General features: G+C 35.9%; 39 protein-coding genes and 2 tRNA genes (2 of these 41 running past the window's edge). 30 read left to right on the top strand and 11 right to left on the bottom strand.

Going from position 1 to position 57671, the window contains the following annotated elements; all coding sequences use genetic code 11:
- The 4 genes from ACZ2G0_RS00965 to ACZ2G0_RS00950 all read right to left on the bottom strand — a co-directional run.
- A protein-coding gene (locus ACZ2G0_RS00965; protein ID WP_470308602.1) for a DUF2490 domain-containing protein crosses the window boundary here: on the bottom strand, nt 1-579 show its 5' portion. Its footprint begins 111 nt before the window's first position; only the first 579 of its 690 coding nucleotides appear in the window; its start codon is at nt 577-579; its stop codon lies off the left edge, out of view.
- Between the two features lie 183 nt (nt 580-762).
- Nucleotides 763-2280 carry a 2,3-bisphosphoglycerate-independent phosphoglycerate mutase gene (gene gpmI / locus ACZ2G0_RS00960; RefSeq protein WP_470308601.1) on the bottom strand — a complete coding sequence of 506 codons (1518 nt, stop codon included), beginning with the start codon at nt 2278-2280 and terminating at the stop codon, nt 763-765.
- A 140-nt stretch (nt 2281-2420) separates the two neighbouring features.
- A complete protein-coding gene (locus ACZ2G0_RS00955; protein ID WP_470308600.1) occupies nt 2421-4838 on the bottom strand; it encodes a DUF5916 domain-containing protein in 2418 nt (805 codons plus the stop codon).
- Nucleotides 4839-4954: 116 nt separating this feature from the next.
- Complete coding sequence (locus tag ACZ2G0_RS00950) at nt 4955-7351, bottom strand: DUF5916 domain-containing protein (RefSeq protein ID WP_470308599.1); 2397 nt, start codon at nt 7349-7351, stop codon at nt 4955-4957.
- Nucleotides 7352-7538: 187 nt separating this feature from the next.
- On the opposite strand from ACZ2G0_RS00950, the gene ACZ2G0_RS00945 reads away from it, so the two are divergent.
- From ACZ2G0_RS00945 to ACZ2G0_RS00935, 3 genes are all read left to right on the top strand, one after another.
- The gene (locus ACZ2G0_RS00945; RefSeq protein WP_470308598.1) at nt 7539-8261 is read left to right on the top strand and encodes a murein L,D-transpeptidase catalytic domain family protein; all 723 of its coding nucleotides are present in this window, start codon (nt 7539-7541) and stop codon (nt 8259-8261) included.
- Between the two features lie 240 nt (nt 8262-8501).
- A tRNA-Gly gene (locus ACZ2G0_RS00940) sits at nt 8502-8574 on the top strand.
- Nucleotides 8575-8741: 167 nt separating this feature from the next.
- A tRNA-Gly gene (locus tag ACZ2G0_RS00935) sits at nt 8742-8814 on the top strand.
- Nucleotides 8815-8854: 40 nt separating this feature from the next.
- Here ACZ2G0_RS00935 and pepE read toward each other — a convergent pair.
- Entirely contained in the window at nt 8855-9562 is a 708-nt protein-coding gene (gene pepE, locus ACZ2G0_RS00930; RefSeq protein WP_470308597.1) for a dipeptidase PepE, read from the bottom strand.
- 139 nt (nt 9563-9701) lie between these two features.
- Between pepE and ACZ2G0_RS00925 the strand changes: the two genes are divergently transcribed.
- The 8 genes from ACZ2G0_RS00925 (at nt 9702) to ACZ2G0_RS00890 (ending at nt 16538) form a co-directional block, all read left to right on the top strand.
- Nucleotides 9702-10454: a carboxypeptidase-like regulatory domain-containing protein gene (locus ACZ2G0_RS00925; RefSeq protein ID WP_470308596.1), complete on the top strand. Its 753-nt coding sequence runs from the start codon at nt 9702-9704 to the stop codon at nt 10452-10454.
- Nucleotides 10441-11211, top strand: a complete 771-nt coding sequence (locus ACZ2G0_RS00920; protein ID WP_470308595.1) for a hypothetical protein — start codon at nt 10441-10443, stop codon at nt 11209-11211. The genes ACZ2G0_RS00925 and ACZ2G0_RS00920 overlap by 14 nt, the downstream gene beginning before the upstream one ends.
- On the top strand, nt 11183-11923 hold the full coding sequence (locus ACZ2G0_RS00915) for a peptidase associated/transthyretin-like domain-containing protein (protein WP_470308594.1): 741 nt from the start codon (nt 11183-11185) through the stop codon (nt 11921-11923). Before ACZ2G0_RS00920 ends, ACZ2G0_RS00915 begins: the two co-directional genes overlap by 29 nt.
- Nucleotides 11913-12668 (top strand): peptidase associated/transthyretin-like domain-containing protein, encoded by a 756-nt coding sequence (locus tag ACZ2G0_RS00910; RefSeq protein ID WP_470308593.1) that lies wholly within the window; start codon nt 11913-11915, stop codon nt 12666-12668. Before ACZ2G0_RS00915 ends, ACZ2G0_RS00910 begins: the two co-directional genes overlap by 11 nt.
- Nucleotides 12669-12718: 50 nt before the next feature.
- A complete protein-coding gene (locus tag ACZ2G0_RS00905) occupies nt 12719-13228 on the top strand; it encodes a DUF6702 family protein (protein ID WP_470308592.1) in 510 nt (169 codons plus the stop codon).
- 64 nt (nt 13229-13292) lie between these two features.
- Nucleotides 13293-15533, top strand: coding sequence for a M1 family metallopeptidase (locus ACZ2G0_RS00900; protein ID WP_470308591.1), 2241 nt, complete (start codon nt 13293-13295; stop codon nt 15531-15533).
- A 115-nt stretch (nt 15534-15648) separates the two neighbouring features.
- Nucleotides 15649-15975 carry a Sec-independent protein translocase subunit TatA/TatB gene (locus ACZ2G0_RS00895; RefSeq protein WP_300288638.1) on the top strand — a complete coding sequence of 109 codons (327 nt, stop codon included), beginning with the start codon at nt 15649-15651 and terminating at the stop codon, nt 15973-15975.
- Nucleotides 15975-16538, top strand: coding sequence for a phosphatase PAP2 family protein (locus tag ACZ2G0_RS00890; protein WP_470308590.1), 564 nt, complete (start codon nt 15975-15977; stop codon nt 16536-16538). The genes ACZ2G0_RS00895 and ACZ2G0_RS00890 overlap by 1 nt, the downstream gene beginning before the upstream one ends.
- A 183-nt stretch (nt 16539-16721) precedes the next feature.
- Here the strand turns inward: ACZ2G0_RS00890 and ACZ2G0_RS00885 are convergent, their stop codons facing one another.
- Nucleotides 16722-17363 (bottom strand): O-methyltransferase, encoded by a 642-nt coding sequence (locus ACZ2G0_RS00885; RefSeq protein WP_470308589.1) that lies wholly within the window; start codon nt 17361-17363, stop codon nt 16722-16724.
- A 646-nt stretch (nt 17364-18009) separates the two neighbouring features.
- Here ACZ2G0_RS00885 and ACZ2G0_RS00880 point away from each other — a divergent pair.
- From ACZ2G0_RS00880 to rlmN, 5 genes are all read left to right on the top strand, one after another.
- Nucleotides 18010-21075, top strand: a complete 3066-nt coding sequence (locus ACZ2G0_RS00880) for a PKD domain-containing protein (protein ID WP_470308588.1) — start codon at nt 18010-18012, stop codon at nt 21073-21075.
- A gap of 42 nt (nt 21076-21117) precedes the next feature.
- Nucleotides 21118-34569 (top strand): T9SS type B sorting domain-containing protein, encoded by a 13452-nt coding sequence (locus tag ACZ2G0_RS00875; RefSeq protein WP_470308587.1) that lies wholly within the window; start codon nt 21118-21120, stop codon nt 34567-34569.
- 66 nt (nt 34570-34635) lie between these two features.
- Nucleotides 34636-35541, top strand: coding sequence for a PorP/SprF family type IX secretion system membrane protein (locus tag ACZ2G0_RS00870; protein ID WP_470308586.1), 906 nt, complete (start codon nt 34636-34638; stop codon nt 35539-35541).
- Between the two features lie 15 nt (nt 35542-35556).
- Nucleotides 35557-37146, top strand: a complete 1590-nt coding sequence (locus ACZ2G0_RS00865) for an OmpA family protein (protein WP_470308585.1) — start codon at nt 35557-35559, stop codon at nt 37144-37146.
- A 174-nt stretch (nt 37147-37320) separates the two neighbouring features.
- Nucleotides 37321-38364 carry a dual-specificity RNA methyltransferase RlmN gene (gene rlmN / locus ACZ2G0_RS00860; RefSeq protein ID WP_470308584.1) on the top strand — a complete coding sequence of 348 codons (1044 nt, stop codon included), beginning with the start codon at nt 37321-37323 and terminating at the stop codon, nt 38362-38364.
- 76 nt (nt 38365-38440) lie between these two features.
- Here rlmN and ACZ2G0_RS00855 read toward each other — a convergent pair whose 3' ends face one another.
- The gene (locus ACZ2G0_RS00855; RefSeq protein WP_470308583.1) at nt 38441-39313 is read right to left on the bottom strand and encodes a hypothetical protein; all 873 of its coding nucleotides are present in this window, start codon (nt 39311-39313) and stop codon (nt 38441-38443) included.
- 536 nt (nt 39314-39849) lie between these two features.
- On the opposite strand from ACZ2G0_RS00855, the gene ACZ2G0_RS00850 reads away from it, so the two are divergent.
- From ACZ2G0_RS00850 to dnaG, 5 genes are all read left to right on the top strand, one after another.
- Nucleotides 39850-40827, top strand: a complete 978-nt coding sequence (locus tag ACZ2G0_RS00850; protein ID WP_470308582.1) for a polyprenyl synthetase family protein — start codon at nt 39850-39852, stop codon at nt 40825-40827.
- Nucleotides 40828-40956: 129 nt separating this feature from the next.
- On the top strand, nt 40957-41517 hold the full coding sequence (locus tag ACZ2G0_RS00845; protein WP_470308581.1) for an RNA polymerase sigma factor: 561 nt from the start codon (nt 40957-40959) through the stop codon (nt 41515-41517).
- The gene (locus ACZ2G0_RS00840; RefSeq protein ID WP_470308580.1) at nt 41504-42232 is read left to right on the top strand and encodes a hypothetical protein; all 729 of its coding nucleotides are present in this window, start codon (nt 41504-41506) and stop codon (nt 42230-42232) included. The genes ACZ2G0_RS00845 and ACZ2G0_RS00840 overlap by 14 nt, the downstream gene beginning before the upstream one ends.
- Nucleotides 42233-42284: 52 nt before the next feature.
- Nucleotides 42285-43901 (top strand): ATP synthase subunit B family protein, encoded by a 1617-nt coding sequence (locus ACZ2G0_RS00835; protein WP_470308579.1) that lies wholly within the window; start codon nt 42285-42287, stop codon nt 43899-43901.
- A gap of 110 nt (nt 43902-44011) precedes the next feature.
- Nucleotides 44012-45985, top strand: coding sequence for a DNA primase (gene dnaG, locus ACZ2G0_RS00830; protein WP_470308578.1), 1974 nt, complete (start codon nt 44012-44014; stop codon nt 45983-45985).
- Here dnaG and ACZ2G0_RS00825 read toward each other — a convergent pair whose 3' ends face one another.
- Nucleotides 45986-46615, bottom strand: coding sequence for a response regulator transcription factor (locus tag ACZ2G0_RS00825; protein ID WP_300289088.1), 630 nt, complete (start codon nt 46613-46615; stop codon nt 45986-45988). It abuts the gene before it with no gap.
- A gap of 94 nt (nt 46616-46709) precedes the next feature.
- On the bottom strand, nt 46710-47507 hold the full coding sequence (gene nadE / locus ACZ2G0_RS00820; protein WP_470308577.1) for an NAD(+) synthase: 798 nt from the start codon (nt 47505-47507) through the stop codon (nt 46710-46712).
- A 102-nt stretch (nt 47508-47609) separates the two neighbouring features.
- Between nadE and gldB the strand changes: the two genes are divergently transcribed.
- Together gldB and gldC are read left to right on the top strand one after the other, a co-directional pair.
- Nucleotides 47610-48563, top strand: coding sequence for a gliding motility lipoprotein GldB (gldB, locus tag ACZ2G0_RS00815; RefSeq protein ID WP_470308576.1), 954 nt, complete (start codon nt 47610-47612; stop codon nt 48561-48563).
- Complete coding sequence (gene gldC, locus ACZ2G0_RS00810; RefSeq protein WP_300289091.1) at nt 48563-48898, top strand: gliding motility protein GldC; 336 nt, start codon at nt 48563-48565, stop codon at nt 48896-48898. The genes gldB and gldC overlap by 1 nt, the downstream gene beginning before the upstream one ends.
- 71 nt (nt 48899-48969) lie before the next feature.
- Here gldC and yihA read toward each other — a convergent pair whose 3' ends face one another.
- Complete coding sequence (gene yihA / locus ACZ2G0_RS00805) at nt 48970-49590, bottom strand: ribosome biogenesis GTP-binding protein YihA/YsxC (protein ID WP_470308575.1); 621 nt, start codon at nt 49588-49590, stop codon at nt 48970-48972.
- A gap of 30 nt (nt 49591-49620) precedes the next feature.
- Complete coding sequence (locus ACZ2G0_RS00800) at nt 49621-50385, bottom strand: alpha/beta fold hydrolase (RefSeq protein WP_470308574.1); 765 nt, start codon at nt 50383-50385, stop codon at nt 49621-49623.
- 383 nt (nt 50386-50768) lie between these two features.
- Between ACZ2G0_RS00800 and mraZ the strand changes: the two genes are divergently transcribed.
- The 7 genes in view from mraZ to murD are tightly spaced (at most 7 nt apart) and all read left to right on the top strand, a layout consistent with a single transcriptional unit that may run on beyond the window.
- Entirely contained in the window at nt 50769-51242 is a 474-nt protein-coding gene (gene mraZ, locus ACZ2G0_RS00795; RefSeq protein ID WP_300289094.1) for a division/cell wall cluster transcriptional repressor MraZ, read from the top strand.
- Nucleotides 51217-52125 carry a 16S rRNA (cytosine(1402)-N(4))-methyltransferase RsmH gene (gene rsmH, locus ACZ2G0_RS00790; RefSeq protein WP_470308573.1) on the top strand — a complete coding sequence of 303 codons (909 nt, stop codon included), beginning with the start codon at nt 51217-51219 and terminating at the stop codon, nt 52123-52125. Before mraZ ends, rsmH begins: the two co-directional genes overlap by 26 nt.
- Nucleotides 52126-52132: 7 nt before the next feature.
- A complete protein-coding gene (locus ACZ2G0_RS00785; protein ID WP_300289096.1) occupies nt 52133-52480 on the top strand; it encodes an FtsL-like putative cell division protein in 348 nt (115 codons plus the stop codon).
- On the top strand, nt 52471-54474 hold the full coding sequence (locus ACZ2G0_RS00780) for a penicillin-binding protein (protein ID WP_470308572.1): 2004 nt from the start codon (nt 52471-52473) through the stop codon (nt 54472-54474). The genes ACZ2G0_RS00785 and ACZ2G0_RS00780 overlap by 10 nt, the downstream gene beginning before the upstream one ends.
- A complete protein-coding gene (locus ACZ2G0_RS00775; protein ID WP_470308571.1) occupies nt 54471-55934 on the top strand; it encodes a UDP-N-acetylmuramoyl-L-alanyl-D-glutamate--2,6-diaminopimelate ligase in 1464 nt (487 codons plus the stop codon). Before ACZ2G0_RS00780 ends, ACZ2G0_RS00775 begins: the two co-directional genes overlap by 4 nt.
- 7 nt (nt 55935-55941) lie before the next feature.
- On the top strand, nt 55942-57174 hold the full coding sequence (gene mraY, locus ACZ2G0_RS00770; protein WP_470308570.1) for a phospho-N-acetylmuramoyl-pentapeptide-transferase: 1233 nt from the start codon (nt 55942-55944) through the stop codon (nt 57172-57174).
- Between the two features lies 1 nt (nt 57175).
- A protein-coding gene (gene murD / locus ACZ2G0_RS00765) for a UDP-N-acetylmuramoyl-L-alanine--D-glutamate ligase (protein WP_470308569.1) crosses the window boundary here: on the top strand, nt 57176-57671 show its 5' portion. It continues 836 nt past the right edge of the window; the window shows 496 of its 1332 coding nt (coding positions 1-496); the start codon lies at nt 57176-57178; its stop codon lies beyond the right edge, outside the window.

Genomic DNA, 57671 nt, shown 5'->3' with positions numbered 1-57671 from the left:
GCCAGTATAAAAACGATTTCGGTCAAAAACAGTTACGGTTCTGCCATCTTCAATATTTTTATCTCCATTGATAAAAATCTCATTGTATAATGCAATATAAACTGCGTTCTTCGAGAGAGTTGTTTTATTAAGAGGTATGTTTAGAAAAAGATTATATCTAAATCGGGTTCTAAAATCTTGATTTTCTACAAATCGTTGCTCATACCTAAATCGATGGTTAAAATACAGTCGTTTACCCACTTTTAGAGGCAGTAAAGCTTCTTGATAAATTCTAGTTTCTGCAGTTGTTTGATTACTTTCGCCAATAGCACCTGTTGTGATATGAGCAACTCCTAGGGTAAGCGTGACATCAGTATTATTGGGTTTGTAAGTTAGACCTGATCGTACTAATAATTGTTCTAGATCTCCCAAAGTATTCCAATTTCGATATTGAACATCACCCTGAATACCAAACTGACTATTTTTAAATTCAGCATTGTAAAAGTACATATACCATGCACCAATTTTGTCTGTATTATTTTGAGCTTGTGCTGGCAGAACTAAAAGAAATAGGATTAGGAATAGCGAAATTTTTTTCATGTAATAGTGTTGTTTGTAGGGCTTTTGATTTGTTGTTTTGAATAAGTAGCAATGCACTAGTTAATCTTGTTCAATGCAAAGATAATAGTAATGCTATTAGTTTTGAAATTTTAACTTTTAATTATAAAAAAAAAGCGAGAAACAATTACTGTTTCTCGCTTGTTCTAAACGGAATTTTACCAGTTAGATTAAAGAGTTTCCTGTCATGACTGTAGGTTTTTCTACACCCATTAATTGTAAAATTGTTGGTGCGATATCGCCTAGGACTCCGTCATGTACCAGAATTTGATCTTTGTCGACTAAAATAAAAGGTACAGGGTTCGTTGTGTGCGCCGTATTGGGGCTTCCATCAGGATTTATCATGGTTTCACAATTACCATGGTCAGCAATTACTAATGTTGTATAATCATTTGCTAAAGCTGTTGTAATTACTTTTTGCACACAAGTATCTACAGCCTCACATGCTTTTATAGCCGCATCCATCATTCCGGTATGGCCTACCATATCACCGTTAGCAAAGTTAAGACAGACAAAGTCAACGTCTCCTTTTTCCAGTTCAGGACATAAAGCAGCAGTCAATTCAAAGGCACTCATCTCTGGTTGTAAATCATAAGTAGCTACCTTTGGAGAGTTTTTTAAAATGCGGCTTTCGCCAATAAAGGGCTCTTCGCGTCCTCCCGAAAAGAAAAAAGTAACATGCGGATACTTTTCTGTCTCTGCAATACGGATTTGCTTTTTAGCTGCTTTTTCTAAAACTTCTCCTAATGTTTCGGTGATATTGTCTTTGTTGTAAACCACTTTCACATTTTTATAGGTTTCGTCATAATTCGTGAGTGTTACATAATACAAGTTTAGTTTGTGCATGTTTTGCTCGTGAAAGTCTTGCTGTGACAACGCCTCAGTTAATTCCCGTCCTCTATCGGTTCTAAAATTAAAGAAAACGACAACATCGTCGTTTGAAATAGTAGCAACTGGTTTATTCAAGGAGTCTACAGCGAGTAGGGGATGTATAAATTCGTCAGTAACACCATTTAGATAACTTTGCTCAACACTTTCTATAAGATTTGTGCTGTGTGTTCCTTGGGCATTTACGAGTAAATCATAGGCAAGCTTTACGCGTTCCCATCGTTTGTCACGATCCATTGCATAATAACGTCCAATTACTGAAGCTATTTTTACGGAAGTATTACCGATATAATTTTGTAAATCTTGCAAGTATTTTTTTCCTGATTTTGGGTCTACATCGCGTCCATCAGTAAAAGCGTGAATATAAACTTCGTTTAAACCATACGATTGCGTAGCATCGATCAATCCTCGTAGATGCGAGGTGTGAGAGTGAACCCCACCATCAGAAACTAGTCCTAAAAAATGGACTTTTTTATGATTGTCCTTGGCATATTGAAAAGCATCTTTTAAAACTTGCTCTTGGGCTAAAGTGTTGTTGGCAACAGCCAAATTAATTTTGGCTAAGTCTTGGTAAACGATTCGACCTGCACCAAGATTCATGTGGCCTACTTCGCTATTTCCCATTTGTCCTTCTGGTAATCCTACATGTAATCCATCTGTTCTTAACTGTGCACTAGGATAATTGTTGTATAGGCTTTTTATAAAAGGGACATTCGCATTGTCTATTGCTGAAACTTTAGGATCCGGAGATTTCCCCCATCCGTCTAGTATCATTAAAATTACTTTTTTGTTCATTTGTTTTAGTTTTAAACAAAGATAAAGTATTTATAAAAAGGTCCCAAGGTTTCTAAATCACTATTATCCAATCTTAAACGAAGCCTAAGATATAATGATAATAGTTTCGAAAAGAGGAGCTAAATTTAAAATTAATGTATTTAAAAGATGTTTTTTACGCTGTTGTAATCTATAAAATAGCGCACACTAATAGAAAGCGTATGGTTAAGTGCGGCATTATTTAATAAATCTGTTATGTTTCGACCTAAATTCTTATTGATGTCACGATCAAAATCAGCAGCATTATTTCGGTATAATATCGAAACTTGACTACCAGGCGCAAACCACCAATTATAGGATAAATCAGTATTCCAGGAGTAAAAACTAGAGTTAGTATTTTGGTTATATAAGGGCAAGTCCGTAAAACCACCATCTTGATCAAGCGAGACAAAGTTTTTGTTTTCGGCGTAAGACCAATATTGGCGCACAGTTAAGTTGAACGTCATTTGACTATTGATAGAGTACTTGCCTGAAATAGAATTGGAATAAGTGACTACGTTTCTATTTGCAAAAATGATCGTGTTGGGTGTCCCGCTGTTGTTATCATCGTCAATGCTATTAGCGAAGCCTTTATTGTTGTTTCTTCTTGAAAAATTAAAGCTATAATTAATAGCGAGTCTATCGTTAAAGCGATATCTTGGAGCTACATAAAAACCATAGGTGTTACGGCCGGCTTGGTCAAATACGGATAAATTAGGGCTAACATCCAAAGCAAATTTTTTGTTGTAATTAGAGGATAAGGTCACTGATCCACCAACTCTTCGCGGATTTATTACATATCTATTTGCGGCTCTTGGTTCGTAAAAATCGTAGGACTCTAAGGGATTTGCGTTAAGACTAATACCAAAATAGTCATTTTTTTTAGTATTCATGTTTACATTAAAATTCAAGCTATTTCCTTGTAGTTTTCCGGTTTCTTTTTGAAACTGAGTATAGACATTCATATTAGTGCTAAAGGAGTTGAATAATTTTGTAGGGTTTAGGATGCGGTAACTAGAGTTTCCATAAAAACTATAATAATTAGTTTCAAAGTTAATCCCCAAGTCATTGTTGTCATAATCTTTGGTTGTAATATCAGCACCTACACTGTACCGATACTTTCCTGAGGTTTCAGCGAAATTAAGCTGTGAGTTAATCCCTTTTTTATTTTCAATATCATTGACAAAGCTATACTTAAAGTCTCCGGATAAATTGTAAGTATTTTTTTTAGTATTTAAATCCCATACTAAAGCAGATACATTGGCATCTCTAAAGCTACCATTACGAGTCACATTAGTGTTGATAAAAGAAACTGCCGAATTTTTTCTGAAGCGTTGGTCAAGCACTAGAACACTGTAATTAGAAAGGGGTTCTAATTCTTCTCTTCTAGTTGCTAACGTATTGTTGTTTTCAATGGTTGCATAGGTTCGTTCAGTCACAGCATTTAAAATACCAATACCTAAACCGTCCTTGGTGCGTCCTGAAACTTTGAGAGCGTTTATTAAATTTACCGTCGATGGGTTATCGGTCACGGTTTCATTAGCACTTGGATTGGGCCTGTTTACAGGATTACCACCAATTCTTCGAGAGTACAATAAGTTTCCTTTACTAAAGAGGTCGGTACCTTCAGTAAAAAAAGATCTGTTTTCGTTGAATTGCTGTTCAAATGGTCCAAGGTTAAGTATTTGATCATCAAATTTAGTTTGGCCAAAATCAGGTACTAGGATTGCATCTAAGGTGAAAGCGTCATTAATACCGTATTTAACATCTAGGCCGCCTTTGAGTGTTCCATTGGTTTTTTGCTGGCTATTTGCATTTACATAGTAAGAAGAGTAGGGTAGTAAGAATAGACGAGTAGGAGTTGTAATGTTTTCAATTCCAACTAACTGACCGGTTTGTTGTGTAAAGGTTCCTAATTTAGAATCGATAAAATTCCAAGAGTACTTAAAGCGATCTCTCCTTACTTCTCTAAAAAAATTTAGACCCCAAGTTTGCTTTTTTTCAGCAGAGAATCGTAAAGCAGCATATGGAATGCGCATTTCTACTGCCCAACCAAATTCGGTCAGGATGGCTTTACTTTTCCAAACTGCATCCCAAGAGTAATCTTCTCCATTAGTATCGGTAGTGATACAGTCAGCTTGTCCGTCAGCAGCGTTTACAAAAAATTGAAAGTCTTGTTGTCCATCGTTAAATCCGTTGATAAAAACCCCAAATACATCTGAAGCTCCAAAATCATCTCGGGCAGATATTTCTTTCATGATTTTGCTTGGATCTTCGTCATACAGCAAAGCAGCTATATAAACTGCATCATTGTCGTAAAGTACTTTGACGATAGTTTTTCGCCCCTCAGGAATTGGTGTTCCATTATCAGGCTGAAACATAATAAAATCAGTTGCTGCAGCTGCAGTTTCCCATGCTTTCTCATCAATTTTCCCATCAATAGTGATGTTGTCTACCGTAAGTTTAGTTTGTAGGACTTTCTTTTGGCTGTAGCCAAAAAAGGAAAGGGATAAGAAAAAAAGTAATAAGAAATTCTTCATAAGCTTGCAATCTGAAACAATTCAATTAATACTAGGAAATGGGTTTTAATTGTAAATAAAACCTGCATTCTAATAGACTAGTAATAAACCAATATGTTACAGTTTAACGCGCCAAATTAAAATTTATTTTTAACCATATTGTAATCTAAGTAATATCGAAACCGTACCGATATGATATTAGTTAAGTTAGCATCAAAAACATTTTTTAGATTTGTTTTTAAATTTCGCTCCACTACGTTGGTTCCTTCTTGCGAATAATTACGGTATAAAACAGACATTTCACTACCGGGAGCAAACCACCAAGAGTAAGCTAAATCAAAATTCCACGAGTTGAAATTTCTGTTTTTATTTAAGGTGTAGCTTGGGTTACTAATTATCTCACCGTTATTTTGCAAGGTGTAAAATTCTTTTACATCAGAATAAGACCAATAATACCTTGCCGTTAAATTTAAGGTCATCTTGTTGTTAATGGCATATTTGGCTGCTAAATCATTTTGTAGTATTTCTCTATTTCTTCGGCCAATGATCACATCTGAATTTTGAAGTCCAGCAAAGCCAATGTCATTTAGTTTATGATTGTAGTCCATGATATACGAAATAGAAAAACGTTCATTAACTCTATATTTTGGACCTATTGCTAGTCCATAATTTGAGCGACCCTCTTGATCGTAAACTGCAAAATTTGGAGTGAAATCAAATGTAAAAGCGTTGTTTCTATTGAATTCTACCCCTAGATAGCCTCTTAAGTTGCGGGGAATTTGAAGATAGCGGCCAGGCACTCTTGGTTCATAGAAATCGTACGTTTCAAATGGACTAAGGTTAAAACTTAATTCGTAATAGTGATTGCGTTTGGTGGTTGCTTTAAATGTAGGTTTGTAATAGGCTTCTTGTAATTTATTGGTCGTGTTATCAAAAAGTCCACTGAATTCATTAAAGAATCTAAAAGTATTAAATGTTTTAGTTGGCTTTAAAATACGGTAACTCACATTAGAGTAGAGATTATAAAAATTGGTTAAAAAATTGATACCTAAATCATTGTTGTCATAACTTTTAGACGTGTATCTTCCTGTTAAGGTATAGCGGTAACGACCACTCGTTTTGGCAAAATTTAATGAAGTTTTGTAACCGTCATAATCTTCCACATCTTTTATTGCACTGTACTTAAAATCACCATATAAATTGTAAGTATTGGCCTTAGTACTTAAGTCAAAGACTAATGCCGATACATTAGCATCTCTAAAACTACCATTACGAGTAACATTAGTATTTACAAAAGATACTGAAGAGTTTTGTCTAAATCGTTGGTCAAGTACCAGTACATTATAATTAGCCAAAGGTTCAATAACTTCTTTGCGACTTTCGTTAGTTATCGAATTCTCTATAGTGGCAAATGTTTTTTCAGTTACGGCATTTAAAAAGCCAATTCCTAGCCCTTTTTCAGTACGTCCGGAAACTTTTACTGCATTAATTAAGTCTACTGAACTAGGATAATTTGAGATTTCTTCATTAGCACCTACATCGGGCACTGAACTCGGTGCGCCACCAATTCTTCTAGAATAAAAGATGTTTCCAATGTTAAATAAGTTCGTTCCCTCAGTAAAAAAAGGTCGGTTCTCATCAAATCGTTGTTCGAAAGGCTCTAAGTTTAAAATGGCATTGTCAAACTTAGTTTGGCCAAAATCAGGGACCAAAATGGCATCGAGTGTAAACGAGTCATTAATTCCGTACTTAATATCTAAACCTGCTTTGAAAGTTCTGTCTGATTCAAAATCATCTTCTTGGTAATAACCGGAAACATAGGGGATAAAAAAGAGGCGAGTAGGAGGTTTAATGTTTTCGATTCCCTTCAGGATACCTGCTTGTGTAATTACCGCACCAATTTTATTGTCAACGTAATTCCAAGTATATTTTTGAACATCTCTCTTTATTTCTCTAGTGAAATTCAGACCCCAAGTTTGGCTCTGTGCGTTTGAAAAACGTAAGGCAGCGTATGGAATTTTCATTTCTACCACCCAGCCAAAATCAGTAATGGTTACTTCACTATCCCAAATGGCGTCCCAAGAAAAGTCTTCACCATCTTCTGTTGCTATACAGTCCATTTGAACTCCAGCAGCACTAACATAAAATCGGTAATCTTGCTGACCATCATTAAATCCATTGATATTAACAGAAAAATGATCAGATACTCCAAATACGTCTCTTTGGGTTATTTCTTTTTGAATTTTTTTAGGTTCATTGTCGTACATGACAGCCGAAATGTAGATAGCGTCATCATTATAAAGTACTTTGACCTCAGTTCTTTTTTCTTGACTAATAGGTCTTCCATTATCGGGTTCAAACATTACAAAATCTGTTGCGATATTGTTGTTGTTTTCCCAAGCAGCTTCAGTAATTCGTCCGTCAATGTTGATGCTGTTTTTAGTGACTTGGGCAATTAGGGTTTTTTTCTGACAATAGGTAATAGTGCAAAAAAAAGATAAAATTAATGTATAAATGGGGTTAAATTTGGTCATATTGGTTGGTTAATGGCAAGCAAAAATAAGATAATTAACAGAATATACAACATTTGTGACATATAGTTTTGTAGTTAAAAAGCTATCTAAAGGTTAAAAGTGTAATAAAATAGCTTGCTATTTTTTTTCTTTGATCAGTTTTACTATTTTTACGACCCCAAATAAAAATTTAATTTAATAAAAATCAATGACTTACACGATACTACCTACTATGTTGTTTTTCTTTTGTTCGTTATTCTCTAATGATTTCGCTGCTACCGAAGCAAAAACGACCACTCCAAAGCTTCTTGCAAAAAACGAAAACAAAGTCTCGATCAGTGCAGAAGAGGCGATTTATAACAATTTACAAACAAATGATTTAGCAATGCCAAGCCGAGAAGGTTTCATGGAAGCGCTGAAAGGTTTTGTGAAACTCAAAGAAAAAGGATTAATCAAAAAAAATATTTTGACACTAATCGATTTTAGTTTGTCTTCAAATGTAAAACGTCTTTGGGTTATTGACTTGGATTCAAATGAAGTTTTAATAAATTCTTTAGTGGCTCATGGGCGTAATACTGGTGATGAGTTTGCATCCAGTTTTTCTAATGCATCTGAATCATTTAAAAGTAGTCTTGGTTTTTATGCCACGGGCGAAATTTACAGGGGCAAGCACGGAACCTCTCTTAAGCTAGATGGATTAGAAAAAGGAATTAACAGTAACGCGAGGGATCGCGCCGTAGTTATTCATGGTGCTGATTATGTGTCGGAATCGTTTATTCACAACAATAAAAGATTGGGACGCAGTTTAGGTTGTCCCGCTATTCCGTTGGCTTTAACTGAGAAAATTATAAGCACGATCAAAGATAAGTCTTGTTTGTTTATTTACTATCCGTCTTCGACTTACAAAGTAGCGTCTCGACTTATATCATAAATCCCCAATCAAGTAAAGGCAGTAGGATGGTTGTACCTGACCGTGTAAATGCTTTTTAATTCAGGCTTCAAAGTAGGGTTTTTTAGCTTATCATTTATAAGGCGGCAAATGGTTTGAAAATTATTATTTTCTAACGTTTTAATTTTAAAAAGGTTAAGTAGCGTTTGAAATTTTTTCGCAAATTTTTGGAAATAAAACTTGTTTCTAACAAAAGTTATTCTCTATATTTGCACCCGTAATGCGAAAGTAGCTCAGTTGGTAGAGCTCCAGCCTTCCAAGCTGGTTGTCGCGAGTTCGAGCCTCGTCTTTCGCTCTAAAAAACCGAAACAATACGTGTTTCGGTTTTTTTCTAACCCTTTCTTACCAGAAGGAGGATATGAAAAAAGTTTAGGTTCTTTATATTTTTTAATCTTGTTGTTTATTTTTTGAAATAAATTTGGATAGCATTAAATTAATTTAATATATTTGCACCCTGTTAATGCGAAAGTAGCTCAGTTGGTAGAGCTCCAGCCTTCCAAGCTGGTTGTCGCGAGTTCGAGCCTCGTCTTTCGCTCTTTTAAAAAAGCCGAAACATTTATTTATTTCGGCTTTTTTTATTTTAAGTCACTTATGTCTGTATTGTCTTCGATTTCGAGAGGCGCTTCGTTAGCAATAAACAACCTCGCTTGCAATCCTCCTTTTAAAGTAATTGTGTTGTCTCTTACTTTAAGCCAGCTACCTTCTCTAAGTCCCAATACCGGAATAGTATTAAACGAATGAAACTCTTTTAATCTCGTTTCACGCGTCTCTCCCATGTGTTTAGAGTTAGTGTCAGGATCAAGATAATGGGCGTTAATATTAAAAGGAATTACCGCTAATGTTTGAAAGCTTGGAGGGTAAATAATAGGCATGTCATTTGTGTTTTGCATGCTTAATCCACATATTACACTTCCTGCACTTGTTCCTAAATAAGGGGTACCATTTTTTATAGCATTTGCTAGTGTACTCATTATTTTATTCTGGTACAATTGTGTCACTAATAAAAAAGTGTTTCCTCCTCCTGTGAAGATTGCTTCGGCATCTTTTATAGCTGCTTCGGCATCTTCAAATTCATGTATTCCTTTTACTGCAATATTTATTTTGGCAAAAGCCTGAGCTGCTTTGGCAGTGTATTCATCGTGGGTGATGCCACTAGGTCTAGCGTAAGGGATGAATAGAATTGTCTCGCAGTTTCTAAAATGCACTTTTAATTCATCTAGTAGGTATTCTAAGTAGCTGCCGCCATGAATGGTTGAGGTACTCGCTATAATTATATTTTTCATAAATTATTTTTGGTACTAAGATATAAAATCAGCAATCCTTATTAAAAAATGAAGCGGTATTATTAACAAATTTTTACGAATGCATTAGTAATTAATTTGGAGCGGCTTGGGATACTTTTACAATTAAAGATGTAAAAGCATGATGGTTAGCTACTGCAAGAATTATTATTTTATAGGATTAATGCTGTTTTCAGCTTTGAATTATGGTCAATCTGCTATTTTAGAGGATTTAAAAGGTAGGGTTAATGCAGATGGTACAACTGTTGATGGAATTTATGTTATAAACCTTCGAACAGAGAAAGCGGTCATAACAGATACAGATGGTTATTTCGAAGCTAAAGTGAAGCCGGGCGATACCTTGTTGTTTTCGGCTATACAGTTTAAGAGTGTGAAAATTGTCCTTAAAGAGAATGATTTTAATTCTACGCTTCTTTTTGTTAAAATGCAACCTGCTATGAATGAGCTTCAAGAAGTCGTTATAAAAAGATATAATAATATAAATTCTGTTGCCTTAGGCATCGTTCCAGCAAACCAGAAAAAATATACGGTGTCTGAGCGAAGGTATGCTACCGCTAGTTCATCGCGCTTAAATCCTATGGGATTTGATCCGGTACTAAATCTTATATCAGGGCGAACTGCAATGTTGAAAAAAGAATTAGTAGTCGAGAAAAAATTATTTTTCATCAACCTACTTGACGATATGTTTGATAAAAATCATTTTGTAAATAAACTTAAAATTCCAAGTGAGTATATAAAAGGCTTCGAGTATTATGCTGTGGATAATGAGAGATTTACTAAGATTTTAGAAACTAAAAACTATGTCACAACCGAGTTTTTATTAAGCGAATTAGCAATTAAGTATAAAGAGATAATTGGTAGTGAAAACAAATAATACGTTTATTTTGGTTCTGTTTGTTTTGTTGTCTCAATACACCTTGGGACAAACCCTATATAGAAAAAAATGTAGTGGTAAAGTAGTTGTGAATTCAATACCTGTTAGTTCAGCTAACGTTAGTAATCAAAGTAGTAAACAAGTTACTACGACCGATGCAAATGGATTTTTCGAGCTAGAAGTTAGAGAGGGTGATGTTTTGCATTTTTCGGCGGTTAACGTGATGGCAAAAGAGCTTATAGTTAGCAATACCATGTTCTCAGAGGGATTTATAGCTGTTGCAATGCAATATGTAAATATTCAACTCGAAGAGGTGGTTATTCCAAAAACATCAAAAATAACTGCCGAAAGTATCGGTGTTATTCCTTATGGTCAAAAGCGATACACGCAAGCTGAGCGCCATTTGCAAACAGCTGGCGATTGGAAACCTATTATGTTGTTAGGATTGATAGGAGGAAATATGCCTTTAGATCCTTTGATTAATAAAATAAACGGAAGAACGAAGCGCTTAAAGAAATTGGTTGTACTTGAAGGTAAGCTTGCCATGATCGAGAAGCTAGACGAATACTTTGTTCAAGACTTTTACACTAAAAAATTAAATATCCCCGTTGATTATATCGAAGGATTCAAGTTTTACATCATCGAAAACAATACATTTGTTGACTATTTAAAAAGTAATAATATAACCATGGCAAAATTTTTAATAATTGAGCTAGCGGTTAGTTATAATGAAATTATTAAAAGTGAGCAGCCATAAATTTTTCTTCTTTTATTTGTTTTTCGTTGTTCAGTTGATCCATGCTCAAAATGGCGCCTCAGTTGTAATTACTGGTAGTGTTACAGTCGATGCTATAGCAGTAGAAGCAGTTAATGTCAATAACGTTAGCAAAGATAAAACAACAACAACCAATGCTAAAGGTGTTTTTACTTTAGAGGTAAATGAAGGAGATGTTTTGGTTTTTTCTGCCGTAAATCTTGTAACTTTACAAAAAAGGATTACAAAGGAGGATGTAAAAGCAGGGAGCACTCTAATTTTGATGAGTACAAATAGTATTGCGCTTCAAGAAGTTATTATTAACGAAGACTCTCAAATTACCGCAGCCCATCTTGGGATTGTTTCTGCTGATCAAAAAAGATATACTCCTGCCGAAAGAAAATTATATACCGCACGATCTGGTTTATTAGATCGGCCTTTAAATTGGATTTCTGGTAGAACGGCTGAACTTAAGAAAGGGGTAATAGTAGAAAAAAACTTGAGAGCACTAGAGCGACTAGAGTATCTTTTTGAAGACAAATATTATATTGAAACCTTAAAAATTCATAAAGAGTACATCAAAGGGTTTCAGTATTACTGTATTGAAGACGCAGAATTTGTTAGTGCTTTAGAATCCAAAAACAAAACACTTTGCATGTTCTTAATTATTACGCTTGCAAAAAAATATAATAAAATCACAGTTTATGAAAATTAAAATTACGTTTCTTCTGTTAGCACTTGCAGCTCAATTTTCGTACAGTCAAATAACCGCTAATAGGATTTTGAAAGGTCAAGTTCGCAATGATTTGGCGACTATTGAAAACGTCATCGTTTTTGATGTCAATTCTAAAAATGGTACTGTGGTAAATCAATATGGCTATTTTACGTTAAATGCTAAAGTGCAAGACACGCTGGTATTCTCGAGTTTAACGTTTAAATCAAAAAGAGTAATACTTAAAGAAGAGGACTTTATCAATAAAGTTTTGGTGGTGAATCTTGAGATTTTTACGAATGAACTATCCGAAGTTTTGATTTTAGCCAAAAAACAACTGAATCCCGTTCAAGGTGGGACCCAAAAATATGTTGATATGAAGTTTTTTGATGATGAAAAGTCTTCTCCTAAAAACAAAACAATGCTCCCGATGTTGGATTTAGAAAACGGAACGGATTTTGTTAGAATATATAAAGATGTTATTAAGGTGTTGAGAAAAGACAATCCTAAGAAAACCGACTTTTATCAGGATACGAGTTTCTCTGAATTAGCTTTGTCTACGATCAATTATTCTTTTTTTGCTAACACGCTCGCCTTAAAGGATGATGAAATAAAACTCTTTTTAGTTTTTTGTGAAAACGATCCTAATTCGAGAGCGGTCATGAGTCGAACAGATCAATTTAAGTTAATGGACTTTTTGATTTCTAAAAATAAAGAATACAAGGAAATTACAGATACTAAAAAATAATATAGGGCGGTGCAAACAGCACTATAAGGAACAACAACTGATCGCATACAATGAAAAAAGGAACATCATATCTATTTTTGTTAACGGTATTTCTGCTTTTAACATCTTTTACAGTACATAAATTTTATTTGGGTATTTATCAAGTAAACTATGCTCCTGAAAAAAAGATGCTAGAAATTACATCGAGAATATTTATTGACGATCTAAACAAAGCACTTGAAAAAAAATACAAGAGAAAAGCTTTTCATATTGGGACGGCAGAGGAAACAGACGAGGAAGTGACCTTATTTAAAAAGTATTTAGCAGAAAATTTTATTGTAAAGATTAACGGCCAAGTCAAGCCAATCGTTTTTTTGAGCAAAGAAACAGCCGAGGACGATGTATTGGTTTGTTATTCTAAAATTGTTGCTGTTCCTAAAATGAATTCAATCGAAATTTTTAATGCAGTTTTAATAGATTGGAGCTCTGAGCAACAAAACATTACACATGTTACTGCATTTGGAACTAAAAAGACCATCCTCTTTACGGATTCGTCAAGAAACGGTGTGTTAAAATTTTAACAAACAACTGCTGTTTTACTAAAAATTATTATTTTCACAAACTGAAACAACTATAGTTTTATTTATGAAAAAAATATCCATACTTCTTTTTCTGCCTGCGCTTCTATTCGCACAAGAAAAAACTACCACAGTCGCTCCTAAACAACAAGGGAAATACGACACTAACAAGTTCAGCCAAATGTACGATTTATTAGCAACGCCTAATATGTTTCGTAATGCAGCGGGAGCGCCAGGACCAGCTTATTATCAACAACAAGCCGATTATAAAATCGATATTGAACTTGACGATAAAAACTCAAAATTAACAGGAGCTGAAACAGTTACCTATTACAACAACTCTCCGGATAGTCTAGAGTATCTTTGGGTTCAGTTAGATCAAAATCAAGCTGCCAAAGATTCTGAAACTCCATTGGCAGAAAGTGATAGAATCACACAAACTTTTCCAGCAGCAGGTTTTGCTGAAAAATTCTTGAAAAAAGATTTAGAACGTGGTTTCAACATCGAGTCAGTTAAAGATGTAAAAGGCAATATGATGTCGTACACGATTAACCATACAATGATGCGAATCAATTTGGCAAGTCCGCTTAAGCCGGGTACTTCAATGTCATTTTCAATCAAATGGAATTACAACATCAATAATTACCAAAAAGAAGGTGGGCGCTCAGGATATGAGTTGTTCGAAAAAGATGGTAACAAAATCTATGTAATTGCTCAATTCTATCCAAGAATGGCCGTTTACAATGATGTAGAAGGATGGCAAAATATGCAATTTTGGGGAAGCGGAGAGTTCGCTTTGCCATTTGGTAATTTTGACGTAAATATTACTGTTCCTGCTGACCACGTTATGGAAGCGACAGGAGACTTAATGAATAGGAGTGAAGTGTTTACTCCTGCACAAGTTAAGCGTTGGGAACTTGCTGAAAAAACATTTGATAAGCCTGTTGTTATCGTAACACAAGCCGAAGCTGAAGTAACTGAAAAAGGATTTTCAAACAAGAAAAAAACATGGAAATTCTCGGCTAAAAACGTTAGAGATTTTGGAATTGCAACTTCAAGAAAATTTATCTTAGATGCAATGGCAGTGAAGTTAAGTACTAAAAATGCAATGGCTGTTTCAATCTATCCTAAAGAAGCAAACCCACTTTGGGGAGAAACTTCTACGATTACAGTAGCACATACTTTAAAAAGCTACTCAGCGCATACATTTGACTATCCTTATCCTAAAGCAGTTTCAGTTTCAGCTGAAGACCAAGGTATGGAATATCCTATGATTTGCTGGAACTTTGGGCGTCCTGATGAAAACGGTGTGACATCGGAGCAAACTAAAAATGGAATGATGGGTGTGGTTATTCACGAAGTAGGTCACAACTTTTTCCCTATGATCGTAAATTCTGATGAGCGCCAATGGACTTGGATGGATGAAGGATTGAACTCGTTCATGGAATACATGGCTGAGCAAGAATTAGGAACTAATTTCCCTTCTAGACGTGGACCAGCTAAGAACATTGTTCCTTACATGAGTGGAGATCAAAAATTCTTAGAGCCTATTATGTCTAATTCAGAGACAATCATGCAGTTTGGTAATAATGGATACGGTAAGCCAGCAACCGCTTTAAATATCTTGAGAGAGACTGTAATGGGAAGAGAATTGTTTGACCATGCATTTAAAGTATATGCAAACCGTTGGAAATTCAAGCACCCTACTCCAGAAGACTTTTTTAGAACGATGGAAGATGCGTCTGCAGTAGATTTAGATTGGTTTTTTAGAGGATGGTTTTACTCAACTGATTTTGTAGATATTGGGATCAATAATGTTAAGCAATATTATGTTTCTGAAACCCCTTCAGAAGAGTTGAAAAATGCTAAAGTACGTCGTGGCCGTTTTGGACAAGACCCAGGACCATTTGTTTATTTAATCGAAGAAAACAATGCAGTCTTGAAAGCCAATCAAAAGAAAGGTTTGAAAGTAGAGGAAGTTAAATTGCTTTCTGATTACATGAATACCCTTTCTTCTGAAGAAAAAGGAACCTTAAAATCTCCTAAATACTTCTATGAAGTAGAGTTTAATAAGCCAGGAGGTTTAATTATGCCTATTCTTGTAGAGTTGACGTATGAAGATGGTACAACGGAGAACTTTAAATACCCTGCTCAAATTTGGAGAAAAGGGAATGATACCGCTAGAAAAGTATATGCTACTGAAAAAGCGATCAAGAAAATTCAAATTGACCCTAAATTAGAAACAGCTGATATTGATGTGACTAATAATACTTGGCCTAAGCAAGAAGTGAAATCTAAATTCGAATAATTAGAGCGCATAAAACAGAACTAAAGACCCTTTTGATAAGGGTCTTTTTTTATGAAAATTTTAAAAGACAAGTTTTTATAATTTGGTATATTTGCAGCAACAAAAACAAAAAGATATGTTCGGCATAGGTGGAGGAGAATTAGTTTTTATCATGTTCATAGTATTGATGCTTTTTGGTGCTGATAAAGTTCCTGAAATGGCTCGTACAATGGGTAAAGCAATGGCTCAACTTAAAAACGCAACTAATGATATAAAAAGTGAAATCCAAAAAGGAGCAGAGGCGAACGGTCTTGATGCAAAATCCCTTTCGGATATGACTGGAAATATAAATTCTCAAATTACTAAAGCCAAAGAGGATTTAATGGGTGATTCCGTTGTTCAAGCCACTAAAATCAAAGAGGATATTGATGATGCAATTGGTCCCGTAAAGCGCAGTAGGTAATGCTAGATCAATTACTTTCCCTAGACAGCCGCTTACTTGTATTTCTTAATGGTTTGGGTTCAGAAACCTTTGACGGATTGTGGTTATTTATTACAAAACAGCAATATTGGACTCCGTTTTTTCTATTGTTATTGTATGCGATTTATAAAAAAATAGGGACAAAGCAGTTTTTATATGTGATCCTTTTCATTACGCTCATCTTGGTTTTTACCGATCAAGTAACCAACCTATTCAAAAACAGTTTTCAACGTTTGCGACCATGCAATAGTCCCGATATTAATACGATTATTAGGGTAGTAAAAACTAGCGGTTCGTATAGTTTTTTCTCAGGACATGCAGCGAACAGTATGGCAGTAGCAACTTTCATATACCTGCTCATGAAATCGCATTTTAAGTACTTTTACTTGCTATTTTTATGGCCATTGGTTTTTGCTTACAGCCGTATATACTTAGGATTACATTATCCAATTGATATTTTGTGCGGGTATATGTTCGGCTTTTTGTCGGGCTATTCCTTTTATAAACTACATCAATATTGTCAAAAAAAGTATTTCCCACAATAGATTGTTAAGGAGCTTTTCTAGCTGTCATTGCAATCTTATTTCCTAAAATAATTTTTCTAAAATAAACAATAAAGGAGCTTCCGTTGGTCGCTCTTTTTTGTTTAGAAAAATTTATTTTATTTCATAAGGATTTTCATTACCATCTAGGCTAGGGAAATTTCCTCCGAATGGATTGACTGGTTCTTACAATACTCTACTTACCGTTAAGCCATCTCTAATCGGTAGTAAAACCGTCTCAACTCGTGTGTCGTTTTTAAGTAGCGCATTGTATTCCAGTAAAACTTGGGTGCTTACATCATTTTTTTGCAAAGGCTCTAGTACTTTACCACTCCATAGTACATTATCAGATAAAATAATGCCGCCCTTATTCATTTTCGGCACGATTAATTCCCAATAGTTGAGGTAGTTTTCTTTATCAGCATCGATAAAAACTAAATCAAATTTTAGATCTAAAGTTGGAATAATATCCACGGCGTTGCCTAAATGTTGTACAATTTGGTTTCCCCAAGGTGATTTGTCAAAATGCTTACGCTGAAAATCAATTAATTCTTCTTTAATGTCAATTGTATGTAATTGTCCCTTTTCTTGCATTCCCTCACACAAACACAAAGCAGAGTAACCCGTGTAGGTGCCAATTTCTAATATATTTACAGGACGAATTAATTTTGCTAACATGCTTAAAACTCGGCCTTGAAAGTGCCCGCTAAGCATGCGCGGTAAAAGAATTTTTTGGTAGGTTTCCTTATTTAACGCTGCCAGTAAAGCAGGTTCTTTTTCTGAGTGCTGTTCAATGTAATCTTCTAATTCTGGGGAAATAAAATGCATTGTAATTAATTTTTGAATCCCTGCAAAGTTATTAAAATATAAACTTGTTTTGATAGCGGTTTTAGATAATATTAGCGCTAAAAATGAAGCTAAATTAGGATATCAGGTTTGTCTTTGGGTTTAATAATGATGTTTAGGATTAAAAATCACATTAAATGCAGAGCATGATGTTAGCTCAAGTAAGTGGTGCTTTTTTAGAAGGAGAAACACCTAGTCTATTGGTTACTTGTAGTGCTGAATTTTGGGTGACCAATTGGCAATGTTGTCTTATAAAATAATAAAAATGCCATTTTTTTACTTTCCTGTATAGATTGTGATTGTTTTTGAACTGCTAATTTGGTGCGCAGTTATTTATTTAAAAGACCTGTATTTATAAGCTAGATTTAATTGGGTGTTTTTGTTTATCGATTCTTAATCATCTAATTTATAAAAACGAAAATTGGTCAATACCGAGGGGTAATTTGAATTGATAAATTAGTTTTTTAAAAACTTAATGAAATTTTAAAAATATTTTCAAAATTTTAAGATTTCATTAAGATGTTTTTGATTTTTATCTCTAATTTACTACTTTTACACCAAATTCGTTTTGTTGATTTGAGTATAAAACATCTGTAAACACTGCGTTTTAATTTCAATTAGAAAAATTATGGGAAAAAATTACGCTGCTGTATTACAGAAATTCAAGATCTCAAATAATCAGTTATTTTTTTGGGTAGTACTAATCACTTTTATCTTAGGTGGTAATAGAGGGTATGCGCAAAATTGTTCTGTCAATGCAGGAAATAGTAGAGCAATTTGTGCCAATAGCCCAGTTGTGTTTAATGGTGTAACTGAAGGAAAGATAGTAAGTTTTAAATGGACGCAAATTGCAGGCCCATCTGTTGTTATACAAAATCCTAATTCAGTTAATAGTGCGGTTCTAGGAACAGTAGGCGGTAATGCCTATACTTTTCGTTTGTCAGCAGTTTGTTTAGATGGGGTCACTACATTTCAAGATGTAACTTTTTTTATAGATCCTATAACTATTGCTAATGCTGGGGCTAAAGTCGAAGGTTGTCCTGGTACTTATGCCTTGTCAGCTAACGCTCCTACGAATCCTGGAGAAACGGGGTTATGGACAGTGAGTGGTCCTAACAGAGGAGGAGTGACTATAAATGACCCTACATCAGCTACCTCAACAGTTACTTTATCTAGTGCAGCTGCAGGAACTACACAGCTGGTTTGGACAATTACATCGCCTAGCTATTCTCATCCAACGTTGAATCCTAATACAAATTCATGTACATCGACATCATCTGTAAATGTAATTAATTACGGTGGGGAACAAACGGCTAACGCAGGTCCTGATCAAACATTATCTGAATGTTATACTGCTACACAAGGTACGGTTCTAGATGCATCTATTGGTGGGAATGGAACTGGAGGACAAGTTGGAACCTGGTCGTTCGTATCTGGTCCAGCTGTACCTACTATTGCTAATCCATCGAATCCGAATACTGGGGTTAGTAACTTAATTGAAGGAAGCTATGTTTTTAGATGGTCTGTTCAAGGACCATGTACCATGGGAACCGATACAGTGACTATAAATGTACCTCCTGCTACACAAGAGGTTACTACTGCCGGTGGTACAAATATCAATCAAAGATTTTGTGATCCAAGTATTCTATCGACTGTTTTAGAAGGAAATACTCCTAGGTTTGCAGGTGAAACGGTACTGTGGACGACGAATGCACCCGGAGTAACTATAGAGTCTCCTAATAGTCCAACGACTGTAGTTAGTGGGTTTAACTTTCCTAACACAACTAATTACACATTTACGTATACAATTTTTGGAAATAGTGCTGTTAATCCAAATTGCAGTGACTCCCGAAATTTTACGGTAAGATATTCGCCTACGATAACCACTATATCTCTAAATGGAGGTGTAGATACGGTGTATTTACCAGTAAATGACACCTCAGGAAGTGTTCCTATCACTGTTTCAGGAGGGACTAATTATCAGGCGATATTTGTAAACGGTCCTATTACGCCTGCTCAATCTAACTTAACTTTCAGTGGTAATAATTTTAACTTTTCAGGTTTAACAACCGCAGGAACTTACACTTTTAGGGTTAGAAGATTTACAGGTGGAAGTTATGGCACGGGATGTTCTGAAGCATTTGCTGATATCAATGTAGTAGTTTCATTTAGTCCAGCAACTTCAAATGCAGGGACTTCGGTGGCGTTAGCATGTGGTGTTAAGACAACGCAATTAGCAGGAAATGATCCAGCAACACTTTCGCCTCCGGGATTAACTGGTTTTTGGTCTCAAGTAAGTGGTCCTAATACAGCGACATTTGATGATTACAATGTAAATAATCCTGTAATTACGGGATTAGTTTCTGGAATCTATGTTTTTAGATGGAACTTATATGGAGGTCCAGATGCAGTAAATACTTTCAGCGAAGCTTCAATCACAGTTTCAGATCCGCCAGTATCTGTGGGAGGTGCGACTCCAGTATTAGTTTGTGCCGGAAGTTATACATTTGGAGCACAAGCTCTAGTTCCTGGTCAAACCGGCTTATGGACTCAAATAGATAGTAATCCAGCCGTTACCTTCGCAGATGCTACTGATCCTACAACCTACGCATCAGGACTTCAAATAAATAGTGCATATAATTTTAGATGGACAGTTAATGGTGCAGCCAATTCAGGTTGTAATCCTAGTTCTAGTGATGTTGTTGTAAATACAACTGAATTTTCATCACCATCGCCAGCAGTGGCAGGAAGCGATATTTGTTTACCGTCGGGAACTACAACAACTTTGTTAGCAGCTACGGCGCCCTTAGTGGGTAAGGGGATTTGGACTCAGGTAGATGCAAACCCAGCAGTGACTTTTGCTGATGATGAAAGTGCTACGACTTCAATTTCAGGTTTAACAGATGGAATATATCAGTTCAGATGGACAACATCATCTGATCCTCTATGCGCTTCTTTTTCGGATACCGTTACAGTTACTATTGCAGCAGTGCCAACATCAGCCGCAGGACCTAATCAAAATGTTTGTGCCAATAGCGCAGGTGATTCGGTGCAAATGAATGCTAATGTTCCAAGCACGGGATTAGTAGGTACTTGGGTACAGGTTTCGGGGAGCAGCACGTATACTGTGGATAATGTAAATAGTCCAACAGCCACTTATTCGAATCTAGTTCCAGGGAACTATGTATTTAAATGGGTAGTAAAAAGAGGGACTTGTGACGAAGCGTCAAGCGAAATGAGTTTTAAAGTTAGTTTACCGCCTACTGCTGCCACTGTTTTAGCGCCAGAATTAACGGTTTGTGGTACTTCAACTACACTTAATGGAAATGCAATTACAGCTGGTATCGGGACATGGCAAGTTGTTTCAGGACCAAATAATCCTACTATAGCAAATTATAATGCAGGAAACAGTCCGATTTCTAACTTAACAACAGGAAGGTATATTTTAAATTGGATTAGTAAAAACGGACCAGCTTGTGCCGCTTCTTCTGCTACTTTAACATTAATTGTATCTGCACCTGCAAATGCGGGACCAGATCAAAATTTATGTAATAAGACAGAGGTTTTATTGCAAGGGACACAAGGCTCTTCTGGTGCATGGACTAAAACTGCTGGAGGTGCAAGCACAATAACTTTTATTTCTTCTTCAACAGCTAGAGCTACAATAGAGGCAGGCGGTACGTATACTTTTTAATATGAAATTTCTGATGGTGTTTGCCCTGAATCGACTGATAACATGACGGTTACTAATAGTGCTTTGCCTACAACACCCAATGCAGGTCTTGATCAATCAATTTGTCTTTCTGGTGGAAATTCAATTACATTAAATGGTAATGAAATAACATCAGGAACAGGGAAATGGTCCATAGTGAGTGGTCCTTCTGGAGCCACTATCACCACTCCTAGTTTGTATAATAGTGCGTTTACTGGTTTATCAGAAGGTGTATATATTCTAAATTGGACCGCTAGTAATGGAACTTGTAATGATTTTAACGATGTAGTTCGAATTAACGCATATGAACCACCAAGTACTGCAAATGCTGGCGCTGACCAAACAGCTTGTCAACTAGCAACGCAGCTTGATGCTGTTACTCCTACAAAAGGAATTGGGAAATGGACATTAACTACTGATCCTTCATCAGGAGGGATTGTAATTGATAGTCCAAACGATCCAAAATCTAAATTAACTATTGCAAATCCATACTTATTACCGGTTGGGGATTATGTTTTCACTTGGACTGTTTCTAATGGTCCTGTATGTGCTGTGAGTACTGATACAGTAATAATTACCTACACAGGTGCACCTCCTACGCCCGCGAATGCAGGTCCAGATCAAAAGTTATGTGGAGTTACAAGTACAGTCATGAATGCTAATCCAGTAAATCCTGGTACAGGAACATGGACGCAAGTTTCAGGACCAAGTACCGTGGTTTTTTCAAATAAATTTGAAGCTAAATCTTCAGTTTCAGGTTTAACAACGGGAGAATACATTTTAAAATGGACAAGTTCAAATGGTGGTTGTAATCTTGAGGATACGATGAAAATCACGATCAGTCCAGTTGTAGCCAATGTAGAGGCTGGCCCAGATCAAACAGTAAATGAATTTGAAGCTATTAGCATGGCCGCTGTTAATCCAACTCCTAATACGGGAACTTGGACATTTGTATCGGGACCAAATACGCCGGCAATATTAGATAGTAATAGTCCTACTACTCAAATTGCAGGAACTATTCCAGGTACTTATGTTTTTAGATTTACAGTTTCAAATGATACTTGCGATAATGTATCTGATACCGTATCGATAACAATAATAGGTAAGACAGATTTAAGTTTATCAAAATCAGCTAGTTCTTTAGCACCTAAAGTGGGCGATATTGTAACTTTTACAGTTGCGGTAAAAAATGAAGGGAATAGAGACGGTAGCGGAATAGCGGTATCAGATGTTTTGCCAGCTGGTTTGTCATTAGTTGCAGGTACTGTCTCTAATGCGGGTACATACAATGTTGGAAACAATTCGATAAACTGGGCAGGTTTAACTGTTGCTGATAAGGCAACACTAAACTTAACCTATAAAGTGAAAGTAAATGCTCCAACAGGAGTTGCAAATGAATATAGAAATACAGCCCAAATAACTGCAAGTAATTTGGTGGACCCAGATTCTACGCCAAATAACGATGTACCTACAGAAGATGACCAAAGCTCAGTAACTTTAGCACCAACACCTACGGTAGATATTGTTATTACTAAAACAGCCAATACAGCGACACCAAAAGTTGGATCAACAATCACTTTTGCTCTTGAAGTTAAAAACAATGGTCCAAGTAATGCAACGGGAGTTACAGTGACTGATATTATACCATCAGGTTATACGTATAATGGATCGAGCAGCACTACGGGAACTATTGATAGTACTAGTCCTGCTACAACAGGTCTTGTTTGGAATATTGGTGCTCTGGATAAAGATGCTACTGTAACAATGTCTATAACAGCGATAGTAAAAGCTACAGGTACGTATACAAATTCAGCTTCGGTTGTAAGTACAAGTACCGAAACAGACTCAAACACAACAAATAATACTAGCTCAGTAACACCTATTCCTGTTGCAGTAGCTAATTTAAGTTTGACTAAGGCTATTAGTCCTGTAAAAGTAGAATATGAGGTAGGTTCTGAGGTTACTTTTACAGTTAATGTTAATAATGCCGGACCAAGTAATGCAACAGCAGTTTCAGTAGTTGATTATTTGCCATCAGGATATACGTATGTAAGTCATACTGCAACGGGTAACTATGATCGTAATTCAGGTGCTTGGACAATAGGAACAATTACTAATGGGTCAAATGCAACCTTAGTAATTGTGGCAAAAGTTAATGCGAGTGGTGATTACAGGAATGTTGCTGAAATAGTACATTCTGATCAAATAGACAATAACTCAACGCCAGGTAATAACGTTCTTGCCGAAGATGATCAAGAACAAGTTGTTATTGCAGTTAAACAAATAGCTGATTTGACATTATCCAAAACAGTAGATAATGCAAATCCTAGAGTAGGAGATAATGTGAAGTTTATTGTTGCGTTAAGTAATGCAGGTCCTAGTGATGCGACTGCAGTTACAGTAAACGATAAACTACCAGTAGGCTATACTTTTGTAAGTTATACATCGACTTCTGGAACCTATAATTCTGGTTCTGGAGACTGGACGTTGTCTGGAAAAGTTTTAAATGGTAAAACCGAATATTTAGAAATAGTTGCCAAAGTTAATGCACCCACAAACACATTAAATCAATACAGGAATACGGCGCAAGTAACGGCCAGCGGAACAACTGATCCAACTTCAACACCAAATGATGGTACGGGAGATGATTTTTCATTCGCTAGTACGATACCAACACCCTTGATAGATTTGTCATTGACTAAAGCTGTTGATAATGTATCGCCTTTAGTAGGGTCGAATGTAACATTTACTATAAGAGTAGCAAATGCTGGACCTAGCACTGCTACCGGAATTCAAGTTAAAGATATTATACGTAGTGGTTACACTTTTGTAAGCGCTAGCGCAACCTCTGGAACAATCGATAGTAGCGATCCTACAGCTGGAGGTTTACTATGGTCTATTCCAACTCAATTAACCGGAGGAAATGCCGTACTAACAGTTATTGCAACAGTGAATCCTACAGGAGACTTTAAAAACGTAGCTCAGATTATCGCTGCTAATGAAACGGATGTTGATTCTACACCAAACAATAATGTATTAGCCGAAGATGACCAAGACGAAGTGACTACTTCTCAAGTACCATTAATCGATTTAAGTTTAACAAAGGTTGTTGACATTGCTGAACCAAACGTAGGGGATAATGTAGTTTTTACAATTACTGTAAAAAACACGGGTCCAAGTGCTGCAACTGGAGTTGTGGTTACGGATAAATTACCAACAGGATATCAATATGTTAGTTTTACTGCTACTCAAGGTAATTATGTGCCTACAACAGGATCTTGGACAATTGGTGCTATGCCTAGCTCTACAACAGCAGTGGTTACATTAAATATAACAGCAAAAGTATTAGCTGAAGGAAATTATAATAATATTGCGGAGGTTACAGGAGCTAACGAAGTAGATAGTAATTCTACTCCCGCAAATAATGATTCTGAGGAGACGGATCAGGATGAAGCTTTTGTTACTCCTAAACCAATTGCTGATTTATCAGTAACTAAATCAGTTAATATTTCTAATCCAGTTGTAGGTAAAAATGTTGTGTTTACTATTGCAGTAGCTAATGCAGGACCTAGCACAGCTACAGGCGTTATAATCGAAGATAAATTACCTAGTGGTTACGAGTTTGTTAGTGCAGTTCCAAGTATTGGAATGTACAATTCGACATCTGGTTTATGGACTGTTTCTAGACCAATTGTTGCTGGGTTTTCTGAGTCAATACAAATCACGGCCAAAGTGCTTGCGACAGGAAATTATTCGAATACTGCTTCAGTGAATGCAAGTGGTCAAACAGATCCTATTTCAACAAACAATACAGCAGTTACAACGACAACGCCAACTGCTTCAGTTGATCTTGTAGTAGTAAAAAGAATAAATAATACTACTCCAGATGTAGGCGCTTTAGTCACGTTTACGGTTGATGTAACTAATAACGGACCAAGTGCTGCTACCGCAGTAGTAGTAAATGATAAATTAAAATCAGGATACAATTATTTAAGTGACACGAGTGGTGGTTCTTATGACGCTGGAACAGGCGATTGGACAATTGGTGCTTTAGCAAGTGGAGCAACAGCAACCTTAACTATATCCGCTACTGTAAATGCAGCAGGTGATTATGGAAATACGGCTACAGCTAGTAGTTTTGAAGCAGAAAGTACTCCTGCAAATAATACCACTACCATTTCAAGCACGCCAAGAGCCGTTGCTAAACTGAGTTTGACTAAACTGCTTACGAATGGGCCTTTAAAGGTAGGTGAAAATGCAATTTTTGAAATAGTAGTTACTAATGCTGGTCCTAGTGATGCTACAGGCGTTGCAGTACTAGATAAATTACCTTCTGGATTCGAATTTGTAAGTGCAACACCTCAAGGGACGTCGACTTATGATGATGCTAATGGAGCTTGGGCTATTGGTGCAATAGCAAATGGAGCAACAGCAACACTACGTATAACAGCAAAAATACTAGCTACTGGTAATTATACGAACGTTGCAGAAATTAGTGCTTCCAATCAATTTGATCCTAACTCAATACCAGGGAATAATAATCCGATCGAAGATGATCAAAGCCAAGTAACAGTTAGACCGGAACCTATTGCTGATTTATCGGTTGCAAAGACTGCTAATACATTAGCTCCAGCAGTAGGCAGCAATGTGGTCTTTACTGTTGTCGTTAAAAACGAAGGGCCAAGTGCAGCAACAGGAGTTGTTTTAAAAGATGTATTAGCTAGCGGTTATCAGTTTGTAAGTGCAGTTCCTAGTTCAGGATTGTACACTGTAGCAGATGGTCTATGGACACTTTCGAGACCTATTGCTTCAGGGACTTCAGAAACGATTCAAATTACCGCAAAAGTATTGGCGACAGGAGTTTATAAAAATGACGCACAAGTTACTAATAGTGATCAATTAGATCCTGATTCAACACCCGATGACGGAGCTGGAGATGATTTTGCGACCGTGACTCCAGTACCTACTGCTCTAGTTGATTTGGTAGTAGTTAAAAGAATTAATGATGCCGTGCCGAATGTAGGTGCTACAATTGCCTTTACAATAGTAGTTACAAACAATGGACCAAGTACGGCTACATCAGTACTTGTAAATGACAAATTAAAATCAGGATATACTTACTTAAGTCATACTGGTACAGGTGCTTATGATGCAGGAACTGGTGTATGGACAATTGGTACTTTAGCTAGTGGGTCATCTACCACCTTGAATATTTCTGCTACTGTAAATGCAGCAGGTGATTATGGAAATACGGCTACAGCTAGTAGTCTTGAAGCTGAAAGCACACCTGCTAATAATGTGTCTACGGTCATAAGTACGCCAAGACCAGTTGCAAGTTTAAGCTTAAGTAAAGCGATTGTAAATGCACCTCTTAAAATAGGTGACAATGCAATTTTTGAATTAGTTGTTACTAATGCTGGTCCTAGTGATGCTACAGGCGTTGCAGTAGTTGATAAATTACCATCAGGATTTACATATGTGAGTGCAACTCCTCCTGGAACATCGACATACAATAGCACTACTGGTGCTTGGGATATTGGAGCAATAGCAAATGGAGCAACAGCAAAAATACGTATAACAGCAACAGTATTAGCGACTGGTAATTATACTAATGTGGCAGAAATTTCTGCTTCAAATGAATATGATTTAAACTCAATACCAGGTAATAATAATCCACTAGAAGATGATCAAAGTCAGGTAACCGTAATTCCAGAGAAAATAGCTGATTTATCATTATTGAAAAAAGTAGATATTGCAACTCCTAGAGTGGGAGATAATGTGAAATTTACACTTGAATTAAACAATGCAGGGCCAAGTGATGCAACAGCTGTTGTAGTAAATGACTTGTTGCCTGCAGGGTATTCAGTTGTGAGTTATACTACAACTTCTGGAAGCTACGACGCAGATTCTGGAGACTGGACATTATCAGGAAATGTTTTAAAAGATAAAAAAGAATTTTTAGAAATAGTAGCCAAAGTAAATCCAATTACGGGTGCAGCAAACGAGTATAAAAATAATGCTCAAGTTGCAGAAAGCGGAACAAAAGATCCAGATTCGACCCCTAATGATGGTATTGGAGATGATTTTTCAACAGCAAGTACTGTTCCTACAGCATTAATTGACTTGTCGTTAACTAAATCAGTAGATGTTGTATCTCCTGTAGTAGGATCGAATGTAGTTTTTACTGTTAAAGTGGCTAATGCTGGACCAAGTACAGCAACCGGAATAGAAGTTACAGATGTGTTGCCATCAGGTTATACATTTGTTAGCGCAACTCCTTCGGCTACATACAATGGAACAATTTGGACAATTCCAAGTATTGCAAAAGGTAGTTCTGCTACTTTAACCATAACGGCTAAAGTAAATGCTTCAGGTATCTATAAAAATGTTGCCGAAGTAACTAAAGCTAATGAAACAGACATAGATTCAACGCCGGGGAATAATTTATTAGCCGAGGATGACCAAGATGAGGTAACTACTTCTCAAATCCCATTAATTGATTTGAGTTTAAATAAAGCTATTTTAGGAGGTTTAACTCCAAATGTAGGTCAAAATGTTACATTTAGAATTAGAGTTGCTAATGCAGGACCAAGTACAGCTACGGGTGTAGTGGTTACTGATAAATTACCAACAGGTTACGAATTTGTTAGTGCTACACCTTCTCAAGGTACTTATGTGTCCACATCAGGATCTTGGACTGTTGGGAATGTAGTAAATGCAGGAAGTGCATCAATTGATATTGTTGCTAAAGTATTAGCAACAGGTAATTATAACAATATTGCGGAAGTTACTGGAGCTAATGAGGTTGATAGTAATTCAACTCCAGGAAATAATGATGCAACTGAGAATGACCAAATGGAGGTTGTTGTTAAACCGATGGAATTGGCTGATGTATCAGTTATGAAAACGGTCGATAATGAAACGCCAGTGGTAGGTTCAAATGTTGTGTTTACTATAAATGTAAAAAATGAGGGTCCAAGTACCGCTACCGGAGTTGTTATCCAAGATGTATTGCGTAGCGGATATGAATTTGTCAGCGCAACCCCTACTGCAGGAGTGTACAATAGAACAACTGGTTTATGGACAGTTTCTCGACCAATAGTTCAAGGTACTACAGAATCGATTCTTATAACCGCTAAAGTTTTGGCGACCGGAGATTACGGGAATACTGCGTTAATAAACGCGAGTAATCAAACAGATCCAGTTACAACTAACAATTCGTCAACAATAAATACTACACCATCTGCTTTAGTAGATTTAGTAGTTGCTAAAAGAATTAGTAATGCAAGACCAGATGTTGGTTCTACAGTTGTATTTACAGTAGACGTAACGAATAATGGACCAAGTGCAGCTACATCAGTAGTGGTTACAGATCAACTGCTTTCAGGATACACCTATTCGAGTGACACGGGAGCTGGTGCTTATAGTGCTGGGACTGGATTGTGGACAATTGGAACATTAGCAAATGGTGCAACTAGAACTTTAACGATTACAGCTACTGTAAATGCAGTAGGTGATTATGGAAATACTGCAAAAGCTTCAAGTACTGAAGCAGATAGTAATCTTGCAAATAATAGCACAACTATTGCTAGCTTACCAAGAGCTGTTGCGGATTTGAGGTTGACTAAAGAGGTTCAAAATCAATCCATCAATGTACGTCAGAATGCAGTTTTTAACTTAGTAATTACCAACGCTGGTCCAAGCGCAGCAACAAATGTGGTTATTACCGATAAATTACCATCGGGTTATGCATTTGTAAGTGCAATTGCATCAGGTACAACAACATATTCAAGTACATCAGGTGCATGGGTTGTTGGATCACTAGCAAGTGGAGCTACAGCTACTTTGTCTATGACAGTAAAAGTATTAGCCACTGGAGAGTATACTAACGTTGCTCAAGTGACAGGATCAGATCAATTTGATCCAAACTCTATTCCTAATAACAACAATCCTGGGGAAAATGATCAAGCGCAAGCTTTTGTTACGCCAATTAATGAGGCTAACTTGGTTACAGTAAAAACGGTTTTGGCTGTGAATGTAGCAGGTATTTCGGCATCAAACCCTAATGAAGGAGACACAATCAAGTACCGTCTTGTAGTCACTAATAATGGTGGGCCTACAAATGCGACAGCTGTATCACTTACAGATTTACTTCCTGCCGGAGTAACTTTTGTTTCGTACAATGCAACTTCAGGAGTGTACAATTATGGTTCAGGAATTTGGACTATTGGTAACATAAATGTGAATAGTAGTGCAACTTTAGAAATTACTGTTAAAGTAAATGTGGGCACTAAAGGAACAACGATTACCAATGTAACAACCGCAGCTAAAGGAGATCAAACGGACCCAAGCACAGTAGGTGATGATCTTACAGAGACGATTGTTGTAAGTAAGCCGCCAGTTGCTACTAATGACAGTAACAATGGAAATACACCAAATAATCCTTCTAAGCCAATTATTATAGTTGCAAATGATATTTTGCAAGATGGTACTCAAGCTACGCCTGCAAAAACAATAGTAGATCTTGATCCTAGTACTCCAGGTGCAGATAATTCATTATTTGTTCCAGGTCAAGGTACTTGGAATTACGATCCAACTTCGGGTGTATTGATCTTTAATCCTATTGCAGGATTTACAGCTGACCCTACTCCCTTAGTTTACAAATTGACTGAAGCAGCTACTGGATTAAGTAGCACTGCAACTGTAACTGTAGATTATGATATTTTAGTACCAAAAGCATTTGATGATGTTAGCAACGGAAATCCTATCAACACTGCAGTTACGGTTAATCCGTTAATCAATAATGGATTTGGAGTAGATGTTGATCCTGATGGATCTATAATTGCATCGACTGTAAGTTTAGTAGTCCCTACAGGTGCGACATCGGTAGTTACTGATGCCAATGGTGATGTAACTAGTTTCGATGTTCCTGGAGAAGGAAAGTGGAGTGTGAACCCAATAAGTGGTTTAATCACTTTTACACCATTGACTACTTTTCATAAAGACCCAACGCCAGTTCAATACAACGTTGAGGATAACGATGGTAATCAGTCTAACAATGCAACCGTAACAATAGACTATGTACCAGTTGCTACAAAAGATAAAAATAGTGTACCAGGAGTGGCTGGTTCGCCAGTGGTAATAAATGTTATAACAAATGATATTACTGGTGATTTAGTCAAAGCTTCAACGGTGGTGTTAAATGCATCAAGTGTTGGAGGGGTTCAAGTGAGTCCTAATGAGGTTTCTTTAGCAGGAGTTGGAAAATGGGTTGCAGACGCAAGTGGAAATGTTACTTTTACACCAGTTGCAGGCTATACCTTAGATCCTCCAGTTATCTCTTATACAGTAAAAGATGACGAAGGAAATAGTTCAAATGCTGCAACAATAACAATTGATTATGCTCCGATTTCAAGACCTAATGTGTCTATCGGAAACCCTATCAATACGCCAGTTGTGGTTAATGTTATTGCAAATGATACTACGGGAGATCTAGTTGATCCAACCACAGTAAGCTTAGTGAATCCAGGAAACGCTACAAACATTGTGACAGATGCTAATGGTGATATTACAAGTCTTGTAATTCCTGGTGAAGGAACTTGGAACGTTGATCTAGTGACTGGAGCAGTAACATTTACTCCAAATCCTGGTTTCATTACGAACCCAACTCCAATTAATTATAATGTGGAGGATAGGCAAGGAAATCAATCTAACAATAGTTTGATTACAATACAAATGGTACCTCAAGCTGATTTAGTAGTTACTAAAACAGATAACAAAGAGAAGTATACACCTGGAACAAATAGTGTTTATACCATTGTGGTTAAAAACAATGGTCCAGCAGTAGCTACAAATGTGGTAGTGCTAGATGACATTACTAGTCCAATTCTAGAAGCTGTAACCACATGGTCAGCGGTAGGAACTGGAGGAGCAGTACCGCCAAATGCAACAGGAACTGGAGACATTACAGCTGCTAATGCTACGATAGCAACAATTGCTGTTGGTGAATCTGTAACGTATACTGTAACAATTGCAGTACCAAGTAGTTTTACTGGTCAAATTTCAAATACAGCTAGCGCAACGTCAGCTGTTCAAGATCCAAATTTGGCAAATAATAGCCAAACAGATATTGATACTATGAATGCTTTGGCCGAAATTGCTTTGACTAAAACAATTGTAGGCGCTACTCCTCATTATGTAGGGGATAATTTAACATTCTTGATCAGCGCTATAAACAATGGACCAAGTGATGCTACGGGAGTAAACGTGGTAGATAAGTTACCTAGTGGATATAGTTTTGTAAGTGCAACTCCTAGTGTTGGTACATATAATTCATCTAATGGATTGTGGGATTTAGGAAGCTTAACTAATAGGTCGAGCGCAACATTAACCGTAATTGCAAAAGTTAATGCAACAGGAAATTATACTAACGTAGCCGAAGTAACTAAAGTAAATCAGCTTGATCCTAACGGAATCATTCATGGAAACAATACACCTGGTGAAATTGATCAAGCCGATGTAACAATTGTTCCTGCTGAAAAAGTTGATTTGGTTACAACCAAAACGGTAGATAAATCAAACCCTAATCAAGGAGATACAATTAAGTACACTTTGACAGTTGTTAATAAAGGACCTAGTGTAGCTACAGGCGTTCGATTGACGGATAATTTGCCAGTAGGTACTGCTTATGTTGCGCATGTAGCAACTGGAGGCACAGTGAATACGTATTCAGGAGGTCTATGGACAATTGGAAATATGAATAGTGGTTCTTCGGCAACTTTAGTTATTGAAGCTAAAGTAACTGCTGCAGGTACAGCTGCTCAAACACCAATTGTAAATACGACAACTGCTGCGACGGGGAATGAATTGGATCCAACTACTGTTGGCGACGATTTAACCGAGCCAATTACGGTAACGAGCGCTGACTTAGTAACTGAAAAAACAGTAAGTAACTCAAATCCTGGTGAAACGGAAACCATTACGTACACTATAAAAGTGACGAATAACGGACCAAATTTAGCAACAGCTGTTCGTGTTACAGATATTCTTCCAATTGGAGTTACCTATATTAGTAACAACCTAGGAGGTGATTACAATTATGGTTCAGGTCTGTGGACAGTAGGAGATATAGCAGTTGGAGCTACCAAAGTTCTTAACATTAATGTAACTCCTAATCTTGGTACTGCAGGTAAAACAATTATAAATACAACTACTGCAGCAAAAGGTGATCAATCAGATCCAACAACTTTAGGCGATGATTTGAATGAATCAATTGTAGTTAAAAATAGTGCTGATATTGTATTAACTAAAACGGTAGATAATAATGCTCCTAATATTGGAGACATCATTTCCTATACCGTTACTGTAACTAATAACGGTCCAATTGACGTTACCAATTTAGTGATTAAAGATAAATTGCCAGCTGGATTAAGCTTCTTTTCTGCGACTCCAGGGAAAGGAGTTTGGTCGGAGCCGAATTGGAATGTTGGAACATTGTTACCAGGTGCTAAAGCTTCAATTGTTATAAAAGCAGTTGTAGGGTTAGATCAAGGTGGTAACATTCTGTTAAATACCGTATCGAATACCCAAGATCAGATTGATTCAAATTTAACTCCAGACGATCCTTCAGAATCGGTGACTGTGACAGGTCTCGATTTAGGAGTTTTGAAAACAGTAAGTAATGCAACGCCTAATGTTGGTGAAACGATTACCTATACCATTAAAGTAACAAATAATGGTATTAGCGACGCTACAAGTGTAAGCATAACCGATAGATTGCCTGTTGGAGTTACTTTTGTTAGTAGTGCAGTAACCAAAGGATTATATAACAATGGTTCGGGATTATGGACTATTGGTGATTTAGCAAATGGTTCCATTGCAACACTTACTATAAGGGCTACCGTTAACGGAGGTACTTTTGGAAATACAATTACAAATACAACGTCTGCAGTTACGTCAGATCAAGCTGATTCTAATGTTGGAAATAACATTGGTTCTGTTTCAATCGTTCCAACAGCATTTATTGATTTGAGTTTGACAAAAGAAGTGGTAGCAAATGTGACCAATCCTGCTGTAGGTGAAGTGATCACTTTTGAAGTTAGAGTATTAAATGATGGTCCATCAAGAGCGACAGGTGTTCAAGTGGTAGATTTAATACCGTCAGGGTATAAATTTGTAAACTATAGCTCGACTATCGGAACATATACTCCTGCAACAGGTCTATGGAATATTGGTTTCGTTGAGGTGGGTAACACTGCGGTCTTATTGGTAGATGTGAAAGTGCTTGATTCAGGTAACTACTTGAATTGTGCCGAAATTACAAAAGCCAATGAGATAGATGTTGACTCTACTCCAGGAAACGGGAATGTGGCAGGAGATGATGATTATGCTTGCGCATCTGCTCCGCCTAATCAAAGTGTAGATCTTGCAGTTGTGAAAACAATATTAAAAGGTCAGGTGAACCCGAAAGTGAACAGTGCAATATCTTTCGAAATCCTATTAACCAACAACGGCAATATCGATGCGACTAATGTAGTTGTTGCAGACTTATTACCATCAGGTTATACATTCGTAAATTATAGTTCAACAAAAGGAATTTATGATTACAAAACGGGGGATTGGAAAGTTTCCAAAATTGTAAACGGTGATACTGAGATATTGATTGTTGATGTCATCGTAAACGAATCGGGAGATTACTTGAATTGTGCTAAAATTAAATCATTGACTCAAGTGGATACAAATCCAGCTAACAACTCTAGTTGTGTAGCTACGGTCCCAGTAGCGATTATAGATTTAGAATTAGCGAAAGAAGTTGATATCTTGAAACCGTTTGCGGAGACTAATGTTGAGTTTACGATTACCTTGACTAATAAAGGTCCTAGTAAAGGAACTGGAGTTCAAGTAAAAGATTTGCTACCAAATGGAATGACCTATGTGAGCGCAACTCCAAGTATTGGAACGTACAATGCGATTACAGGGATATGGAATGTGGGTACAATTGGTATTCAAGCTGTAGAAACATTAAAAGTAGTAGCGCTTGTTCTCCCAGTTGGAGATTTTACAAATGTTGCTGAAGTTATTGCAGCTAATGAACTTGATGTTGATTCAACTCCAAACAATAATAAGTTGCTAGAGGATGATCAAGATGCTGTAACATTAGAACCAGAAATTTCATTAGTACTCTCTGAAGGATTTACTCCAAATGGAGATGGTGTAAATGATGTTTTCGAAGTACAACATCTACAAGTTTTATATCCAAACTTTAGTATGGAAATCGTAAATAGATATGGTAACATTGTGTACCAATACAAACATAACGGTGATAAATTTAAAACACCAAAATGGTGGGATGGTTATTCAACAGGAAGATGGAATGTATCGAATGAGATGCTTCCAGCGGGAACTTATTTCTATACCATTTATTTCAATAATGATGATAGAAAACCGCAAACTGGTTGGATATATTTAAGAAGATAAAACAATAAAGTAAAGGGAGAGGTTCGCTATAAAGACCTCTCCTTTTTAAAATTTAAAATTACTTTTATGAGAAAATTTAAAATAATAATTGGGTTTTTTGTTTTGATTGCCACATCCACCAATGTTTTCAGTCAACAAGATCCTCAATACACTCAGTACATGTATAACATGAACATCCTGAATCCAGCCTATGCAGGATCAAAGGGTGTAACAAGTATTGGAATATTGGGTAGAACACAATGGGTTGGAGTAGACGGAGCACCTCAAACGGCAACTTTATCTCTAAACGGACCAGTTGGAAAAAATGTAGGTCTAGGATTTTCGATTATTCATGATGAAATTGGCCCTGTAAAAGAGGATAATGTATATGCTGATTTTTCATACACGCTTAATTTGTCTGATGAGAATAAGTTGGCTTTTGGTATAAAGGCGGGAGCTACCTTCTTAAATGTTAGAGAATTGATTACTATTGACCAAGATCCTTTGAATATCCCTATAAGTCTGGTTGCACCAAATTTTGGTGTCGGTGCCTTCTATTATAATGAACATTTTTATGCAGGTTTGTCTGTTCCTAATTTTATAGAAACGAGATACCTCAATAATACTAACGGAACGGCTTCTACTGCTTCTGAAAAAATGCATTACTTTTTGACATCAGGTTATGTGTTTGATCTCGACTATAATTTAAAGTTAAAACCATCTGCAATGTTAAAAGCTGTGCCTGGAGCACCACTTTCTGTTGATCTATCATTAAACTTATTGGTACAAGAAAGAGTAGAACTAGGATTATCTGTTCGTTTAGATGACTCTGTTAGCGGTATGGTTGGTTTTCAAGTAAACCAAGGTTTAAGGATTGGTTATGCCTACGATCATACAACTTCAAATTTTGGTGTATTTAATTCGGGATCACATGAAATTATGATTTTGTTTGACTTGAATAAGAAGAAAATAAAGAGCCCTAGATTTTTCTAAATAAAAAAATTAAACATGAAAAAAATTACTATACTACTAGTGTTCTTATTTGGATTTGCTGCTTTTTCGCAAAGCCAAAATTATACTATCAAAAATATAGATGTCAATACCAAATATTCTGATTTTGGCGTGACCTATTATGGTGACAATGGAGCTGTTTTTGCCTCTTCGAAAAAAATAAAAGGGTCTAGAAATAAAAAATGGTATTTAAACGACCAACCTTTTCTAATGTTATACAAGGGTTCAGTTACTAATACTGGTGAAATTGTAGATACTGATTTCTTTTCAAAAGAGCTAAATACAAAAATGCATGAATCTAATGTAACCTTTACAAAAGATCTAAAAACAGTTTATTTCTGCAGAGATAATTATACAAAAAAGAGGTATCGCACTGATAAAGATGGTTGGGTATTGATCCAATTGTATAAAGCCGATGTGGATTCAACAGGTAAATGGACAAATGTTATAAAGTTACCTTTTAATAGTGATGAATTTGATACGGGACATCCTTCTTTAAATGCTAGTAATACTAAATTATATTTCACTTCTAACAGACCCGGTTCACTTGGTTTGACGGATATTTGGGCAGTAAATATTAATCCTGACGGAACGTACAGCGAGCCATACAATTTAGGACCAAATGTGAATACTACCAGAAAGGAAATGTTTCCACATATCGATAAAAATGATGTATTGTATTATTCTTCAGATGGGATGATCGATGGTAATGGCGGATTGGATATTTACGCAATTAAAATTGATGAAAATGGAGGAGTAGGTAAACCGGTTAACCTAGGTCTTCCTCTTAATAGTTTGAAGGATGATTTTTCATTAGTTTTTCAGAACGGAAAAAAAACAGGTCATTTTTCATCAAATCGAGATGGAGGAAAAGGAGATGATGATATTTATTATTTCGAAGAGTTGGTAAACCCTATACTTGAAAAATGTAAGCAACTTGTTCAAGGTGTAGTTCGAGAAAAAGAAACTGGCGCGCTACTTCCTGGAGCAATTGTTACCTTATATAATGCTAAAGGCGAAAAAGTGGAAAGTGTTATAACTGACAAGTTTGCAAGCTATGCCTTTAACGTTGATTGTGACTCAGGTTACAAAGTAACAGGTACTAAAGAATCCTATAACATGGATGAAGAAGCGTTTACGACTTCAAATGTAGCGGACCTTGCCTTATCAATTGGTTTAGAGGTAGGTTCTAATGAATTTGTTTTAGTAAGAGATAAATTGATGATTAAAATTAATCCTATTTACTTTGACTTAGATAGATCATTTATCCGCCCTGATGCTGCTTTAGAATTAGAAAGAGTAGCTAGTATTATGCAAAAATATCCTTTGATTAAAATTAGTCTAGGATCTCATACTGATAGTAGAGCTGCTGATTCTTACAATTGGGCATTGTCAAACCGAAGAGCAAATGCATCTAAAGCTTGGTTAGTTAAAGCAGGTATTGATCCAAATAGGATTGTTGCTAAAGGTTATGGAGAAACAGAGTTGGTTAATACGTGCTCAAATGGTGTTAATTGCTCGGAATTTGATCATCAATTGAATAGAAGAACGGAGTTTGTAATAACAAACCCTGAGGTAATCAAATAAAAAATTTCAGATACTATTTTATAGTCATTTATGATTAAAAATCGTGTTTATACAAAAAAGCCGCTTCAATTTTGAAGTGGCTTTTTTGTGTTTGCAATAACTATTAATAGCATTGCAGGAACATATTTAAAATTTCAAAACAACAAATCAATTAATAGTCCTTAAATTTGCAGCATGCAAACGGAGAAAAAAGACATACGAGCAGTATCTAAAGAAGATTTACGAGAATTTTTTGTAACCAGTGGCGATAAAGCATTCCGTGGTAACCAGGTATATGAATGGCTATGGAGCAAAGGGGCGCATAGTTTTGAGGACATGACAAACTTGTCCAAGAGTACGCGTGCGATGCTAGAGCATAATTTTGTTATCAATCACATTAAGGTAGATACCATGCAGCGCTCGGAAGATGGTACCTTAAAAAATGCCGTTCGATTGCATGACGGTCTTGTTGTTGAGTCAGTTTTAATACCAACTAATACGAGAACTACAGCTTGTGTTTCTAGTCAAGTGGGTTGCAGTTTGGATTGTAATTTTTGCGCTACTGCCCGACTTAAACGCATGCGTAACTTAGAACCTGCCGAGATCTATGATCAGGTTATTGCAATAGATAAAGAAAGTCGCTTGTATCACAATCACCCACTTTCTAATATTGTTTTCATGGGAATGGGTGAACCTTTAATGAATTACAATAATGTTTTAAAGGCCATTGAAATGATTACTTCTGAGGAAGGATTAGGGATGTCACCCAAACGCATTATGGTTTCTACTTCGGGAATTCCTAAAATGATTAAGAAGTTAGCTGATGACGAAGTCAAATTTAAATTAGCAGTCTCTTTACACTCTGCGATTGATGAAATTAGAGCGAAAATCATGCCTTTTAGCGCTAATTTTCCATTGGCAGATTTAAGAGAGTCACTAGAGTATTGGTATAGAAAAACGAAATCTAAGATTTCGTACGAATATGTAGTTTGGAAAGGAATAAACGATAACAAAGAATCAGTTGATGCTTTGGTTAAATTTTGCAAATACGTGCCTTGTAAAGTCAATCTAATCGAATACAACCCAATTGATGATGGTGAGTTTCAACAAGCCTCCGAAGAAGCTACTAATGCTTATATAAAAGCCTTAGAAGCGAACGGAATTGTAGTTAAAGTGCGAAGAAGTAGAGGTAAGGATATTGATGCTGCCTGCGGCCAATTAGCCAATAAAGAAGTATAATTATTTTAAATATAAAAAGAGTGCTATTGTTGGTTCGAACAACAATAGCACTCTTTGTTTTTGGGAGTAATAGTTATTACTTTTTTAGATGAATTTCTATTGTTATCCCGTTGAAAGAAATGGTTGCTAAATCATCACAATCTCCTTTTCCAAAGTCGATCAGACTTTCTTGGTTGTTCATACCATCTTTATCCGTTTTCAAAAAATTTGTAGTTCCGCTTACTGGGAAGGGTTGTTTGCATGCCATAACAAAACGCAATGGAGTTTTGATCGTTGCGGTAAATTTACTTCCGTTTGTGAAAGTTGTAATATGGTATCCCCATACAAGATAAACATTGTCTTCAAGAACAAATTTTGTATCAATTCCTTCTACTAATTCTCTAACACGAGTACCTTTTCTGCTGTATTTTCTACCATCAGCATATGTAACTGTCATGTCAATAGAATTCGTGAAAACCGGATGAGCGGTTGCCACTAAATCAGTAGGTTTTACGGTGCTAGAAATCGTTCGTGTACCTTCGATTAATTTTTTGTTGTGGTAGAAATTAACAAGTGATACAGTAATCGTTTTTGTCAATTCCGAAAAATTTCTTGAAGCACTAACAATGATTTTTCCTTTTACTACATTTCCGTTTGAGAGTGTACAGCCTTCTGTTCCAAAATCGATTGTTCTGGTGAAACTGTCAGTAGTGAGGACAATCGTAACTGTTGCACATGCAGGTAAAAAACTTTTTACAGCTTGCGTTGTTTTTAAAGTCACACTTTGTTGCATGGCGTATTGATCTTCGGCAACATTGCTAACATCATCAAATGCGCCATCGATATCCGCATCAGCAATAATATCATCGTTGGTTATTGCCGTTGTTTCTTGTATGCTTTCATTAGAACTACAACTTGCAAAGAAAGCAATTGTAATTAAGACACTGGCTAAAATAATTTTGGGTTTCATAGTGATTAAATTTTGGGTTGTGTAGCTTAGACTATCAAAAGGGTGATGGGCGTATACAAGCAGTTGTTTTTGGGTTTATTTATCAATGTAAATGTAAATATTTTTTAAATAATTCATTCCTTTTGTTAAAATTATCGACAAAGCAACTATTTTTATAACAATAAGTAAGTAATTATTTATAAGAAGAGGTGTTTTTTGTTTTACTGTGGAAATTATAGTGTGAGGAGAAATTGAAGTAAGATAATGTTTAAAATCGGTGTAAAAATAATTGTGTAATTTCTTCAGTATGGTGCAGGTTAGTGTGTCTTTTTTTAACGTGAATTTGAACTAAGTAAGAAGCAAATTAGTGCTAAATCATATCCACACTTTTGTTTTTTAGTAAGGTATTATGAAATGTTTAGTTTTACGGTAGTGTATTTAATAGTACCTTGCAATAGGACAAAATTACCATTAAAATTACGCGGTGAAGGACAATTGTACTCACTGTTATTTAATAGTTTCTTTGTAGTAGTAAAAGGCGTAACTTTGCAGCATCAATGAATGTCACTTCTCAAATAAAACAGCCCATCTTGAAAGAAATGGAACTTTTCGAAAAAAAGTTCTATGAATCTATGACTTCCCAAGTGGCTTTACTAAATAGGATTACCTACTACATCGTAAATCGCAAAGGAAAGCAAATGCGACCCATGTTTGTTTTCCTGACAGCCAAAATGGTGTCTGGTGGAACTCTTAATGAGCGAACCTATCGCGGAGCTTGTGTAATTGAGTTAATTCATACGGCAACCTTAGTTCATGATGACGTCGTAGATGATAGCAATCGACGACGCGGATTTTTTTCCATTAATGCCTTGTGGAAAAATAAAATTGCAGTATTGGTTGGTGATTATTTACTTTCCAAAGGATTATTGCTCTCTATAGACAATGACGACTTCGATTTATTAAAAATCATTTCAGTAGCAGTACGTGAAATGAGTGAAGGTGAACTGCTTCAAATAGAAAAAGCCAGAAGACTCGATATTACGGAAGATGTTTATTACGAAATCATTCGAAAAAAAACCGCTACCCTTATTGCGGCTTGCTGTGCACTAGGTGCAAAATCAGTAATTGAAGATGCAGGTCAAGTAGAGAACATGCGAAAATTTGGTGAACTCATAGGAATGGCTTTTCAAATCAAAGATGACTTATTCGATTATACTGATGAAGCTATCGGAAAACCAACCGGAATTGATATTAAGGAACAAAAAATGACGCTTCCGCTAATTCATGTTTTGAATACGTGTACCTCAAAAGAAAAGTCATGGTTAATTAATTCGATCAAAAACCACAATAAGGACAAAAAAAGAGTCAAAGAAGTTATTGCTTTTGTAAAAGATAATAATGGCCTTGCTTATGCCGAAAATAAAATGGCGCAATTCCAGCAAGAAGCACTTTTATTATTAGATAATTATCCCAATTCTGACTTTAAAGAAGCTCTTATTTTAATGGTCAATTACGTGATCGAACGAAAAAAATAAAGCTAATTCGTCCTTCTAATCAAGGAAAGATTCCAGCTATTAATTCTTTTTTTATACTTTTTTTACCACTCGATGCAACCTTTTTAAATCGAGAATCGTCTATAGTAATAGAAACCCTTTACAACAACTTTGAAAGTAATCCATTTACATCAAGAGGAACAAGCAATGATTCAGTTGGCTGTCGATAACAATCGGCAAGCACAGCAACAAATCTATTCTAAGTTTTCTCCAAAAATGTTGAGCATCTGTCGTATGTATGTCAAAGATGTACAGCAAGCCGAAGATGTTATGATAACCGCTTTCATGAAAGCATTCACCAATTTGAAAAAATTTCAATTTAGTGGCAGTTTTGAAGGTTGGATAAGACGAATTGTGGTTAATGAATGTATCTCGTTTTTACGGGTAAACAAAAAAGTAAGTTTCATCGATGATGGGTTTTATAAGGAGGAAACAACAGCTGAAGAAGAATGCGAATTAGCCACAGATGACATTCAATTACTGATAGATAATTTGCCGGAAGGCTACAAAATGGTGTTTAACTTGTATGCAATCGAGGGATATAAACATAAAGAAATAGCGGAAATGTTAGGGATTAATGAAGGAACATCTAAGTCGCAATTGTCACACGCTAGGAAAATTTTGCAACAGCAAATTAAGGCAACTAATAAGTTTGATTATGGAACCAAATAAATTCGATTACAGTATAAAGAAAAAAATGGAGGCAAGGAGCATTACTCCCTCGGCTGGTACGTGGGGCAAGTTGGATTCCATGCTCGATGCTGCCGAAATTTCTAAAAGTAAAAAAACGAGACGTTCTTGGGTATTCATCGCAGCTGGCCTTATTGGTTTTTTATTACTAACAACGATCTTTAATTTGGATTTTGATAGCAACCTGATCCAAAAGGGTGCGCCTGTAGTGGTAGATCAAAATACAATAGTGCTTCCTGAGAAAGAGGAAATCGTGAAAAAAGAAGGAATTGCTGCTGAAAAAGTAGGAACTCAAAACAGTAAGCTAATGCAAGTTGTCGTGGCTAAAGTAGAACCTAAAAAAGCAACAAACAGTAAAGATGATCAGGTTTTAGCGGCAGCAGTTTCTACTATGGTTAAGGAGAAAGAGAGTTTAGTATCGGTTCCAGTGACAAAAGACATCGCAACTGTAACTAGTAATAAATACATTTCAGCGAATGAATTGTTAGCGACAGTTACTAACACAAAGTTAGATAAATCAGGAACTGAAAAAACTACTAATTTTCCAAAACAAAGCTATACCGTCAATCCGAACAGCTTACTTTCCAGTGCAGAAACCGAATTAAATCAAACTTTTAGAGAGACTGCATTGATAAAGTTGAGTAAAAATTTTAATAGTATTAAAACAGTTTTAGTGAATAGAAATTACGAAGAATAAGCATAAATCAATCATCAATCAAAAAACGAACAATAATCAAAAAACGAAAATCATGAGAAAAATTATTTTAATCAGTATCCTTTTTTTAGTTTCCGCTGTAGCAAAGCTTAGTGCGCAAAAAGTAGTGGATAATAAATACCAAGCCGAATGGTACTATGCTGGTTCCAAACCAAAGAGTTATCAAATGGGCAAGGATACTAGTACAGTTTACAAGAACCAAAATGTTTTAAGAATCAATTCAATTGAAAAAAAAATAAATGGTTTTGGAACCATAATGAAAACTGTAAAATCAGATGAATATAAAGGTAAAACAGTTAAAATGACGGGCTATATTAAAAGCGAGAATGTTAAAAGCTGGGCTGGTTTATGGATGCGTGTTGATTATTACAGTACCGATGTTTTAGCTTTCGATAACATGCGAAATAGAGGAATTAAAAGAACTAAAGATTGGGAAAAATACGAAGTCGTTTTATTTGTGCCTCAAGAAGCAACTTCTATTTCATATGGTGTATTGTTAGATGGTGTAGGACAAATTTGGTTTAAAGATGTAAAATTAGAAATCGTAGACGATAGTATTCCTGAGACTGGTTACAACAAAGGAAGAGATCATAAAATCATTTCGTTTGAGAAAAGAGCAAAAGCAATCGCCAATGAAATCAAAAAAATAACCGAAGGCGAGAAGGATGCATTAAAAACTGAAATTGAAAAAATCGACAAAGATCTTGCTGATGGTGCTATCACCAAAGCAAATGCAGACGAACTCAAACTAGAGAAAGCAAAAGTTCATGCCGCTGCAATCGAAACACGTGTAACTTTAGAACAAGAAAAACTGAATCAATTAGTTCAAGATAAAGTAAACGGAAAAGTAACCGAGGAAAAAGATACCCGTAGTGGTGGTAGGATGATCATGATGGGAAATAATACTGGTGAAATTGGGGAGAGACAAACTGAAATTAATATTACCTCAATGAAGGTTTATAATGGGCAAGAGGACAAGGAGGAACGTCAATCTAAACGTACCACAAGTCAGCTGGTTTTAGCAACGGGATTAAACAATCTTGTAACTAATGGCTCGGTAAATAAATCTGATTTTAGATATGCAGGTTCTCATTTTTACGAATGGGGAGTTACATACAATACTCGACTTGTTGAAAATAATAATTTATTGCATGCAAAGTATGGTTTGTCTTTAATGTATAATAATTTGAGACCTACTAACAATCGATTTTTTGAAACGAGCGGCAATCAAACCATCCTTCAAACGAATACCTCAAACCCTGCGTTTAATAGCATTCGAATTGATGATGCGCGTTTACGAAATGTATATTTGGTGATGCCGCTCCATTTAGAATTTGATTTTTCGGGAAAAACGGTAAAAGAAGATCGTACCTACTATAAAACACATCAATCCTGGAGAATAGGTCTTGGAGGATACGCGGGTGCAAGGTTAAAAACGAAACAAATACTGCAATATCAAGTAGACAATCACGATGTTACGGATAAGTACAAAGGTGGTTTTAATACCAGTGATTTTATTTACGGTTTAAGTACCTATGTAGGTTATGGAGCTACAAGTTTGTACCTAAAATACGATTTGAATCCATTGTTTAAAGACAACGTAGTGAAGCAGAATAATGTTTCACTTGGAGTACGATTTGATTTTAATTAGACCATTTTTGAGTTAGTTGGCAAACCCTTTCAGATAATAAATCTCGAAAGGGTTTTGCTATTTAAAAACTTTGTAACTTTGACTTTTTATAACTTTTAGCCCAAATTAAATTGATTTCTAAAGCGACTATTGATACTGTTTTTGAAACTGCTCGAGTAGAGGAGGTTATTGGCGATTTCGTTCAATTGAAAAGAGCAGGAAGTAATTTTAAAGGATTGAGTCCGTTCTCAGATGAACGTTCGCCTTCGTTTATGGTCTCTCCGGCCAAAGGAATTTGGAAAGATTTTAGTTCAGGAAAAGGAGGGAACTCAGTTGCTTTTTTAATGGAGCACGAGCATTTCACGTATCCGGAAGCGATACGATACCTCGCAAAAAAATACAATATTGAGATTGAGGAAACGGAATTAACGGATGCCGAAAAAGCGAATACGGATCTTCGCGAAAGTATGTATTTGGTTTCGGACTTCGCCAAAGATTATTTTCATCAAACACTTCTAAAATCAGAGGAAGGTAAGGCGATTGGACTCTCTTATTTTAAAGAACGAGGGTTTACTGCTGAAACGATAGAGAAATTTAGCTTAGGATATTCTCCCGAAGCTTGGGATGCTTTTACAACAGAGGCTTTAGGAAAAGGATATAAATTAGAATTTTTAGAAAGTACGGGTTTAACAATTCCGCGAGAAGACCGTCCCTTTGACCGATTTAAAGGTCGCGTTATGTTCCCTATTCAAAGTATGTCAGGACGCACCTTAGGTTTTGGAGGGCGTATTTTAACCAATGATAAAAAAGCAGCCAAATACTTGAACTCTCCCGAGAGCGACATTTACCATAAAAGTAAAGTACTGTACGGAATCTATCATGCAAAGCAAGCTATTGCCAAGCAAAACAATTGTTTTCTTGTGGAAGGTTATACAGATGTGATTCAGTTTCATCAATCTGGAATCGAAAATGTGGTTGCTTCCTCAGGTACAGCTTTGACACCCGATCAAATCAGATTGATTAACAGGCTTACGAAAAACATTACCGTGCTATTTGATGGTGATGCCGCTGGTTTGCGAGCGTCTATCCGAGGTATTGACTTAATTCTAGAAGAAGGAATGAACGTAAAAGTTTGTTCGTTTCCTGACGGGGAAGATCCAGATAGTTTTGCTAAAAAAACGTCTCACGATGATCTTGTAGCGTATTTAGATGAAAACGCCAAGGATTTTATACAGTTCAAGGCTTCACTTTTAATGAAGGAAGCTAAGAATGACCCAATAAAAAAAGCAGATTTGATTCGGGATATGGTGGTTAGTATTTCTAAAATACCAGATCGTATTCAACGCGAAATCTATATTCAAGAATGTTCTCGTATAATGGATATTTCTGAACAAGTATTGCAAAGCACCTTAGCGCAGTTAGTTCAAAAAGATAGTGCCGAGCATGTTAAAACGGAGAAGAAAGAATCCGAGCAAAAAGCTTTCAATGTTATAAAAAATCAAAATCCTGCCGAAGTGCAAAAGGTAGATATTTTGTATCGCTTGGAGCGCAAGATTATAGAGATTTTGCTTTTGTATGGAGATAAATTAGAACAGTTTGAAGATGTGATGATGAAATCTAATGACGACGGTGAGATTGAACATGTCGTTGAATTCAAGGAATACAAAGTTTTCCATAGGATATATCTCAGTTTGCAAGAGGATGAGGTTGAGCTCGCAAATCCTTTGTTTAGGGAATTGTTTAATGATCTAATTAATTTTTATCTGCAAAATGATAGCTTTAATTTAGAGCACTATTTGATGCGATTACAACCCGAGTTTGCTCAAGAAGTAACCGATATTTTAATGGAAGAGGAGCGCTTAGTGATGCACAACTGGGAAGGTCAAAATATCTTTCCTAAATCTAAAAACGATACCATAAGTCAAAATGTATCTGAAACCATCTTAACGTTACGTTGGTACTTAGTAGGAAAGATTATAGATGAACTAAAAAGCTCCATATTACCTGATGCAGATAATACGGAGCCTATGACTCTAATAAAAGATTATAATGAATTGACTCGCGCCTTTTCTAAAAAATTAGGTAGAGTAATGTCTCGTTTTTAATTAAACGATCTCTAGTGTTTTAGCTTTATTGACTAAGTCAACCAAGTTAGTTACATTAAGCTTCGTTAATAAACGCAGTTTATAAGTACTAATCGTTTTTTCGTTCAAGCCTAAAATATCAGCTATTTCGTGGTTTTTCTTACCACCACTTAAATAACGTAATACTTCAACTTCACGGTTAGAAAGTTTTCTATATAAACGCTCACTTTTACTTTGCTTAGCAATTAAAGCTAGGTTCTTCTTAACAGTTTCATTCATGATAATCTTACCTTGATTAACTTTGATGATAGACTGTCCAAGAGTTTCTAGTTTTTCCTGTTTGTGAACGTATCCAGATACACCAGCTTTAATGGCGTTAGGGGCATATATTTGCTCAGAAAGTCCACTAAAAATAATAATCTTCGTTTTTGGGAAGTTTTTCAAAATCGACTTGACTTCAAAAATACTAGAAAGACCTTCTAATTCAAGATCTAAAACTAAGACATCAACTTCTTTAGTGAGCAAGATATCGCGGATCATCAAAAAGCTACCTACATTGGCAACAATTGAGATTTCAGCGTGTTCTTTAAAATAAGATTTAACGCCAAAATGTACTACGGGGTAATTATCGGCAAAACAAACTTTTATCATAATCATTAATTTTTTTAAGTTGTTTGTTACTAATCATTCATAAATTTAGTGAAAAAATTTTAATTATTACTAAAATTCCTTACAAATAAAAATATTAACGATTAATTATACAAACGGGTATTGCATTCATTTTATGTTGGTTGGTGGTATTTAATTTTTTGTAGATGTCAAAAACCTCTTTTTGCCTGCCGTTAAAGTCATTTGAGGACTTTCCTGCCTCAGCTTCTAGCATGGCCCATTCAAGTTCATCATACGATGCTCCTAATTGGTCTTCATCTGTTTTTTCATTGCCATATAATCCATCTGATGGCTGTGCTTCTAATATGGATTGGGGTACATTTAAGTAAGCAGCTAAAAGGAATACTTCGGATTTCATTAAGTCAGCAATAGGACTTAAGTCAACGCCTCCATCTCCGTATTTGGTATAAAAGCCTACGCCAAAATCTTCTACTTTGTTTCCTGTTCCGGCTACTAATAAGCCATTAACTCCGGCAAAGTAATATAAGGTAGTCATTCTAAGTCTAGCTCTAGTATTGGCTAGTGTTAAACTTAATTTATTTTCAGGGTAATCAGTGGAAACAGTAGATTTAAAAGTTTCGAATAAAGTCGTTAAGTCCGCTTCCACACTGCGCACATTTGGAAAGCGATCTTTTAATTGCTGTATGTGTTCCTTAGCTCTATTAACATGACTTGCGTGCTGATGAATAGGCATTTCGACGCACAATACATCAAGACCAGTTTGAGCACATAATGTCGAAGTAACGGCTGAATCCACGCCACCTGAAATTCCTACAACAAAGCCGTTAACTTTTGCGTTTTGCGCATAATTTTTTAACCAATTGACAATTTGATTATTTACTTTTTCGATTAGAATAGTATTATTTTTAGTCATAAATTGTTTAAGTTTTCGAAACTTGCAATGTATCTTTGCTGAAATTTATTAAAGTTTCTCTTTAACACCTTGTTATGTAGGTGCAAATTTAAATAAAATATAATGAAAAAGTGCCTTATTTTGTTTATACCCTTGTTTTTTTTGTCATGTAATCAAAAAAGTAAGCAAGAATCTGCTATTGCTGATGCATCAATAGAGATAGGTGTAGTGCGTTTCGATAAAATTTTCTTCGAAACACCACCCGATCAATTGCAGAAAATTAAGATGGAATATCCGTTTTTTTTTCCCGAAGGAAATGATGATGCTGTATGGATTGAGAAAATTCAAAATCCGCTATGGCGAGAATTATACCAAGAGGTCCAGAAAAAATATCCAACTAATGACAAGCTTAAAACTGATTTTGAATCGCTTTTCAAGCACATTCAATATTATTTCCCAAAAACGAAAACTCCAAAGGTAATTACTGTAATCTCTGAAATGGATTATGATAATAAAGTTATTTATGCGGATAGCTTAGTAATTGTGTCGCTAGAAATGTACTTAGGGAAAGAGCATAAGTTTTATCAGTTTCCTAATTATATCAAGCAAAACTTCGAAGAGAATCAAATAATGCCTGATGTTGTTAGTAGTTTCTATAAAAAAGTAAGTCCCCCTAATCTCGATAAAAAATTATTGGGTAGCATGGTTGAAGCGGGAAAAGAACTATATATGAAAGAGTTGTTTTTGCCTGAGGCACCTGTAAATGAACTGATAGGTTATACGCCGGAGCAGCTGACTTGGTGCGAGGAAAATGAAAGCTATATTTGGCGTTACTTCATTGACAAAGAATTATTGTACAGCGATGATCAAAAGCTTATTCCGCGCTTCATTAACCCAGCTCCTTTCTCTAAGTTTTATTTAGAAATCGATAATGAGTCGCCGGGAAAAGTTGGTGCATATATAGGTTGGCAAATTGTTAACTCTTATATGAAAAACAATGAAGTATCTTTGCAGCAATTATTGCAAACGAATGCGCAAGAAATATTTAAGAAATCCAAATATAAACCCAAAAAGTAATGTCAGATAATAATAGATCAGAAATTAAGTTTTTAGTTGAACTAGATGAGAACCGAGTGCCAGAGAAATTGTTGTGGTCGGCGCAAGATGGTGGTATTGAATTAGCAGAGTCAAAAGCGATTATGCTTTCAGTGTGGGACAGCAAAGTAAAAGAAAGTATGCGTATTGATTTATGGACCAAAGACATGCCTGTTGACGAAATGAAAATTTTCTTTCATCAAACCTTAGTAGCCATGTCTGATACTTTTTTTAGAGCTACTGGCGATGAAAAAATGACCGACACCATGAAAGATTTCTGCGATTACTTTGCTGAGAAATTAGAACTTAAGCAGTAAAGTATAGTCATAAAAAAACGCAAAGCTTACTGTAAGCTTTGCGTTTTTTTATTATTTAAAAGTGTAGTATTCTAAAACTGGTTATTGTTTTTGAAAACTTCTTGATTTACTTCGTCGATGTAGCTTAAAAGCTCTTCTTTTCCTATCGATTCTGTAGCAGATGTAACAAAATAATGAGGCATTTCGGCCCAATTATTAGCGAACATGTTTTTCTTATACGCTGCAATGTGAGAATCAATTTTTACTTTACTAATCTTATCTGCTTTGGTAAAGATAATGCAAAACGGAATTTCGCTTTCGCCCATATAACTCATGAATTCCACATCGATCGCTTGCGCTTCGTGGCGGATATCAATCAAAACAAAAGCACAAACTAATTGTTCTCTCGTTTCAAAATAATCAGTAATAAATTGTTGAAAAACTGATTTCGTCTTTTTAGATACTTTAGCATAACCATAGCCTGGTAAATCGACCAAAAACCAGTTAGAGTTTATTAAAAAGTGATTGATAAGCTGTGTTTTTCCGGGACGACCTGATGTTTTGGCTAATTTTTTGTGATTAGTCAACATGTTGATCAATGATGATTTCCCAACATTAGAACGACCTATAAAAGCGTATTCAGGTAAAAAGTCCTTGGGGCATTTACTAACATCTGAATTGCTAATTACAAACTCGGCGGTATTTATTTTCATATTATTTTTGTTAATCCTTGCAGCGCGCGACTACAGATTGGTTTTAGTAAGCCACTCTTCTAATAAACGATTAAATTCATCAGGGTGTTCCATCATAGCTGCGTGACCACATTTGTCAATCCAATACAAGGTTGAATTAGGAAGTAATTTGTTAAACTCGATTGCCACATCTGGTGGTGTTACCTTGTCGTTCTTCCCCCAGATAATACCCGTTTGCACGTGCATTTTTGGTAAATCTTTCGCCATGTTGTGCCGGATAGCACTCTTAGCAATGGTTAACGTCTTGATGAGTTTGATTCTATCGTTTACCGTTGCGTAAACTTCATCAATTAGGTCAGGAGTTGCGATTTTTGGATCGTAAAATACATCTTCGGCCTTCTTCTTAATGTATTCATAATCACCTCTTTTTGGGTAACTATCGCCCATTGCGCTCTCGTATAGACCAGAGCTACCGGTAATCACTAATCCAGCTACTTTTTCTGGATACATTTTAGTATGGTACAATGCGATATGTCCACCTAATGAATTTCCTAAAAGAATCACTCGGTCAAAGCCTTTAAAAGTGATAAAGTCTTTGACGTATTTAGCGAAGCTTTTAACATTCGTTTTTAAAAGACTTTGTGTATAAATTGGTAAGTCAGGAATAACTATTTTATATCCTTTTTCAGAAAAGTAACTTGCCACACCATCAAAGTTACTAAGGCCGCCCATTAAGCCGTGTAGAATCACAATAGGTGTGCCTTCTCCTGCTTCATAATAGCTGTATCTGCCTTCTTTTTTATAGTTTTTGTCCATCTTTTTGACTGCGTATTTTCAATTTTCACAAATATAGGATTTAAAAAATTAAAAAGAATTTTTGCACTCTTTTTTTAAGAAGATTATTTAATAAATCTCATTTTGATTCGCGGACTTTGTCAAAAGCTAAGTGGTTTTATGGTTTTTTTAGAACTAAGAAAAAAGAACCGTTTAGGTTAAATTTTTACAGAAAAATAGCTGTCTGTTTTATATGGCTGCACATTATTCATTTGAGTTTGCTAAAGTTGGTAACAATCTGATTCTAGTAAAATTAGGGTTTTTAGGTAAGAAGTGGTTAAACTTATTAACAAAGTGGTATATTGTGGTAAAATGTGGTAGAATTTTTTATATTTTTGCTTTAAATCAATTCTAAAATTATTCTGTTGAATACAATAGTTGGAACATATGAATGTAAGGTCGATGCGAAAGGGAGGGTGTTGTTACCCGCTCCTTTGAAGAAGCAATTGACGCTTTCTCTTCAAGACGGGTTTGTCTTGAAGCGTTCTGTATTCCAGCCATGTTTAGAGCTGTATCCAATGGAAGAGTGGAATTTGATGATGCAAAAAATCAATAAGCTTAACCGCTTTGTAAAGAAAAACAATGATTTTATCCGCAGGTTTACAGCTGGTGTAAAGGTTGTTGAAATTGATGCTTTAGGAAGGTTGCTTGTGCCAAAGGATTTAGTTGCTTTTTCAAATATTTCTAAAGAGGTGGTTTTCTCTTCGGCGGTAAATATTGTTGAAATATGGGACAAAGACCTTTATGAGCAGTCTATAAGCGGAGAGGATATTGATTTTGCAGATTTAGCAGAGGATGTAATGGGAAATATAAATGACGACGACAATGGAATATCATAATCCAGTTTTGCTGAAAGAAAGTGTTGATGGTTTAAATATTAAGCCTGATGGGATATATGTTGATGTTACTTTCGGTGGAGGTGGGCATTCAAGAGAGATTTTAAGTAGGCTAGGTCCTGAAGGTAAGTTATTTGCTTTCGATCAAGACCAAGATGCTTTGGCGAATGCTATCGATGATGATCGTTTTGTTTTGATAAACGAGAATTTCCGATTTCTAAAACGTTTTTTACGCTTTTATGGTGCGAAAAATGTAGACGGGATTTTAGGAGATTTAGGGGTTTCTTCTCATCAGTTTGATGTTCCTGAAAGAGGGTTTTCTACTCGATTCGATGCCGATTTAGATATGCGAATGAATCAAAAAAGTGATTTAAATGCCTACAAGGTGGTTAATGAATACGATGATGCGAATCTAAAACGTGTTTTTTATGATTATGGTGAGTTGAAAAATGCTCCAGCGCTAGCGCGAACAATCGTTGAAGCAAGAGAGACTCATCCTATTAAAACCACAGATGAATTAAAAGAAGTTTTAGCTAAATATTTACCCGAAAAAGTACGGAATAAGGTGCTTGCGCAAATATACCAAGCCATACGAATAGAGGTGAACCAAGAAATGGATGTTTTAAAAGAATTTTTGGAGCAGTCCTTGGAAATCTTAAAACCTGAAGGAAGATTAAGTGTTATCTCTTACCATTCTCTAGAAGATCGATTAGTTAAAAGGTTTATAAAAAACGGAATGTTTGAGGGGGAACCTGAACGCGACTTCTTTGGAAATTTTTCGGTCCCATTTAAAAGTGTAGGTAAATTAATTATTCCAAACGCTGCCGAAATCAAACTAAACAATAGAGCAAGAAGTGCTAAGTTAAGAATTGCTGAAAAAAAATAACGCCACTATGAAAGCGAGTATTTACAATATATTAAAAGCAAGATTTTTAATTAATGGCGATGCAACCAAGAACTGGCGTTTTATTGTGTTTGTAATTATTTTGGCGATAATCATGATAGCAAATACCCAGCGCTACGAGCAAAAAGTTTTTAAAATTGCTGCACTGACAAGTCATGTAAAGGAACTACGATCGGAGTTTGTAGACAGGCGCTCGCAATTAATGAAGTTACGAATGGAGTCGACCGTATCGAACAAGATGATTGAAAAAGAAATTTTTCCATCGACAGTACCACCAATAAAAATCAAAGTTAAAAAAGTAGAAGAGCAAAGTTTTCTAAAAAAATTATGGCAGTAGACGATAAAAATATATCCTATAGAATCTACCTTGTTGCATTTGCGATCTTATTTATGGCGTTTTTAATTGCCTTTAAGCTAACAAATATTCAATGGGTCGAAGGAGCTTATTATCGTCAATTAGCTAAAGAGCGTACGGTTAGAAACTTTGTGATTCCTGCTAATAAAGGAAATGTCTATTCTTCTGATGGCAGTTTGCTAGCAACCTCAATTCCAAATTATGTCATTCGCTTTGACGCAAAAGCACCCAAAAGAGAGGTTTTTGAAGATAATGTGAAGTTGCTTTCGGATTCCTTGGCTACTGTTTTAGGAAAACCATCAAGCTGGTACCTTAACGAACTTAGAAAAGCGAGAGCAACAAATAACAGATATTATCTAGTGGCTCGCGATTTGAGTTATACGGATTATATGAAAATTAAGGGTTTCCCTTTGTTTAAATTAGGTGCTTACAAAGGCGGGATTATTGTGGAGCAAAAAACGGTAAGGGAACATCCAATAGGCAAAATTGCCGAGCGAACCATTGGTTATGAGCGAACTAGTAGTAGCGGACAAGAAGAAGGTAGAGGTATAGAATGGGCTTACAAAGACTACCTTAATGGGAAAGACGGTAAGATCCTCAAACAGAAAATTGCCAAAGGGCAGTGGAAACCCATTCGTGATGTAAATGAAGTAGATCCGCAAGATGGTTACGATGTGATATCAACTATTGATGTGTACATTCAGGACATTGCGCATCATGCATTATTGAAACAATTAGAAGATTACGAAGCAGATCACGGTTGTGTTGTTGTAATGGAAACAAAAACAGGTCACGTTAAGGCAATCTCTAATTTAGGTAGAGGTTCAGATGGAACCTATTATGAAACCACTAATTATGCTGTAACCGAGTCTCACGAACCTGGTTCGACCTTTAAGCTAGTGGATTTAATGGCCATTCTTGAAGATAAAGTAGCAGATACGAGCACGGTTTACGATACTCATGGCGGGGTAGTAAAGTATTACGGAAGATCTGTACGTGATTCGCATACCGGTGGTTATGGAAAAATTTCATTAGGTAGGGGTTTTGAGCTATCATCCAATACAGTCCTTGTTCAAGCTGTCTATAATAATTATAAAAATAATCCATCAAAATTTGTTGACCATGTAAATTCTTATGGATTAAATAAGAAGCTAAATATGGATTTTAAAGGCGAAGGAAGGCCTTTTATCCCACAACCTTCGGATAAAAATTGGTCGAGTATATCACTTCCGTGGATGGCATTTGGTTACGGAGTATCTGTTACGCCTATGCAAACATTAGCCTTGTATAATGCTGTTGCAAACAATGGAGTGATGATTAAGCCGCGTTTTGTTTCAGAGATTAAAGAATGGAACAGAACCATAAAAAAAATGGGTGTTGAGGTAATCAATCCTAGAATATGTTCAAATGAGACTTTGTCTAAGGTACGAGCAGTTTTGGAAAATGTAGTTAAAAGAGGAACGGCTTCCAAACTATACTCGAAAGACTTTTCGATGGCTGGAAAAACAGGGACGGCTGCAGTAAATTATTCTAAAGATGGTGGATCGGGTAAATATTACGCATCTTCTTTCGTTGGGTATTTTCCGGCTGACAAACCGAAGTATTCTTGTATTGTAGTAGTTCATAAACCAAGTACGGTTAATAACAATTACTATGGAGCGGATGTAGCGGGACCGGTTTTTAAAAGAATTGCTCAAAAAATATTTACAGATATCCCGTCTACCAATGAAATTAAAAATCTAAACCGCAAGATTCCTAAGCAAGAGGATAATTACAATACGTATTACGCTAAAATGCAAAAAGGGCGTAAAGCCATGCCTAATGTTAAAGGAATGCCTGGGATGGATGCCATTGCTTTACTCGAAAATTTAGACGTAAAAGTGAAAGTAGTAGGAATGGGAAAAGTTAAGTCTCAATCGTTGCAAGCAGGTGAGAATTTAGTAAAAAACACAACAATAACATTAGAATTACTGTGATCATACTTAAAGACATATTATATAAAGTAGCTATCGAATCAGTTCAAGGTTCGACGGATAACGCTATTGGTAAAATTGAATTTGATTCTAGAAAATTAGAAACTAAAGATGTTTTTGTTGCCATTCGCGGATCGGTTGCTGATGGACATGATTTTATAGATACGGCCATTAGTCTTGGTGCTAAAACGGTTGTTTGTGATACTTTACCTGATAATTTAGACAAGAGCGTTACCTATGTAAAGGTTGCAGATACTAATGAAGCATTAGCTTTTATGGCGGCTAATTATTTCGGCAATCCCTCTTCTAAACTTAAACTAGTTGGTATAACAGGTACAAACGGGAAAACAACTATTGCGTCGCTATTGTACCAGTTATTTAAAAAAGCAGGATATAAAGTTGGATTGCTTTCGACGGTGAAGATCATGGTTGATGAGGTAGAGTGCAAGGCTACTCACACCACGCCTGATTCGGTTACTATAAATCAGTACCTAGCTGAAATGGTTTCTGTAGGTGTTGATTATTGTTTTATGGAAGTTAGCTCGCATGGAATTCATCAAAAAAGAACAGAAGGGTTGCAGTTTGCCGGTGGTGTCTTTACGAATTTGTCTCATGACCATTTGGATTATCATCCCACTTTTGCAGAGTACAGAGATGTAAAAAAATCGTTCTTTGACCATTTACCTAAAACAGCTTTTGCATTAACAAATGCTGATGATAAAAATGGCGCTGTAATGTTTCAAAATACGGTTGCAACCAAACGTACGTATGCACTAAAATCCTATGCCGACTTTAGAGCTCAGATTTTAGAAAGTCAATTGTCGGGACTGTTGCTTAAAATTGACGGTAATGAAGTTTGGGTAAAGCTAATCGGAACTTTTAATGCTTACAATTTATTAGCGATTTACGGTGTAGCTATTGAACTAGGAATGGACAGCTTGGATACGCTTCGATTACTATCGGAATTAGAAAGTGTTTCGGGAAGATTTCAATACATAGTTTCTGATGCTAAAATCACAGCAATTGTTGATTATGCACATACTCCTGATGCGTTAGAGAATGTATTAAAAACCATTAGTGATATCCGTACTAAAAATGAGCAGCTAATTACAGTAGTGGGTTGTGGTGGTAATCGTGATAAAACCAAACGACCAATCATGGCAGCTATCGCGACGGAACTAAGTGATAAAGTTGTTATTACATCAGATAACCCAAGAAAAGAAGATCCAGAGGTTATCATAGCTGAAATGGAAGCTGGAGTTGCTCCACAAAATTTTAAAAAAATGCTATCTATCACGGATAGAAAGCAAGCCATAAAAACGGCTTGTCAACTAGCGCAACCAAACGACATTATATTGATAGCTGGTAAAGGTCATGAAACCTACCAAGAAATTGATGGCGTTCGTCATGATTTTGACGATATGAAAATAGTTAAAGAATTATTAGAACAATTACATAAATAGTAAAAATATGCTGTATTATTTATTTCAATATTTAGACCAAACAATGCACGTTTCTGGAGCGGGTGTTTTTCAATACATCACATTTAGATCTGCGTTGGCTTTTATTTTGTCCTTATTGCTATCTACTATTTATGGAAAAAGAATTATCCGATTTTTACAAAACCAGCAGGTAGGTGAGACAGTACGTGAACTTGGACTAGCAGGTCAAAATGAAAAAGCGGGAACACCAACCATGGGTGGTTTAATAATCATTTTTGCAACTCTTGTGCCTGTATTACTGTTTTCAAAATTGCACAATATTTATATCGTTCTATTGATTGTAACCACGCTTTGGATGGGAACTATTGGTTTTGTAGATGACTATATCAAAATCTTTAAAAAAGACAAACAAGGTCTAAAAGGAATTTTTAAAGTGGTAGGACAAGTTGGACTTGGTCTTATAGTTGGAACTGTTCTTTATTTTAATCCTAGTGTAACCGTTCGAACAGATACCGGAAAGAATGATATTTTTAAACAAGGAACGGAGCAGGTAGATCGAAAATATACAGCAGTTGAAGAAAAATCTACAGCTACTACGATTCCGTTTTTCAAGAATAATGAATTTGATTATGCTGAAGTCTTAGCTTGGACAGGTGAAGGATATGAAAAGTGGGCTTGGTTAATTTTTATTCCCGTTGTTATTTTTATAATCACGGCTGTTTCTAATGGGGCAAATTTAACGGATGGTATTGATGGACTTGCAGCAGGAACCTCGGCCATTTCGGTTTTGGCTCTTGGTATTTTTACTTTTCTTTCAGGAAACATCATATTTTCTAATTATCTAAACATCATGTACATTCCTAACTCGGGGGAGATGACGGTTTTTATAGCTGCTTTTGTAGGTGCGTTGATAGGATTTCTTTGGTACAACTCGTATCCAGCATCCGTTTTTATGGGTGATACAGGAAGTTTAACCATTGGAGGAATCATTGCAGTACTTGCTATTGCCGTACGAAAGGAATTATTGATTCCACTTTTATGCGGAATATTTTTAGTCGAAAATTTCTCTGTTGTTCTTCAAGTAAGTTATTTTAAGTACACCAAGAAACGTTTTGGCGAAGGCCGCAGAATTTTCTTGATGTCTCCATTGCATCACCATTACCAGAAAAAGGGCTACCATGAAAGTAAAATTGTTACCCGTTTTTGGATTGTTGCAATTCTCTTAGCTATTCTATCCATTGTTACCTTAAAACTGAGATAATATGAGACTAATAGTTTTGGGTGGAGGAGAAAGTGGCGTAGGAACTGCCATCTTAGGAAAGAAAAAAGGATACGATGTTTTCGTTTCTGATTTTGGAAAAATAAAAGAAAAGTACAAAGAGGTTCTTACGAACAATGGTATTGATTGGGAAGAGGAAAAGCATACGGAAGCACTCATTTTGAATGCAGATGTAGTGATGAAAAGCCCGGGTATTCCTGAAAAAGTTGCGATTGTAAAAAAGCTGATGGAAAAAGGAATTCCGGTAATTTCTGAAATTGAATTTGCCGCTCCATTTACCAATGCAACAACGATAGGAATTACAGGTAGTAATGGCAAAACTACTACTGCAATGCTAACTTATCATTTGCTAAAGTCTGCAGGGTTAAATGTAGGATTGGGAGGAAACATAGGAAAAAGTTTTGCATGGCAAGTTGCCGATGAAAATTACGATTCTTACGTCCTAGAATTAAGCAGTTTTCAATTAGACGGAATTATAA

Source organism: Flavobacterium sp. KKT103 (assembly GCF_055640565.1).
This window is presented reverse-complemented; position numbering and strand designations above follow the sequence as displayed.

What these genes read in the sequence shown, in the direction of transcription:
- gpmI (WP_470308601.1), bottom strand. Translation starts at nt 2,280, where the DNA reads ATGAACAAAAAAGTAATTTTAATGATACTAGACGGATGGGGGAAATCT.
- ACZ2G0_RS00955 (WP_470308600.1), bottom strand. Translation starts at nt 4,838, where the DNA reads ATGAAGAATTTCTTATTACTTTTTTTCTTATCCCTTTCCTTTTTTGGC.
- ACZ2G0_RS00950 (WP_470308599.1), bottom strand. Translation starts at nt 7,351, where the DNA reads ATGACCAAATTTAACCCCATTTATACATTAATTTTATCTTTTTTTTGC.
- ACZ2G0_RS00945 (WP_470308598.1), top strand. Translation starts at nt 7,539, where the DNA reads ATGACTTACACGATACTACCTACTATGTTGTTTTTCTTTTGTTCGTTA.
- pepE (WP_470308597.1), bottom strand. Translation starts at nt 9,562, where the DNA reads ATGAAAAATATAATTATAGCGAGTACCTCAACCATTCATGGCGGCAGC.
- ACZ2G0_RS00925 (WP_470308596.1), top strand. Translation starts at nt 9,702, where the DNA reads ATGATGGTTAGCTACTGCAAGAATTATTATTTTATAGGATTAATGCTG.
- ACZ2G0_RS00915 (WP_470308594.1), top strand. Translation starts at nt 11,183, where the DNA reads ATGAAATTATTAAAAGTGAGCAGCCATAAATTTTTCTTCTTTTATTTG.
- ACZ2G0_RS00910 (WP_470308593.1), top strand. Translation starts at nt 11,913, where the DNA reads ATGAAAATTAAAATTACGTTTCTTCTGTTAGCACTTGCAGCTCAATTT.
- ACZ2G0_RS00905 (WP_470308592.1), top strand. Translation starts at nt 12,719, where the DNA reads ATGAAAAAAGGAACATCATATCTATTTTTGTTAACGGTATTTCTGCTT.
- ACZ2G0_RS00900 (WP_470308591.1), top strand. Translation starts at nt 13,293, where the DNA reads ATGAAAAAAATATCCATACTTCTTTTTCTGCCTGCGCTTCTATTCGCA.
- ACZ2G0_RS00895 (WP_300288638.1), top strand. Translation starts at nt 15,649, where the DNA reads ATGTTCGGCATAGGTGGAGGAGAATTAGTTTTTATCATGTTCATAGTA.
- ACZ2G0_RS00890 (WP_470308590.1), top strand. Translation starts at nt 15,975, where the DNA reads ATGCTAGATCAATTACTTTCCCTAGACAGCCGCTTACTTGTATTTCTT.
- ACZ2G0_RS00885 (WP_470308589.1), bottom strand. Translation starts at nt 17,363, where the DNA reads ATGCATTTTATTTCCCCAGAATTAGAAGATTACATTGAACAGCACTCA.
- ACZ2G0_RS00880 (WP_470308588.1), top strand. Translation starts at nt 18,010, where the DNA reads ATGGGAAAAAATTACGCTGCTGTATTACAGAAATTCAAGATCTCAAAT.
- ACZ2G0_RS00875 (WP_470308587.1), top strand. Translation starts at nt 21,118, where the DNA reads ATGACGGTTACTAATAGTGCTTTGCCTACAACACCCAATGCAGGTCTT.
- ACZ2G0_RS00870 (WP_470308586.1), top strand. Translation starts at nt 34,636, where the DNA reads ATGAGAAAATTTAAAATAATAATTGGGTTTTTTGTTTTGATTGCCACA.
- ACZ2G0_RS00865 (WP_470308585.1), top strand. Translation starts at nt 35,557, where the DNA reads ATGAAAAAAATTACTATACTACTAGTGTTCTTATTTGGATTTGCTGCT.
- rlmN (WP_470308584.1), top strand. Translation starts at nt 37,321, where the DNA reads ATGCAAACGGAGAAAAAAGACATACGAGCAGTATCTAAAGAAGATTTA.
- ACZ2G0_RS00855 (WP_470308583.1), bottom strand. Translation starts at nt 39,313, where the DNA reads ATGAAACCCAAAATTATTTTAGCCAGTGTCTTAATTACAATTGCTTTC.
- ACZ2G0_RS00850 (WP_470308582.1), top strand. Translation starts at nt 39,850, where the DNA reads ATGAATGTCACTTCTCAAATAAAACAGCCCATCTTGAAAGAAATGGAA.
- ACZ2G0_RS00840 (WP_470308580.1), top strand. Translation starts at nt 41,504, where the DNA reads ATGGAACCAAATAAATTCGATTACAGTATAAAGAAAAAAATGGAGGCA.
- ACZ2G0_RS00835 (WP_470308579.1), top strand. Translation starts at nt 42,285, where the DNA reads ATGAGAAAAATTATTTTAATCAGTATCCTTTTTTTAGTTTCCGCTGTA.
- ACZ2G0_RS00825 (WP_300289088.1), bottom strand. Translation starts at nt 46,615, where the DNA reads ATGATAAAAGTTTGTTTTGCCGATAATTACCCCGTAGTACATTTTGGC.
- nadE (WP_470308577.1), bottom strand. Translation starts at nt 47,507, where the DNA reads ATGACTAAAAATAATACTATTCTAATCGAAAAAGTAAATAATCAAATT.
- gldB (WP_470308576.1), top strand. Translation starts at nt 47,610, where the DNA reads ATGAAAAAGTGCCTTATTTTGTTTATACCCTTGTTTTTTTTGTCATGT.
- gldC (WP_300289091.1), top strand. Translation starts at nt 48,563, where the DNA reads ATGTCAGATAATAATAGATCAGAAATTAAGTTTTTAGTTGAACTAGAT.
- yihA (WP_470308575.1), bottom strand. Translation starts at nt 49,590, where the DNA reads ATGAAAATAAATACCGCCGAGTTTGTAATTAGCAATTCAGATGTTAGT.
- ACZ2G0_RS00800 (WP_470308574.1), bottom strand. Translation starts at nt 50,385, where the DNA reads ATGGACAAAAACTATAAAAAAGAAGGCAGATACAGCTATTATGAAGCA.
- rsmH (WP_470308573.1), top strand. Translation starts at nt 51,217, where the DNA reads ATGACGACGACAATGGAATATCATAATCCAGTTTTGCTGAAAGAAAGT.
- ACZ2G0_RS00785 (WP_300289096.1), top strand. Translation starts at nt 52,133, where the DNA reads ATGAAAGCGAGTATTTACAATATATTAAAAGCAAGATTTTTAATTAAT.
- ACZ2G0_RS00780 (WP_470308572.1), top strand. Translation starts at nt 52,471, where the DNA reads ATGGCAGTAGACGATAAAAATATATCCTATAGAATCTACCTTGTTGCA.
- mraY (WP_470308570.1), top strand. Translation starts at nt 55,942, where the DNA reads ATGCTGTATTATTTATTTCAATATTTAGACCAAACAATGCACGTTTCT.